Raw genomic sequence first — 56,555 nt, 5'->3', positions numbered from 1 at the left:
CCCGATCGGGCCCAGCGGTACACCGCGGCCACGAATCCGTCGTCGGGTTCCCGGCTGGTGGTGATGCCGTGACGGCGCTCGTCGGCCCGCAGCTGCGCGGACAGTTTGCCGGTCTGCTGCAGCGCGCGCCGGATCGCCTCGGTCGGCGCCTGCAGGGTCGGCTGCCCACCGCCCGAATCCTGGCCGCCGCGTGTTTCGAACAGCACCGCAGAGACCACGGCGGCCAACTCGGCGGGACCCAGGCTGTCCCAGGCGCCGGTGCGCAGGCATTCGGCGACCAACAGATCACTCTCGCTGTAGATCCGGGCGAGCATCCGACCGTCTTCGGTCACGGTCGGGTCGGCCTGCCCCTCGCCGGCGGTGCCCGCGGCGATGAAGCCGCGTTCGACGAGCAGCCCGACGATCCGGTCGAAGGTGCGTGCCAACGAGTTGGTGGCCGCCTGGACCTTCCTGCGCAGTTGAGCGTTGTCCGCCTCCACCCGCAGGTAACGCTCGGCGACTCGGACCTTGTCCTCGCGATCCGGCGTGGCGTGCACCGGGTGCTCCCGCATCCGCTGTCGCAGCGCCTCCAGCTCCGGATCCACCGGGGTGTCCCGGACGCCGCCGCGGCGGCCACGCCCGTCGGGCACCACGAGCTCGGCTGCGGCCGAGCGCAGCGCTGAGGCCAGGTCGCGGCGGACCCGCGGCTGGCGGTGTTCGACGCGTTTGGGCAGATTCATGGTGCCGATCGGCGCGGTGGCGCCGGCGTAGTCCGCCGTCGAGATCCGCCCCGCCCAACGATGCTCGGTCAGCACCAGCGGGCGTGGTTCATCGGAATCCCGATCCGCCTGCAGCACCACGGCCAGACCGCCGCGACGGCCGTGGGTGAGGTTGATGATGTCGCCGCGGCGCAGCGCGGCCAGGGCCGCACCGGCTGCTTGGCGCCGTTGCAGCCGCGACGCCCGTGCCTGGGCGCGTTCACGTTCGGAGATCTGGGCGCGCAGGCGGGCGTAGTCCAGCACGGCGGATTCGCGTCCCCCGACCCCGGCTGCGATCTCGTCGAGGGTCCGCTCGCCGCGTTCGGCGCTGCGCACCAGGCCGACGACGGATCGGTCGGCCTGAAACTGCGCGAAGGACTGCTCCAGCAGTCGGTGGGCCTGCTGCGGGCCCATCCGATGCACCAGGTTGATCGTCATGTTGTAGGACGGCGCGAATGAGCTTCGCAGCGGGAATGTTCGGGTGGAGGCAAGCCCGGCGACCTGGTCCGGGTCGGCGGTGCTCTCCCCCGGATGCCACAGCACCACCGCATGGCCCTCGACGTCGATACCGCGGCGGCCGGCCCGGCCGGTCAGCTGGGTGTACTCCCCCGGCGTCAGCGCGGCATGCTGCTCGCCGTTGAATTTGACCAGCCGCTCGAGCACCACTGTGCGGGCCGGCATGTTGATGCCCAAAGCCAGTGTCTCAGTGGCGAACACCGCTTTGACCAGGCCCGCGGTGAACAGCTCTTCAACGGTGTGGCGGAATACCGGTAGCAAACCCGCGTGGTGGCCGGCCAGGCCGCGCAGCAGGCCCTCGCGCCATTCGTAGTAGCCCAGCACGTCCAGATCGGCGTCGGCGAGGTCGCCGCAGCGGTGGTCGATCACCTCGGCGATCCGGGCCCGCTCGGATTCGGTGGTCAGCCGCAGCGGTGAGCGCAGGCACTGCTTGACGGCCGCATCGCAGCCGGCCCGCGAGAAGACGAAGGTGATCACCGGCAGCAGCCCGGCCGACTCCAGCGCCGCCACCACGTCAGGTCGCATCGGCGGCCGATAACTCGGCCCACCCGTCCGGCGGCCGCCAGTGCGCCCCGGCCCGCGGCGGGGATTGTGCCACTCGGTGAGCCGGTCGGCTTCGCGGCGATGGGCGATGTGGCGCAGCAGTTGCGGATCCACCCGGGCCCCGCCGCCGGTGTCCGGCCGCTCGGCGTCGGGCCGCACCTGGAACAGGTCGAACAACCGCTTGCCGACCATCATGTGCTGCCACAACGGCACCGGCCGATGCTCGTCGACCACCACGGCGGTGTCGCCGCGCACGGTCTGGATCCAGCCGCCGAACTCCTCGGCGTTGCTGACCGTCGCCGACAGGCTGACCAGCCGAACCTCTGCGGACAGGTGCAGGATGACCTCCTCCCAGACCGCGCCGCGCATCCGGTCGGCCAGGAAATGCACCTCGTCCATTACGACATGCGAAAGGCCCCGCAGTGCAGGCGAATCCGCGTACAGCATGTTGCGCAGCACCTCGGTGGTCATCACCACCACCGGCGCGTTCGAGTTGACCGACAGGTCACCGGTCAGCAACCCCACCTTGTCCTTGCCGTAGCGGGCCACCAGGTCGGTGTACTTCTGATTGCTCAGCGCCTTGATCGGGGTGGTGTAGAAGCACTTTGAGCCGGCCGCCAGGGCCAGGTGCACCGCGAACTCGCCAATGACCGTCTTGCCCGCGCCGGTCGGGGCGCATACCAGCACGCCCCGGCCCTCCTCGAGCGCTTCACAGGCCCGGCGCTGGAAGTCGTCGAGGCCGAACGCCAACTCCGCGGTGAACCGGCTCAGCTCGGTCACGTCGCGCCCGCCCCTGCCGCAACCGTGCAAAAATGTTCGCCCTCACCAGGGATTTGCCGGACGTTTGTGCACGCTCGCGGGGAGAAAGAGAAATCAGTCATGCGGCGCCGCGACGGGTGTGGGCGCGTCGATGGTGGAGGCCTCGTCATCACCGAGTCCCTCGGCCGCCTCCCGCTTGGCCTTGCGCTTGTCGTGCAGCCGGGCGACCTGGATCGCGAACTCCAGCAGCAGGGTCAGCGCCAGCCCCAGCGCGGTCATCGAGAACGGATCCGAGCCGGGCGTGGCGACGGCGGCGAACGCGAACACCGCGAAGATCAGCCCGCGCCGCCAGGCGGCCAGCCGGGCGTAGCTGAGCACGCCGACCTGGTTGAGCATCACGATCAGCAGCGGGAACTCGAAGCTGATCCCGAACACCAGCAGCAGGTTGATCAGGAAGCCGAAATAGCGGTCGCCGGACAGGGCGGTGACCTGCACATCGCTGCCGACGGTCAACAGGAATCCGAGCGCCTTGGACAGCACCACGTAGGCCAGCACCGCGCCGGTGATGAACAGCGCCGCCGCCGAGACGACGAACACCACCGCAAAGCGCCGCTCCTTGCGGTAGAGCCCCGGGGTGATGAAGGCCCACAGCTGGTAGAACCAGACCGGGCAGGCCAGCACCACCCCGGCCATCAGTCCCACCTTGAGGCGGAGCATGAACTGGTCGAACGGCCCGGTGGCCAGCAGCCGGCAATGGCCGTCCGCGGCGATCTGGGCCCGCGCGGAGTCGGGCAGCGCGCAGTAGGGGTGTCGCAGCCACTCACCGAGGCTTTCCATGCCCAAGAACCCGTGCGAATACCAACTGAAGCCGAACGCGGTGGTCAGCGCGATCGCTGCCAGCGAGATCAGCAGCCGGGTACGCAACTCCCTGATGTGGTCGACGAGCGACATCGTCCCGTCGGGATTGCTGCGGCTGCGCCGTTGGCGTGGGTCAAGCCGCTTGAAAATGCTGGTGGCACGCACCATCACAAGGCGCTCGGGCGCTGCGGGGACGACGGCCTAGGCCGACCGCGGGTCAGCCGGCGGCTCGACGCGTTCGGACTGCACTGAGGTGGCCGATGAATCCGGATTGATGTCGTTCTGCAGCTCGCGAACCTCGGATTTGAAGATCCGCAGCGACTTGCCGAGCGACCTCGCCGCGTCGGGCAGCCGCTTGGCGCCGAACAGCACAACCATCACGACCAACAGGATGAACCAGTGCCACGGACTGAGACTGCCCACTTCGGATACCTCCAGACGTCGGAGTCGATGCTACCGCAGCTCAGGACTGGTAGGCCGCCAGCGCAGCCACCGCGGCGTCGCGCACCCGGGTGGCCAGCGACGCGGGCGCCACGATCTGCACGTCGTCGCCCATTCCCAGCAGCAACCGGGTGAGCCACTCGTCGGAGGCGTAGGTCATGGCCGCCTCGGACCAGCCGTCGGGCAACTCGCGCAGCAGCCGCATCGGGTAGTACTCGAACATCCACGACGCCGACCGCGCCACCCGCACGGTGGCGATCGGCATCGACGGGTCGGCGTCGAACAGCGCGGTGTCGGTTTCGGTCTGCCGCGCCGGCCCCGGCGGCGCCGACGGCTCATCGAGCAGCTGCGCGCCGTCGATCCGGTCGAATCGGAACAGCCGAACGCCGGCGGACTCGCGGCACCACGCCTCCAGGTAGCTGTGGTTGGCGATCAGCACCACTCGGATCGGGTCGACGGTCCGGTGTGAGGACGTGTCGCGGGAGGCGGCGTAGTAATCGATGGCCAGTGCGCGGTGCTGCTGCACGGCATCGCGGACGGTGTCGGCCGTGGCGTTGTCTCCGGTCGTAGCCTCGGGCTCCGCCTGCGCAGCCCCGGCGGCATTCTCGATCTTGGCGATCGCGCTGCGGGCGGCCCGCCGATCGACGATGCCCGGCATGTCGACCAGTGCCCGCAAGGCCATCAGCACGGCGGTGGCCTCCGGTGAGGTCAGCCGCAGCGGCCGATCGACCCCCGCCGATTCATAGCAGTAGATCCGGTCGTCATAGAACGTCAGATCGATCAGGTCTCCAGGCCCGTAACCCGGCAACCCGGACACTGCCAGCAGTTCCAGGTCCGACTGCAGTTGCGCGATGCTCACGCCCAGTTCGGCGGCGGCCTTTTCTTTGCTGATCCCGGGGCGGGCCAGAAAGTACGGCACCATGTTCAGCAGCCGCGCCAGCCGCGTCGACAACTGGCTCACGCCGAAGCCTCCCGGACACGGGCGCTGAGCCTGGCCACCACGTCGTCACGCAGCGCCGACGGCCCAAGGACGACGGCGTCGGCGCCATAGCCGGCGATCTCCCGGGCGAGTCGGTCATGGGTGCCCAGATCGACCTCGATGACGTCGCCGTCGCGACCGGCACGGGCTTCGCGGTGCACCACCCTGCCCGCCCGGCGTAGCGCGACGGCACGGCCGTCGGCGACCCAGATCCGGGCCTGCACACCGCTGGGGGCCTCACCCACGGCGTCGGCGACGATCCGGCGCAGTTCCTCGACCGGTGGGCGGGTCGCGCTGTCGGCGGGCCCGATCTGGCGGACCTCGGGCGCGATCCGCGACATCCGGAACATCCGAACGCCGTTGCGGTCGCGGTCATGGCCCACCAGGTACCAACGGCCGCCTTGGGTGACCACACCCCACGGCTCGACAGTGCGGGTGATATAGGCGTCCACCGGCGACGGGCGGTGCTCGAACTGCACAGCCTGCCGCGCTTGGACCGCAGCCGTCAGGGCGTCCAGGGCCGGCTCGGCCTGGTGGATTCCGGGAAGCGCAGCCGGCGACGCGACGAGCACCTCGGCCCGGACCGGGTCAACCTCGACACCGGCGGCATGCAATTTGGCCACCGCGCCCTGAGCATTGGCCCGCAGCTCCGGGGACTGCCACAGCTGGACCGCAACCGCCACGGCAGCTGCCTCATCACCGTTGAGCTCGATTGCCGGCAGTGCATAGGCCTTGGGGTTGATGCGGTATCCGTCGATGGTCTCGAATCCGGAGGCCTTACCGGTCTCCAGCGGAATGCCCAGATCGCGCAGCTCGTTCTTGTCGCGCTCGAACATCCGGGAGAAGGCCTCGTCGCTGGGGCTGTCGCCGTAACCGACCACGGTGCTGCGGATCCTCTCCGCGCTCAGGTAGCTGCGGGTCGCCAGCAACGCGATGACGAGGTTCAGAAGTCGTTCGACCTTGGCGGTTGCCATGGGTGACAGCGTAGGTGCTACATGCTGGCGATGAGCCGTTTGACCCGCTCGTCGACCGAGCGGAACGGGTCTTTGCACAGCACGGTGCGCTGGGCCTGGTCGTTGAGCTTGAGGTGCACCCAATCGACGGTGAAGTCGCGGCCGGCTGCCTGTGCGGCACTGATGAATTCACCGCGCAGTTTGGCCCGGGTGGTCTGCGGCGGGGTGTCGACGGCGGCGTCCACCTCTTCGTCGGTGGTGATCCGGGCGGCCAGTCCCTTGCGCTGCAACAGATCGAACACTCCGCGGCCGCGCTTGATGTCGTGATAGGCCAGGTCGAGTTGGGCGATCTTCGGGTCCGACAGCTCCATGCTGTAGCGATCCTGGTAGCGCTGGAACAGCTTTCGCTTGATCACCCAGTCGATCTCGGTATCGACCTTCGCGAAGTCCTGGGATTCGACGGCGTCGAGTTGACGTCCCCACAAGTCGATCACCTGGTCCAGCTGCGAACTGCTGGCCGCGCGCGTACGCACGTAATCGACGGCCCGCCCGTAGTACTCCCGCTGGATGTCCAGGGCGCTGGCCTGGCGCCCGCCGGCCAGCCGAACGGGTCGCCGACCGGTGACGTCGTGGCTGACCTCGCGGATCGCCCGGATCGGGTTGTCCAGCGAGAAGTCGCGGAACGACACCCCCGCTTCGATCATCTCCAGCACCAGCGAGGCGCTGCCCACCTTGAGCAAGGTGGTGGTCTCGGACATGTTGGAGTCGCCGACGATGACGTGCAGTCGCCGGTACTTCTCGGCATCGGCGTGGGGTTCGTCGCGGGTGTTGATGATCGGACGCGAACGCGTGGTCGCGCTTGAGACGCCCTCCCAGATGTGCTCGGCGCGCTGCGACAGGCAGAACGTGGCGGCCTTGGGGGTCTGCAGCACCTTGCCGGCGCCGCAGATCAGCTGACGCGTCACCAGAAACGGCAGCAGCACATCGGAGATCCGGGAGAACTCGCCGGCTCGCACGATCAGGTAGTTCTCGTGACAGCCGTAGGAGTTTCCGGCGGAGTCGGTGTTGTTCTTGAACAGGTAGATGTCGCCGCCGATGCCCTCGTCGGCCAGGCGCTGTTCGGCGTCGATCAACAGGTCTTCGAGCACCCGCTCGCCGGCCCGATCATGGGTGACCAGCTGAATCAGGTTGTCGCACTCGGCGGTGGCGTACTCGGGATGGCTGCCTACATCGAGATAGAGCCGAGCCCCGTTGCGCAGGAACACATTCGAACTGCGGCCCCATGACACCACCCGGCGGAACAGGTAGCGCGCCACTTCGTCGGGGGAAAGCCGTCGATGCCCGTGAAAGGTGCAGGTGACACCGAACTCGGTCTCGATGCCCATGATTCTGCGCTGCACGCAACTGAGCCTACTGGGTCACCGGCGGCAACGGTGGGCAGACGCGCCTGGTGGTCAGGCCGACGGCTGCTCGGTGTCTGTCAGCGACTCCAGCACCACCTCGGCAACCCGTCGCATGGTGGTCCGCTGGTCCATCGCCGCGCGCTGGATCCATTTGAACGCCTCGGGCTCGGTAAGGCCCTGCTTGGCCTGCAGCAGGCCCTTGGCGCGTTCGACCAGCTTGCGGGTTTCGAGCTGTTCGGACAGGGTGCTGACTTCGTGTTCCAGCGCGGTGATCTCTTCCGAGCGGCTCAGCGCCAACTCGATGGCCGGTACCAGGTCCCCGGCCGAGAACGGTTTGACCAGATACGCCATCGCGCCGGCGTCGCGGGCCCGCTCGACCAGGTCGCGCTGACTGAAGGCGGTGAGCATGACCACCGGCGCGATGCGTTTGGCGGCGATCTCGGATGCCGCGTCGATGCCGTCGCGCCGCGGCATCTTCACGTCGATGATGACCAGGTCGGGGCGCAACTGTTCGGCGAGCTCGACCGCTTCCTGACCGTCGGCGGCCTCGCCCACCACGTCGTAGCCCTCATCCCGCAGCATCTCGGCGAGGTCCATCCGGATCAGGGACTCGTCCTCGGCGATGACGACCCGGCGCGCCGGACGTGGCACGGGGTCAGACTCGGGAGCGTTGTTCGACGCAGTCATCACCCCATTCTGTCCCGGCTGCCGGCGGCGGCAACACCCAAGGGCATCGTCTATGGTGGGAGACCGCGCGCCAGCGCCGGGCCCTCGTATCCCAACTGGCAGAGGAAACGGATTCAAAACCCGTACAGTGTGAGTTCGAATCTCACCGAGGGCACCACGCACACACCGCGGCTCAGCACGGCGAGTACATGATCACCCCCACCCCGACCAGGCAGATCAGCGCGCCCAGGGCGATCACCCCATCTCGGCGACGGCAGCCAGCACGAAGAGCGCAACAGAACGAATCACCATGGTGATCGACCGTAACCAGGATGCGAAAACGCCGTCTGCCCAGCTCACCGGGCTAAGCTGGGCAGGTGACGACCAAGCGGTTCCACCTGGTGCCTCTTGAGGGCCAGGCCCCCTATCTGAAGTCGCACTGCGTGCCCGCACGCACCCGGCATTACGCGACGCGCTTGCCGCGGCGGATGCGGATACTCAAGGTCTGCGCGGGGCTGGCCGCATTCATCAGCGCCTGCTTCGGCATCTTCGAGATCTGGGCCAACCCGATCTATTGGTGGATCGGCGTGCTGAACCTGGTGGCCGCCACCGCTCTGGCCCTGACGCCCAAGCTGTACCGCTACGGCGAACTGCTCGCGCCGCTGGCGTTCGTCGCCATCGCCTACCTGACCACGTTCACCATCTGCTGGGTGGTGGGAACCGATTCGGGCATCGAGTTCTACCTGCTGGCCTCGGCCGCGATCAGTGTGCTGATCCTGGGGGTGGACAGGATCGCGCTGGCCGGCGTCGTCGCCGCGGTGGGCGCCGTGCTGGCGATCATCCTGGAGTTCACCGTTCCCGGCGACAAGCTGCACCAACCGGCCTGGATGCACAACACGGCATTTGTTCTGGTGGTGGCCTCGACCTGCTTCATGCTGGTGGCCACGGTCTGGTACACGCTGCGCGAGACCTCCCATGCCGAGCGGGCGATGGAGGCCGAATACGAGCGCTCCGAGGCGTTGCTGGCCAACATCCTGCCCGCCACCGTCGCCGATCGGCTGAAGAATCCCTCCGTCGACGTGATCGCCGACAGCTATCCGGACGCCTCGGTGCTGTTCGCCGACATCGCCGACTTCACCCGACGCGCCAGCCAGAGCGACCCCGCCGAGCTGGTCGGGTTCCTCAACGAGCTCTATACCGGCCTGGACCGTCTCGTCGACAAGCACGGGCTGGAGAAGATCAAGACCAGCGGTGACTCCTACATGGTGGTCAGCGGAGTCCCCGACCCGAGTCCCGATCACCTGCAGGCGCTGGCCCGCCTGGCGCTGGAGATCGTCCACGTCGTCGCCGCGCTGCGCGATCCCCTGGGCCAGCCGGTGTCGCTGCGGATCGGCCTGGCGACCGGGCCGGTGGTGGCCGGGGTGGTCGGCAATCTGCGGTTCTTCTACGACGTCTGGGGTGACGCGGTGAACCTGGCGTCCCGGATGGAGTCCACCGGCGTGCAGAACCGGATTCAGGTGCCGCAGGAGGTCTACGAACGGCTGCGGGCGGACTTCGTCTTCGAGGAACGCGGCGACGTCGACGTCAAAGGCAAGGGAGTCATGCATACGTGGTTTCTCACCGGTGCACGGGCGCGGGCCTCGCGTGATCGGGGTCTGGTCGCACTGTCGGTGACCCAGTCACCCTGACCTACCTGCGCGGCGGTGCCGTATGGTCCCGAAACAGGTTGTCCCCCACGATGAGGATTTCAATGACGCGCCTTTTGGCAGTGCTCGGATCGCTGACCGGACTCGCCAACACGATCAACGGCTACCGTCCACTGAGCAAGCGCGGGTACCCGTCGCTGTACGCGTTCGCGTTCGGGGTGTTCGCCACCGAGCTCCCGTTGCACCTGATCGCCGCGCAGTCCGCGCTTCTGGCTGCGGTGTCACGTCGGCTGCCGCGACGGGCACGGGCAATCAGCTGGCTGGTGTCGGCAGTTTCCTGGATCGGGCTGCTCGGACTGGACCGCTTGGGACGCAATGCGAACCAGCCGCTGACCGCAGCACTGGACGCCGAACTGGGCCCGGATCGGCGGACCGGCAGCGAGGGGCTCTGGGCTCCCCCGAGCGGTGTCGCGGCGATCGCGCCGTCGGGCGCGGTGCGCATGATGCGGATCTACCGTGACTACGCGGCCGACGCCGACATCGCCTACGGCGAGTTCGGCGCCCGCAACACCCTCGACGTGTGGCGGCACCGCGACCTGCCGCGAAACGGGCGCGCCCCGGTCCTCGTACAGATCCCCGGCGGCGCCTGGATGGTGGGAAGCAAACGCGGACAAGCGCATCCGCTGATGACCCACCTGGTGGAACGCGGCTGGGTGTGCGTGTCCATCAACTACCGGCTCAGCCCTCGCTCGACCTGGCCGGATCACATCATCGACGTCAAGCGCGCCCTGGCCTGGACCAAAGCCCACATCGCCGACTACGGCGGCGACCCGGACTGGGTCGCCGTCACCGGCGGCTCGGCCGGCGGCCACCTGTGCGCACTGGCCGCGCTGACCGCAGGCGACCCCCGCTTTCAGCCAGGTTTCGTCGATGCCGACACCAGTGTGCGGGCCGCGGTCCCGTTTTACGGCATCTACGACTTCACCGGTGAGGTCGACCTGCATCCGTTGCTCACCCCGTCGTTGAGCACCTATGTTTTCAAGCAGAGCCGCCGGCAGTTCCCGGACACCTACCGCGCCGCATCACCGATGGCCTACGTGCGCCCGGACGCGCCACCGTTCTTCATCCTGCACGGCAGTAACGACTCGCTGGTGCCCGTCGAGCAGGCTCGCGCGTTCTCCGCCCGGCTTCGGGACACCAGTACCAGCCCCGTCGTGTACGCGGAGTTGCCGGAAGCGCAGCACGCCTTCGACATCTTCGGCTCCCCCCGGGCGGCACACACCGCCGTGGCCGTCGAGCAGTTCCTCGCCGAGGTCTACGCGCCGCACGCAGCCGGGCTGCGGGGGGCATAGCGGGGTCGCTGTTACCACCGCCGGCACACCCTATCTGTGCAAGACTGCCGCCATGGATACGACAGCTTCGCGGCTGCTGCCGCACTTGTGGAAGTCGACCCTGGTCTCCGGTGTCATGGCCCTTGTTCTGGGTGTGCTGATCCTGGTCTGGCCGGGCCGCACCATCCTTGCCGCCGCGGTCCTGTTCGGCGTGTACCTGCTGATCACCGGGGTCGCGCAGACCATCTTCGCGTTCAGCCTGCCGATCATGTCCGCCGGTGGACGGGTGTTGCTGTTCCTCAGTGGCACCGCGTCGGTGATTCTGGCCGTGCTGTGCTTCCGGCATTTCAACTCCGACGAGGAATCCATCGCGGTGCTGCTGCTGGCGATCTGGATCGCGGTCGGGTTCATCTTCCGGGGCGTGGCGACCACTGTGGCCGCCATCAGCGACCCCGAGTTGCCGGGACGCGGCTGGCAGATCTTCTCCGGGGTGATCAGCCTGCTGGCCGGGTTGGTGACGCTGGCCTCCCCGCTGGCCTCGCTGGTGGTGCTGGCGATTGTGGTCGCGAGCTGGCTGATTGTGATCGGGGTCGTCGAGATCGTCACCGCGTTCAGCATCCGCAGTGCCTCGCACAAGGCCTCCGGCGGATGATCGATTAGCCCACGGCGTCGCCAACGCGGGTACCCTGAATTTGACCCGAACGAAACCTCCTCTGATGCTCTGATGTGGAGTCCGCGTAATGCCCGAGTCTCAACCGTCCTGGCCTCCGGCCGGCGGCGGCTACCCCCCACCGACCTACCCGTACCCCTACCCCCCGGCACCCGGGCAATACCCCGGATACGGGCAGCCGCCCGGGCTGAGCAACGCGCCCAGGAACGGCATGGGTATGGCGGCGCTGATCGTTGCGATCGCCGGGATCGTCACCGCATTGTCGGTGGTCGGCGGTGTCGTGCTGGGTGCCGTGGCGGTGGTGCTCGGGATCATCGGCCACGGTCGGGCCAAACGTGGTGAGGCAGACAACGGTGGTGTCGCGATCGCAGGCGTGGTGTTGGGTCTGCTGGCGGTGATCGCCGGAATCGCTTGTATCTTCGTCTACGTAGGTATCTTCCGGACAGCGGGCGGTGGTGACTACATCGACTGCATGTCGAAGGCGGGCTCGGATCCCGCGGGGCAACAGCAGTGCACCGAACGGTTCCGCGAGCACTTCGAGAACAAGTTCGGCAGCGCCGAGGCTCCGCGGTTCCAGGAGTCGCACGGTCCGCTGATTCCGGCCTGACGCCCGGCGGTTCAGCGAGGCTCGACGAAGGAGAGCCGAAGCTGGGACCGCCGCATCAGCCCTACCGTTTGGAGCTGGGAAAGTACTTCAGCACGCCCTCCTGGGTGACCGTGGCGACCAGCTGCCCGGATCGGTCGAAGAAGTGACCGGTGCCCAGGCCGCGCGAGTCCGCGGCCACCGGTGATGACGTCGCGTAGAGCATCCAGTCGTCGAACCGCACCGGCTGGTGGAACCACACCGAATGGTTGGCGCTCGCCGCGAAGATCCGGTCGTGGCCCCAGGACAGCCCGTGGCGCGTGATGATCGAGTCGAGCACCGTGGTGTCCGACGAGTACACCATCAGCGCGGTGTGCAGGACCGGGTCGTCGGGAACCGCACCGTCGGCCTTGACCCAGACCCGGTTGTGGCCGAGCCGTTCGCCCTTGCCGCGCATCACCCAGGCCGGGTCGTTGGTGTAGCGCCATTCGATCGGGTGCGGTGCTTTCACGAAGCCCGGCACGACGTCCTCGTAGCCGCGCAACAGCTCCTGAAGCGTGGGCAACGTCTCGGGTTCGGCGACCTCCGGTGCCGCCGTACTGTGCTCGATCCCCGCTCCCCCGGACAGGTAGGCCACCAAGGCGGTTGAGATCAGCGTGTCGCCCTGCATCGCATCGACCCGCCGGTTGGCGAATCGGCGTTCATCGCGTAACCGGTGCACCCGGAACTCGATGTCGCGAGCCGGGTCACCGCCGTTGATGAACTGAACCGACAACGCGCTCGGCGGCAGGTCGTAGGTGAGGGTACGCGTCGCGGCGACAAAGGATTGCGCCATCAACTGGCCGCCGAAGGTGCGCAACGGGGTCTTGCTGGGATGCGCACCGATGAACACGTCATCGGCGGTGGGGGTCAGGTCCAGTACTGTCAGTAGCTCCTCGAGATCACTGTTCGATTCGGCCGGCACTAGACGTCGTCCTCCCCGATCCGGTGCACGTGGATCAGGTTGGTCGATCCCACGGTGCCCGGCGGGGCGCCGGCGACGATCACCACCAGATCACCGCGCTGATAGCGGCCCAACTCCAGCAGAGCCTGGTCGACCTGACGGATCATGCCGTCGGTCGACACCTCCTGCGGGACGATGAATGTCTCAGTGCCCCAAGTCATCGCAAGCTGGCTGCGTACCTCGGGCAACGCCGTGAACGCCAGCAACGGCAACGGGGTGTGCAGCCGGGCCAGCCGGCGCACGGTGTCGCCCGACTGGGTGAAGGCCACCAAGGCCTTGGCGTCGAGGCGTTCGCCGATCTCGCGTGCGGCGAATGAGATCACGCCGCGTTTGGTGCGCGGTGTGTGCGTCAACGGCGGTGCGGCGGTGGAGTTCTGCTCGACCGCGCAGATGATCCGGCTCATGGTCCGCACCGCCTCCAGGGCGTGCTTGCCCACCGCGGTCTCTCCGGAGAGCATGACCGCGTCCGCCCCGTCGAGCACCGCGTTGGCCACATCGGAGGCCTCCGCCCGGGTGGGCCGAAAGTTCTCGATCATCGACTCCAGCATCTGGGTCGCCACGATCACCGGCCGGGCGTTCTCCCGCGCCACCTGGATGGCGCGCTTCTGCACCAGCGGAACCTCTTCGAGTGCCAGCTCGACACCGAGGTCGCCACGGGCAACCATCACCGCGTCGAACGCCAGCACCACCGCCTCGAGGTTCTCGATCGCCTCGGGCTTCTCCAGCTTGGCGATCACCGGCACCCGCCGGCCGACCCGGTCCATCACCTCGTGGACCAGATCCACGTCCGAGGGCGAGCGCACGAACGACAACGCCACCATGTCGACACCGAGCTCCAGTGCGAACTCGAGGTCGTCGATGTCCTTGTCCGACAGGGCCGGTGCGGACACGTTCATGCCGGGCAGCGAGATGCCCTTGTTGTTGCTGACCGGGCCGCCTTCGGTGACGGTGCACACCACGTCGTCGCCGTCGATCCGCTCCACCACCAGGCCGACCTTGCCGTCGTCGACCAGAACCCGGTCACCGGGTTCTGCGTCGGCCGCCAGCTGTTTGTAGGTGGTGGACACCCGGTCGTGGGTGCCCACGCAGTCGGCGACGGTGATGCGGACCGTCTCGCCGTTGGCCCAATTCGCCGAACCGTCGGCGAAACGGCCGAGCCGGATCTTGGGGCCCTGCAGGTCGGCGAGTACGCCGACCGCCCGGCCGGTGACATCCGAGGCTGCACGAACCCACTGGTAGGAGGACTTGTGATCGTCATGGTCACCGTGGCTGAAGTTCAACCGGGCCACGTCCATACCCGCGTCGACCAATGCCCTGACCATCTCCGCGGAGTGGGTCGCCGGGCCAAGAGTACAGACGATCTTGCCGCGTCTAGTCACGTCGCAAGCATAGTCGGGCAGCCCGGGTGGGCTCGCCGAGGAATGGTTGACGGCAGCCGAAAACCCGGTTAAGCACGGACGCCGGAGTTCAACGCAGTACCCGGCCCTGGCGGTCGTGCACCCTGCCGGTGAGTATCAGGATCGCGTCGACGATGCCCCAGATGATCGGAACGCCGCCGCCGAACCCGAAGGTGATGGCGGTGAACACCAAACAACCCAGCAACTGCGCGATGCCCAGGACGGTCTGCCCCAGGTAGATCCGCCCGAAGCCGAGGAATCCGAACAGTCCGAGCAATTGAAGTAGTGCCGCAACGACTTTCGACCTGTCCGAGTAGGGCTGGCCGGTCACCGGATGACGACCGAAGGGGGCCCAGGGATCGGGTTGGCCCGAATAGCCGGGCGCGGACGGCCACGACGGATCGGTCATGTCTGCAGCATGCCAGAAAACACGCAACAGCGGCCGGCGACGCTAATGCCGCAGGTCACGAATCCTTCTCGGACCCGTCCTCGTCTTCTTCTTCGGGCTCGTCGTCGGCTTCGTCCTCGTCTTCGAGCTCCTCGTCGGACTGGTCCGCCGCCTCGGGTTCGTCGACCTCGTCCGGTTCATCCCCAGACTCGTCGTCGTCCTCGGGTTCGACCTCATCGGCGGATTCGTCGTCCTGGACTTCCGCAACCTCTTCAGCGGACTCTTCCTCGGCGACACCTTCTTCAGCGTCGGCATCTTCAGCGTTGGCATCTTCAGCGTCGGCTTCAGCGTCTGCGTCCTCGTCCGCAACTTCGTCTTCGACAACATCGCCTTCAGCGACGGCGTCCTCCTCGGCGACGGCGTCTTCGACCACTTCCTCGTCGGTGACGTCGTCGTCGGCGACTTCCTCTTCAGTTTCAGTGACTTCGTCGTCAACAACTTCGCCGACGACTTCATCGGCGTCCACGTCGTCTTCCACGTCGTCTTCCGCGTCGGCATCTTCGACGGCTTCTTCGACGGCTTCTTCCTCGTCTTCGGCCTCAACCGAAGACACGCTCGCACCCGAAAACCGGTCCGGCACCCGGACAACCGAACCGACGCCATTGGCGACGACCGCCACCGGCTCCGGCTCGTCCTGCTCGGCCGAATCGGCATCAACCGTGAGATCCTCCGGCTCGGCCGCATCCGCATCCGCATCAACCGCGTCCGGTTCGGCCTTCACCGCAGCGGGCTCGGAGTCGTCGGGCTGCCACGCCCGGCGCAACGCCTCAGGATCTTCGCGTCCCTTGGTGGCCAGCAGGATGTAGACCACCGCGCCGATGAACACGAATGTCGAGGTGAAGGAGTTGACCCGGATCCCGGCGATGTGGGTGGCGGCGTCGTCGCGCAGCAGCTCGATCCCGAAGCGTCCGATGCAGTAGCCGGCGACGTACAGCGCGAACAGCCGGCCGTGTCCCATCCGGAACCGCCGGTCGGCGTAGATCAACACAGCGAAAACCACAAGATTCCAGAGCAATTCGTACAAGAACGTCGGCTGGACGATCTTGTACAGCTCGCCCGTCGATACCCCGTCGAGCAGATGTGGATCGCGGATACCGGCCGCATCTTCGCGCCAGAAGATCTCCAGGCCCCAGGGCAGGGTGGTCTCGCGGCCGTAGAGTTCCTGGTTGAAGTAGTTGCCGATACGCCCGATCGCCTGGGCCAAGATGATTCCCGGCGCCACGGCGTCGCCGAAGGCGGGCAACGGAATCCCCCGCCGCCGGCAGGCGATCCACGCTCCGACGCCGCCGAGCGCCACCGCGCCCCAGATCCCCAGGCCGCCGTCCCAGATCCGCGGGGTGGCCTGCCAGCCGGCGCCGCCCTCCCCGAAGTAGGTCCGCCAGTCCGTCATCAGGTGGTAGAGCCGTCCGCCGATCAAGCCGAACGGCACCGCCCACAGCGCGATGTCGTAGATGACGCCCGGTTCACCGCCACGGGCTCGCCAACGACGGTCACCGATCAGCAGGGCGACGACGATGCCGACGATGATGCACAGCGCGTAGGCCCGGATGGGGATCGGGCCGAGATGCCAGACGCCGCGCGCCGGACTGGGAAAATAGGTGAGCCAGTTCAACGTCATTTCTGTGAATCCCCCCGGCGCACACCGGAAGCCAGTTCCTCCGCCAAGGATCGCAGTGCGGGAAGCCCGTCAGTAAGGGCGCTCACCAGCGCCGAGCCGACGATGACCCCGTCGGCGTAGGCGGCGATCTCGGCCGCCTGCGCACCGGATCGCACACCGAGCCCCACCCCGATGGGGATGTCGGATATCTCGCGGACCCGGCCGACCAGTTCCGGTGCGGCACTCGAGACCGTATCGCGGGCACCGGTGACACCCATGGTCGAGGCGGCGTAGACGAATCCACTTGAGGCATGCGCGGTCTCGGCCAGACGTTGCGGAGTCGACGACGGTGCCACCAGGAAGGTCCGGTCCAGCCCGTGCTCCTTGGACGCCACCAGCCAGTCATCGGCCTCGTCGACGATCAGGTCGGGCGTGATCAGCCCGAGGCCGCCGGCCGACGCCAGATCACGCGCGAAAGCATCGACCCCGTAGCGCAGCACCGGATTCCAATAGGTCATCACCACCGCGCGGCCGCCGGCCCTGCTGATCGCCTCGACCACGGTCAAGGTGTCGCGCACCCGGACCCCGCCCTGCAGGGCGGCCTCGGCGGCCCTCGCGACCGTCGGGCCGTCCATTCCGGGATCGGAGTATGGGACACCGACTTCGATGAGGTCGCAACCGGATTCGACCAACGCTGTCATGGCCGCGATAGAGCCCGGCACGTCGGGGTATCCGGTCGGCAGGTAGCCGATCAATGCGGCGCGGCCCTGCGCCCGGCAGGCGGCGAACATCGGGGCCAACCGGTCGGCGTCGTGTCCGCTCATGCCTGCTTGCCCTCGCTGTCGAACAGGCCGAACCAGGTGGCCGCCGTCTCCACGTCCTTGTCCCCACGGCCGGAGACGTTGACCACGATCACCTTGCCCGGCCCCAACTCGGCGGCCAGTTTCAGCGCACCGGCCACCGCATGCGCCGATTCGATTGCCGGGATGATTCCCTCTGTGCGGCAGAGGATTCGGAACGCGTCCATCGCCTCGGCGTCGGTGATCGGCCGGTAGTCAGCCCGGCCGGTCTCGCGCAGCCAGGCGTGCTCCGGGCCCACCCCCGGGTAGTCCAACCCGGCCGAGATCGAATGCGATTCGATGGTCTGGCCGTCCTCGTCCTGCAGCAGGTAGGAGTAGGACCCCTGGAACGCTCCGGGTGTGCCCCCGGCGAAGGTCGCGGCATGCCGTCCGGTCTCCACGCCGTCACCGGCGGCCTCGAAGCCGACCAGCGCGACCGAGGGATCGTCGATGAACGCGTGGAAGATCCCGATGGCGTTGGATCCCCCGCCCACGCAGGCCACCACGGCGTCGGGCAGCCGGCCCGCCATCTGCTGGATCTGCACGCGCGTCTCCAGGCCGACGACGCGCTGGAAGTCGCGCACCATCGCCGGGAACGGGTGCGGCCCGGCCGCGGTGCCGAAGCAGTAGTACGTGCGGTCGGCATTGGTGACCCAGTCCCGGAACGCCTCGTTGATGGCGTCCTTGAGGGTCTGCGAGCCCGATTCGACGGAGACCACTTCCGCACCCAGCAGGCGCATCCGGGCCACGTTGAGTGCCTGGCGGCGGGTGTCGACGGCACCCATGTAGATCACGCATTCCAAGCCGAGCAGGGCGCAGGCGGTGGCGGTGGCGACCCCGTGCTGGCCGGCGCCGGTCTCGGCGATCACCCGGGTCTTGCCCATGTGCCGGGCCAGCAGCGCCTGACCCAGCACGTTGTTGATCTTGTGCGAGCCGGTGTGGTTGAGGTCCTCGCGTTTGAGGAAGATCCGTGCCCCGCCGGCGTGCGCGGACAGTCGCTGCGCCTCATACAGCGGTGACGGCCGGCCGGTGTAGTGCGTCTGCAGGTCATCGAGGGTGTCGAGGAATTCAGGATCGTTGCGGACCTTGTCGTAGGCCGCGGTGACCTCCTCGATCACGGCCATCAGTGCCTCGGGGACATAGCGGCCGCCGAAGACACCGAAGTGCCCACGGGCGTCCGGTTCGTGTCGGCTCGGTTCTGCCACTCCGGCGCTGGCGCGCGGAAGTTTTGCGGTGTCCGACATCTAGCGGGCCGGCTTCGGGCAGGACGGATGCTTACCCGCACTGACCAAATCAGCAACGGCCGCCCGCGGGTCGCCACTGGTGACAAGTCCCTCACCGACCAGGACGGCGTCGGCACCGGCACCGGCGTAGGCCAGCAGGTCCGCGGTGCCGCGCACGCCGGACTCGGCGATCTTGACCACTTCGGTCGGCAGCCCGGGGGCGATCCGCGCGAAGCAGTCCCGGTCGACGTCGAGGGTGGTCAGGTCCCTGGCGTTGACGCCGATGACCTTCGCGCCGGCGGTCAGCGCCCGGTCGGCCTCGTCCTCGGTGTGCACCTCGACCAGGGCGGTCATCCCGAGCGACTCGGTGCGATCGAGCATCGACACCAGGGCTTCCTGCTCCAGGGCCGCCACGATCAGCAACAGCATGTCCGCGCCGTGCGCGCGAGCCTCGTGAATCTGATAGGGCCGCACGATGAAGTCCTTGCGCAGCACCGGAATCGACACCGCGGCTCGCACCGCGTCCAGGTCGGCGAGCGAGCCGTTGAACCGGCGCTCCTCGGTCAGCACGCTGATCGCGCGGGCCCCGCCGTCGGCGTAGGAGCGGGCAAGCTCGGCGGGGTCTGCGATGGCGGCAAGCTCGCCTTTGGACGGGCTGGCACGTTTCACCTCGGCGATCACCGCGATGCCGGGCTCCCGCAACGCCGCCAGCACATCGAGCGGCGCGGGCATGGCCTTGGCCGCGGCCTTGACCTCTGCCAGCGGGACGACGGCCTCGCGGGCGGCGACGTCGGCGCAGACTCCCTCGATGATGGAGTCGAGCACGGATGCCGAACTCATGTCTCCGGTTCCTCTCGCGCGTTGCGTCGAAGTAGGTCTAAAACCTTCATCGAAGGGTAACCACTGTCACCGCCAGTGATGTCACCGGCCCTCGGGGTCCGAGCCGGTCCCAGAGTCGGGCGCAGAGTCGGGCGCATCGCCGGTGGGGTCATGGCCGTCGTCAAGGGCGTCCCACATCAATCGTTCCGACATCTGCGGGCCGTTCGGGCTGTCACCGAGCTCGCGTGCCGCCGCTCGCCGAGCCGCCGGCCCGGCGTATTTGGCATCCGAGGCGCCAGACCCGGTGTCCCGGGCCGCCGCCCGCATCAGCAGACCCGCAGCAGCCATGACACACAGCGCGGCGACCAGGGTCAGGCCCGCGCCGGTGAGCCGCCGCTCGGTGCCCAACAGCGCCGTGAGGGGAATCTCGGCGATGTCGAGCGCCCGCAGCGCGATATCGCGGACCACCCACATGCTGATCGCCAGATACCCGCTCGCCAGGCTCACCGCGGCCAGCAGCACCGCCAGCACCCGCAGCTTCCAACCGCGCACCGCCACCGTGGCCACGGCAGCGGCCAGGCACAGCACCCCCAGCGGCACCAGCGCCGTCGACCACGACGCACCGGAGACCGTCACCAGCCTGGGCTGGCCCAGCCCGTCGGCAGATCGGATGAGCACCCACGGCAGCCGCGACGCGCCCCAGAGTCCACCGGCGGCCACCACCAGCAGCAACAGCGCACCCCGCAGGGCTACAGCCCCCTGGGCGTCCCGGCGCTCCGGCGGGTCAGCCATCGACACCGGGGGTGCTCAGTGTTTCGGCCGCCGCGATCGCCGCCAGCACCGCGCGGGCCTTGTTGGAGGCCTCGGTGTACTCGTACGGGCCGTTGGAGTCGGCGACCACGCCGCCGCCGGCCTGGACGTAGGCGGTGCCGTTGCGCAGCAGCGCGGTGCGGATCGCGATCGCGAAATCGGCGTTGCCGGCAAAGTCCAGGTAGCCGACCACGCCACCGTAGAGGCCGCGACGGGTCTTCTCGACTTCCTCGATCAACTCCATCGCACGTACCTTGGGCGCCCCGGACAGGGTGCCGGCCGGAAAACACGCCGTGACGGCGTCCAGCGCGGTCCGGTCCTCGGCGAGCAGACCGCTGACCGTGGACACCAGATGCATGACGTGGCTGTAGCGCTCGATGTGGCTGTAGTCGGCGACTCGCACGGTGCCCGGAACGCACACCCGGCCCAGGTCATTGCGCCCCAGATCGACCAGCATCAGATGCTCGGCGCGCTCCTTGTCGTCGGCCAGCAACTCCTTGGCCAGCAACTGGTCTTCTTCCTCGGTGGCACCACGCCACCGCGTCCCGGCGATCGGATGGGTGGTCGCTCGGCCGTCCTGCACGGTCACCAGCGCTTCGGGGCTGGAGCCGACGATCGAAAACGCAAGTCCCCCAACCTCATCAGGCACCTGAAGCAGATACATGTAGGGGCTCGGGTTGGAGACCCGCAGCATCCGGTAGACATCCAGCGGGTCGGCCGGAGTGTCCATCTCGAACCGCTGCGACGGAACCACCTGGAACGCCTCGCCCGCCTCGATCTCACCCACCAGGCGCTCGACGATCACCCCGTACTCCTCGGGTGTGCGCTGGCCCCGATAGACCGGCTCGGGACGTTCGAAGGTGGCGACGCTGGAGCCCAGCGGCTGGCTCAGTGCAGCGGTCATCACATCCAGGCGGGCGATCGCGTCGTCGTAGGCCTCGTCGACGCGCTCGTCGGTGCCGTTCCAGTTGACCGCGTTCGCGATCAGCGTGATAGTGCCCTCGTGGTGGTCGACCGCGGCCATGTCGGTGGCCAGCAGCAGCAGCATGTCGGGCAGCCCCAAGTCGTCGAGGGCCAGCTCCGGCAGTCGCTCCAGCCGCCGCACCATGTCGTAGGCGAAGAAGCCCACCAGACCGCTCGACAACGGCGGCAACCCGGAGATGCCCGACGTCTCCAGCAGCGCCAGCGTCTCGCGCAGGGCCGCCAGCGGGTCGCCGCCGGTCGGCGCGCCCTGCGGGGCCGCGCCCAGCCACACCGCTTGGCCGTCGCGCACGGTCAGTGCCGACGACGTTCCCGCGCCGATGAACGACCAGCGGGACCACGACCGGCCGTTCTCGGCGGACTCCAGTAAGAAGGTGCCGGGCCGGTTGTCGGCCAGCTTGCGGTAGGCCGACAGCGGTGTCTCGGCGTCGGCCAGCACTTTGCGGGTCACCGGAACCACCCGGTGCTCGGCGGCCAGCACCCGGAAGTCGGCCCTGGAGACGGTTCCGGCGGGGATGGTTTGCACGGGCTCATCCTCCCAGATCCCGTTGTGACCCCAGGAGTAGCCTGGCGGCCATGAAAACTGGCGACACCGTGGCCGATTTCGCACTGCCCGACCAGACCGGAACACCGCGCAGGCTCACCGAACTGCTCGCCGACGGGCCGGTGGTGCTGTTCTTCTATCCGGCCGCGATGACGCCGGGCTGCACCAAGGAGGCCTGCCACTTCCGGGACCTGGCCGGTGAGTTCGCCGCCGTGGGGGCGCAGCGGGTCGGAATCAGCACCGACGCGGTGGCCAAGCAGGCCAAGTTCGCCGACCAGCAGAGCTTCGACTACCCGCTGCTGAGTGACACCGACGGCACGGTGGCCACCCAGTTCGGCGTCAAACGCGGACTGCTCGGCAAGTTGATGCCGGTCAAGCGGACGACGTTCGTCATCGACACCGACCGCACCGTGCTCGAGGTGATCGCCAGCGAGTTCTCCATGGACACCCATGCCGACAAGGCCCTGGAGCTGTTGCGCGCCCGCTAGAGGATCAGGCCCCGGCTGTGTCTTCTGCGGCCGGCTCCGGCTCGTCGGCGACCTCGATCAGCTGGCGGCTGTCTCCGACGGCGCTGTCGATCCAGTTCCGGATCTCGTTGAGGTGAGTAACAATCCCGGAGCGCTCCCGCACCAGCATGTCCACTTCGTTCTGGGTGCGCTCGGTGAGGGTCTTCGCCTCGCGCTGGGTGGTCGCGATCAGCGCGGACGCCTCCAGGCGAGCTTCCTTGTCGAGCTTGGCGATGGTCTCCTCGGCCTGTTCCCAAGCCGACTTCATCTGCTGGTCCAACCGGCGCTGCGCCTCGCGGCGATTGCGCTCGTCCTCCTCCCAGGCAAGCTTGATCTGCTCGTCGAGGGCTTCCTGGGCGGCGCGACGGTTGCGCTCGTCTTCCTCGGCGAGCTTCTGGTAGACCTCGCGCCGGTTGCGTTCGGCGTCCTCGATCTCCTGGGCGATCCGGCCGCGCTCCTCATGGGCGATCCGCAGGATCTCCTCGGCTTCGACCGTGGCGGCTTCCAGGATCTTCGCGCGACGGGTGTTGGTCGAGGCCTGGAACTCGGCCAGGGCGTCGCTGGCGGCCGCCCGGTCATGGCGGGCCGCCTCCAACTGCTCGCGCAGCTCGCCGGTCAGCGATTCAGCGTCCTGGCGGGCCAACTCCTTGGTGCGGCGGGCCTCTTCCGAGGCGATCCGCATCATCCGGGCGATGCGATCCGACATCCCCTCGACGGAATCCACCGGACCGGTGACCTGCTCGAACTGCTTCCGCAACTGGTCCAGTTCGGCGGTGAGCCGCTGGCGCTCCGCGTCGGCGTCAGCGGTCATGCGCACGATGTCGTTCTGCAACCGGCCGACTTCGGCGGTCAGCTGCTCGCGATCGAAACGGGTCTGGGCCTTCGCCGCGTCGAGGGATTTCGCCTGATCCTGCAGGATCTCGATTTCGTGATGCAGACGAGAAATGTAGTCCGAAACCTCATTACGGTCGAAACCGCGCATCTGCGTTTCGAATTCCGGAATTTCCAGCGCCATTGGCCTACTCCTCGCAGCTGACTTGTTCGGTCTCGCCCGACAACCAGCGTTCGACCGAGTTGGCTTGTGCGCGAGACCAAATGGGCCGACTCGGCTCAGGTCGCCGTGCGACGCAGCGTATCAAACCTACGCCCAGGGCGGCCAAATTCGCGGCAAAGTACCTCAGTGCGGCCGATTTTCGCGGAACCAGGACTCTTTTGCCGGAGGGAGCGTTTCGCGATTAACTTGCACGGTCGAACGCTGGATCTGGTCCACGATCTTTGCCCGGGCGTCCATCAGTTCGGTGAGCCGCTGATGCGCGTCGGTCACGTGTGTGTTGATGGCCTCGTTCATTTCGGTCAGGATCTCCGAAGCGTGGTTCTCGGCTTCCTTCATGATCTCGGCGGCACTCATCACCGCCTGCCGGCGAAGTTGTGCGGCATGAACCCGCAACTGCTTGTGCTGGGTCTCCAGTTCGGCCCGCAGCTCGGCGGCCTCGCGGCGTTGCGCCTCGGCGTCCTTGAGAATCAGCGCGGCCTCGTTCTCGGCGGCGGTGCGCAACTGGTCGGCGAATCGCTGGGCTTCACCCCTGATGTCGTCGGCTTCTGCCATGGCACCCTTGAGGATTCCGGACAGTCGGTCGCTGAGGTCCACGATGTCTCCGGGGATGGCCGACGCCAGTTCGTTGAAACGTGCCGACGTCGATTCCAGGTTCGCCTGTGACTTGCTCAACTGGTTGGTCAGCGCCACGATCCGCGAGCCGGAGCGCGGTAGGTGCGCTTCGATGTCACTGACCGTACCGGTCGCGTAGTGCTCGTCGATATGCTGCGAAACCCGCTCCAGCTCGAAACTCGCAGGCGTGTGATCCAGCGGGTAGTCGTCCTGTTCGTCGGGGTTCACAGTCGGCCAGCATACCGCCCGACCGTGCGGCGACAGTTCAATCCGCGCGAGGCAACAACACGTCGGCGTCGAAACAGCTGTGGTCGCCGGTATGACAGGCGCCGCCGGCCTGATCCACTTCGAGCAGCACCGTATCGCCGTCACAGTCCAGCCGCACCGAATGCACATACTGGGTGTGTCCCGACGTCGCACCCTTGACCCACTGCTCGCCTCGGGAGCGTGAATAGTACGTCGCCTCACGGGTCGCCAGGGTGCGCGCCAGTGCGTCGTCGTCCATCCAGGCGACCATCAGTACATCTCCGGTGCCCCGCTCCTGGGCCACCGCGGCGATCAGTCCGTCGGCATTTCGCTTGAGCCGCGTGGCAATCGCCGAATCCAGCTGGTAGCTCATCGAACTGTGATCCCTTCGGCCGCCATCGCCGCCTTGACCTGCCCGATCGTCAACTCCCGGAAGTGAAACACGCTGGCCGCCAGCACCGCATCGGCGCCGGCCGCAACTGCGGGTGCGAAATGTTCGGCCGCGCCGGCTCCCCCACTGGCGATCACCGGGACACTCACCGCCGCGCGCACCGCCCGCAACATCGGCAGGTCGAAACCCGCCTTGGTTCCGTCGGCGTCCATCGAGTTCAGCAGGATCTCCCCGACGCCCAGCTCGACGCCGCGCACCGCCCACTCGACCGCGTCGATCCCGGTGCCCTTCCGGCCGCCGTGGGTGGTGACCTCCCAGCCCGACGGTGTGGGAGCAAGCCCGTTCGGCCCAACGGGCGCAGTGCGGGCGTCGACCGACAGCACGATGCACTGCGAACCGAAGTGGCGGGACAGCTCGCCCAGCAGTTCCGGCCGGGCGATCGCCGCGGTGTTCACCGACACCTTGTCGGCGCCGGCCCGCAGCAGTACGTCGACGTCGGAGACGGTGCGCACCCCACCGCCGACGGTCAGCGGGATGAACACCTGATCGGCGGTGCGCGCGACCACCTCGAGCATGGTGGCCCGGCCCGACGACGACGCCGTGACGTCGAGGAACGTCAGTTCGTCGGCGCCCTCGGCGTCGTAGGCCGCCGCCAGTTCCACCGGATCACCGGCATCGCGCAGGTTCGCGAAGTTCACGCCCTTGACGACGCGCCCGCCGTCGACGTCCAGGCACGGGATGACCCGCACCGCCACATCGGTGCCGTGCGCCATCTCAGTAGTCCTCCGGTGCGCCGACGGCGGCCAGGATCTCGAGGATCTCGGCGTGCACACCCGGCGCGGCGGCCAGCGCAGCATGCGACTGTGCGGTCCACGGTTGGCCCGCCAGGTCGGTGACGATCCCGCCGGCCGCCCGGACCAGCGCGACACCGGCGGCGTGGTCCCAGATGTGGTCGCCGAAGCTGACCGCCCCGCCCAGGACACCGTCGGACACGTGAGCCAGATCGATTCCGGTGGCGCCGTACATCCGGGTCCGCGACGTCACCCGGCTCAGTCCTTCCAGCACCGCCAACCGGTAGCGGCCAGGCAGACGTCCGCGCCACTCCACGTTGAAGGTGCCCAGGCCCACCAGGGAGTCGGCCAGCGCGGAGTTCTCCAGCACCGGCATGGCCACCCCGTTGCGCGTCAACGGCCCGTCGACCACGGCGCTGTAACGCTGGCCGAGGAACGGCAACCAGGTCAGGCCGGCGACCGGTTCGCCGTCGCGCAGCAGGCCCAGCAGGATCGCCGCCAACGGCGAACCGGCGGCGTAGTTGAATGTCCCGTCGATCGGATCGAGCACCCACACCAGGTCGGAATCGATCGGCGGTCCGCCGAACTCCTCACCGTGCACGCCGATTCCGGTTGCCGACTGCAAGGCTTCGGTGATCTGACGTTCCAGCGCCAGGTCCACTTCGGTGGCGAAGTCGTTGCCGGCCTTGCGAACTGCCGATGCGGCGCGGTGTCCGGCGACGAAAGGCTTTGCCGCGACATCGAGGATCGTGGTCGCCTCGGCGACCAGGGCTGACAGATCCGCGGTGTCCAGCGCCACGCCGGGCCTTACCCCTGCACCGCGGTCAGTGCCTGCGGCAGCGTGAACCGGCCCGCGTAGAGGGCCTTTCCGACGATGGCTCCTTCAACGCCGCGGCCGGTCAGGGTGGCGATCGCACGCAGGTCGTCGATGCTGGACACCCCGCCGGAGGCGATCACCGGGATGGCGGTGCGGTCGGCGACCTCGCCGAGCAGCTCCAGATTGGGCCCGCCGAGGGTGCCGTCCTTGGTCACGTCGGTGACCACGAAGCGTGAACACCCTTCGCGGTCAAGGCGTTCCAGCACCGGCCACAGCTCACCGCCGTCGGTCTCCCAGCCGCGTCCGCGCAGCCGGTAGGCACCGTCAACGATCTGCACGTCCAGGCCGACCGCCACCTGCTCCCCGTGCTCGGCGATGGCCCGGGCGCACCACTGCGGATTCTCCAGCGCGGCGGTCCCCAGGTTGACCCGGGCACAGCCGGTAGCCAGAGCCGCCGCCAACGACTCGTCGTCGCGGATGCCGCCGGACAGTTCGACTTTCACGTCCAGTTGACCGACGACCTCGGCCAGCAGTTCGCGGTTCGAGCCGCGGCCGAACGCGGCATCGAGGTCCACCAGGTGAATCCACTCGGCGCCATCGTTCTGCCAACCCAGCGCGGCATCCAGCGCGGAGCCGTATTCGGTCTCGCTGCCGGCCTTGCCCTGCACCAGACGCACCGCACGTCCCTCGACCACGTCGACGGCCGGCAACAGGATCAGAGCGTTGTTCGCCGATGTACTCACAGTGCCTCCACCCAGTTCCTCAACAGCGTCGCCCCGGCATCCCCGCTCTTCTCCGGGTGAAACTGGGTGGCGGCCAACGGTCCGTCCTCGACAGCCGCCAGGAACGGTACCTGATGGGTTGCCCGGGTCAGCAAAGCCTCGGGGCGTCCTTCCCAGCGTTGCGCGGCGTAGGAGTGCACGAAGTAGAACCTGGTGTCCGCGTCGAAACCGCGGAACAGCGTGCTGCCCGGTGCCGCGTCGACGACGTTCCAGCCCATGTGCGGGATCACCGGTGCGTCCAGTCGGGTGACCGCACCCGGCCACTGGCCGCAGCCTGCGGTGTCCACCCCGAACTCGACGCCGTGGGCGAACAGGATCTGCATCCCGACACACACTCCCAGCACCGGCCGCCCGGCCTGCACCCGTTCGTCGATGATCTTGTCGCCGTGCACCTTACGAAGCCCGGCCATGCAGGCGGCGAAGGCCCCGACGCCCGGCACCACCAGGCCGTCGGCGGCCGCGGCGGCGTCGGCGTCGGCGGTCACCTCGACGGCCGCGCCGACCCGCGCCAGGGCGCGTTGCGCCGAGCGCAGATTCCCGGACCCGTAGTCCAGGATCACCACCGACTTCACAGAGTGCCTTTGGTGGACGGCACCCCGGTCACCCGGGGGTCGGGCTCCACCGCTTGGCGCAGTGCGCGGGCAACCGCCTTGTACTGCGCCTCGGTGATGTGATGCGGGTCGCGCCCGTAGAGCACCCGCACGTGCAGCGCGATACGCGCATTGAAGGCCAGCGTCTCGAACACGTGCTTGTTGATCACGGTGTGGTAGGGCACCTTTGATCCGGCAATGGTGGTGTGCGCCAAGTGATCCGGCTCCCCGGTGTGCACACAGTAGGGCCGCCCCGACACGTCGACAACGGCGTGCGCCAGCGTCTCGTCCATCGGGATGAAAGCATCGCCGAACCGGCGGATGCCCTTTTTGTCGCCCAGCGCCTCGCCCAGAGCCTGCCCCAGCACGATCGCGGTGTCCTCCACGGTGTGGTGCGCCTCGATCTCGACGTCCCCGCGGGCCCGCACAGTCAGGTCGAAGCTGGCGTGGCTGCCCAGCGCGGTGAGCATGTGGTCGAAGAACGGCACCCCGGTGTCGATGTCGACGACGCCGGTGCCGTCCAGGTCGAGTTCGACCGTGATCTCGGATTCACGGGTGGTGCGTGCCACCCGAGCGCGGCGAGTCATGAGGCTCCTAACGATTGGGCGAGTTCGGTGGTCACAAGTCGTTCACTGGCGGCAAGTAGTGCGTCGTTCTCCGCCGGCAGCCCGATGGTGGTGCGCAGGTATCCGGGTATGCCGACATCGCGGATGAGGACCCCGGTGTCGAGGTAGCGCTGCCACGCCGCGGGCGCCTCGGTGAACCGCCCGAACAACACGAAGTTGGCGTCACTGGGGATGACCCGAAATCCCATGCCCGCCAGCGCGGCACAGACTCGTTCCCGTTCGGCGATGAGCTTCGCGACGCTGCCCAGGGTGTCGTCGGCGTGCCGTAACGCGGCGCGGGCGGCCTCCTGGGTGAGCACCGACAGGTGATAGGGCAACCGCACCAGCAGCATCGCGTCGATCACCGCCGGCGCGGCGACCAGATAGCCGAGCCGGCCACCGGCAAACGCGAACGCCTTGCTCATGGTGCGGCTGACGATCAGCTTCGCCGGGTAGTCGGCGATCAGCCCGATCGCGGTGGGCTGCGAGGAGAACTCCCCGTAGGCCTCGTCCACGATCACGATGCCGGGTGCGGCGTCGAGCACCGCGCGCAGGTCATCGAGCGGAATGCTCTGCCCGGATGGGTTGTTCGGGCTTGTCACGAACACCACGTCGGGCTTGTGCTCGATGATCGCGGCGACGGCCACAGCCACGTCCAGGCCGAAATCCCCGGCCCGGTGGGCGGCCAGCCACCGGGTCTGGGTGCCATCGGAGATGATCGGGTGCATCGAGTACGACGGCACGAATCCGATCGCGCTGCGCCCCGGCCCGCCGAACGCCTGCAACAACTGCTGCAGGATCTCGTTGGAGCCGTTGGCCGCCCACACGTTCTGCGGCCCGACCTCGACACCGGCCACCCCGGACAGATACCCCGCCAGGTCGGCGCGCAGCGCCACGGCGTCCCGGTCCGGATAGCGGTGCAACTCGGCGGCGGCGGCACGCACCGAGCGGGCGACGTCGTCGATCAGGGCCTGGCTCGGCGGGTATGGGTTCTCATTCGTGTTCAGCCGAACGGGAACCTCCAATTGCGGTGCACCGTAGGGAGATTTGCCGCGAAGGTCGTCGCGCAGCGGCAGATCGTCCAGGCTGACACCGTCGCCGGGCCCGGTCATGACTCGAACCTGCGCCGGACGGCCTCGCCGTGCGAGGGCAGATCCTCGGCCTGAGCCAGCGCTATCACGTGACCGCTCACATCCTTCAGCGCTGCCTCGGTGTAGTCGATCACGTGGACGCCGCGCAGGAAGGTCTGCACCGACAGGCCACTGGAGTGGCGCGCGCTACCCGCTGTGGGCAGTACGTGATTGGAGCCCGCGCAGTAGTCACCGAGGCTGACCGGCGCATACGGACCTACGAAAATCGCTCCGGCCGAACGGATCCGGGCTGCCACGGCGGGAGCGTCGGCGGTCTGGATCTCCAGGTGTTCGGCGGCGTAGGCGTTGACCACCCGGATGCCTGCAGCCAGGTCGTCGACCAGGACGATCGCCGACTGCGGCCCGGAAAGCGCGGTGGTCACCCGCTCGCGGTGCACGGTGGTCGCCAGCTGCGCGGCCAGCTCGCGGTCGGTGGCATCGGCCAGTTCGGCACTGGTGGTGACCAGCACGCTGGCGGCCATCTCGTCGTGTTCGGCCTGGCTGATCAGGTCGGCGGCCAGGTGTGCCGGAGAAGCGGTGTGGTCGGCGAGGATCGCGATCTCGGTGGGGCCGGCCTCGGCGTCGATGCCGACCTGCGACCGGCACAGCCGTTTGGCGGCGGTGACGTAGATGTTGCCGGGGCCGGTGATCATGTCGACCGGTGCGAGTTCGGCGCCATCGGTATCGGTGCCGCCGTAGGCCAGCAGTGCCACCGCCTGCGCACCGCCGACCGCCCACACCTCGTCGACACCGAGCAGCGCGGCCGCAGCCAGGATCGTCGGGTGCGGCAGGCCCCCGAACCGGGCCTGCGGCGGGCTGGCCACCACCAGGGAGTCCACCCCGGCGATCTGAGCCGGGACGACGTTCATCACCACGCTCGACGGATACACCGCGTTGCCACCCGGCACGTAGAGGCCGACCCGCTCGACCGGCAGCCAGCGTTCGGTGACGGTGGCTCCCGGCGCCAGCGTGGTGGTGGTGTCGCTGCGACGCTGGTCGGCGTGCACCGCGCGAGCCCGGCTGATCGCCACCTCCAGGGCGGCCCGCACAGCCCGGTCGAGCTCGGCCAACGCGGTGTCCAGCGCCGCGGCCGGCACCCGGACGGCGTCCGGGCGCACCTGGTCGAAGGATTCGCCGAATTCCAGCGCCGCCGGGACGCCACGCTCGGCGACCGCCTCGACGATCGGACGCACCCGCGGCAGCACCGCCTCGACGTCGACACCGCCGCGCGGCAGGGCAGCACGAAGTGCGGCGGCGGACAAGTTCGCCCCACGCAGGTCGATGCGGGCCATCGCTTTCACGTGGACCATTGTCCCAGAACCGTTCAAGTCAATATCGCGGCGCATGGCCGTCGGAATCGCGCCCGATCGCGCCGGGGCTAGGCTGGTTTGTGTCGGCGATTGTGAGAGACGGAGTCGGATGGCCACCAGCGACCACCCCAAGAGCGTTCCCGGAGTGCCCTACATCTTCCCCGACTGGCTGGATTACCTGCAGCACAAGGTGGAGTCACCGCTGATCAAGCGGTTCCACCTGCCCGGATTCGCGGTGATCGAGCATCGGGGCCGCAAGTCCGGCAACCCGTACCGGACCGTGGTACGCGCGTTCTGCAAGGGCCCGAGGCTGGCGGTGATGCTCGGCCACGGCAAGGCCGACTGGGTCAGGAACGTGCTGGCCGCCGGCGAGGCCGACGTACAGCTGTTCCGGCGCAACGTACACGTCACCAACGTGCGGATCGTGCCGATCGGCGGGGACACCAGCGGCCTGCCGTGGATCACCCGTTTGGGGTCCCGATGGGTCGGGATACTGGTCGCAGACATCACCTGAACACTCACGAGGAACGGAGTACCTATGGCTGTCGACAAGAGTGCCGGCGGGGAGCCCAAGCTGCCGGTGGTGTTCCCGCCGTGGCTGGACCGGCTCCAGACGAAATACATGAACCCGGTGGTCAAGCCGTTGTCCCGGTTCCTTCCCGGCACGTCGGTGATCAAGCATCGCGGGCGCAAGTCCGGCAAGCCCTACGAGACGGTGGTGACGACCTACCGCAAGGGCGACGTGCTTTCGGTGGCGCTGGGCCACGGCATGGCCGACTGGGTCAAGAACGTGGTGGCCGCCGGGGAGGCCGACGTGCGGCTGTTCCGCAGTGAACTTCACCTGACCAATCCGCGGATCGTGCCGCCCGGCGCCGCCGACGCGTCACTGCCGTGGGCGGTGCGGCTGCAGAACCGCAAGGTGGCGGTGCTGGTCACCGATATCGTCTGAGAGGCGTCCTACATGTCCAGGCCGATGTCGAGTACCCGCACCGAGTGGGTGAGCGCACCCACCGCCAGGTAGTCGACACCGGTCGCGGCGTAGGCCGCGGCACTGTCGAGGCTGAGCCCGCCGGAGGACTCCAACAGCACCCCCGGTGCGCGCGCGTCGCGGCGCTGCACCGCCATCTGGGTCTGCCAGACCGGGAAGTTGTCCAGCAGCACCAGCTCGGGGTTCTCGGCGAGTACCTCGTCGAACTGTTCGAGGGAATCCACCTCGACCTCGCAGGGCACGTCGGGGGCGGCGGCGCGCACGGCCCGCAGCGCGGCGGCCACCGAGCCGGCCGCTGCGACGTGGTTGTCCTTGATCAGCGCCGCGTCGCCCAGGCCCATGCGATGGTTGGTTCCGCCGCCGACCCGCACCGCGTACTTCTGCAGGACACGCAGGCCCGGCAGGGTCTTGCGGGTGTCGCGGATCTGCGCGGGCGTACCGGCCACGGCGTCGACCCAGGCCGCGGTCGCGGTCGCGATGCCGGACAGGTGGCAGACCAGGTTGAGCATGGTGCGTTCGGCGGTCAGCAGGCCCTGGGTGTCGGCCTTCAGGCGCAGCACGACCGCGCCCGGCTCCAGGCGCTGCCCGTCGGCCACCCGGTCCAGCACGGTGTAGGCCTGCGGCCCGAGAACTTCGTCGAGCACCGCCACGGCGACGTCCACCCCGGCGACCACCCCGGTTTCCCGGGTGACCATCGCCGCTTCGGCGGTCACGCCCGTCGGCACGGTCGCCGTGGTGGTGACGTCGGGGCCGTAGCGCAGGTCCTCGTCGAGGGCGCGCGCGATGATCTGCCGGACCTCGGTGAGCTCGGCCGGCGACAGTGCGGTCATGACGCCACCGCGGCGGGTGCCTCGACCACGACGGCGTCGCCGAGCAGCCGGACGCTGGTGCTGCGGGCCTGATCGGGGTCGGCCGCCGAATACTCGCCGCGGTGGTGACAGCCGCGGCTTTCGGTGCGCGCCAGTGCCGTTCCGGCGACCACCCGAGCCACCAGTGTCAGCGCGGAGTCCTCGGCGCCCCGGCGGTCTGCGGCGAGCGGCTCATCGGAGGTGGACAGCAGCGCGATCAGCTCCCGCAGGCCCGCTGCGTCGCGCACCACCGAGGCGTCGCGGGACATCGCCTGCTGCAGGGTGTCCCGGTCCACGCCGACGTGCTCGGCGGGTCCGGGAACCGCGGCGCGCACCCGGCCGGACGTCACGGCGTGCCTCGCGGCGGCCGCACCTGCCCGGGCACCCACCACCAAGCCTTCCAGCAGGCTGTTGGAGGCCAGTCGGTTGGCGCCGTGCATGCCGGTGCGGGCCACCTCGCCGGCGGCGTACAGGCCCGGCAGTTCGGTGCGCCCGGTGACGTCGGTGACCACCCCGCCGCAGCTGTAGTGCGCGCCGGGGACCACCGGGATGGGTTGGGTGACCGGGTCGATGCCGGCGGCCCGGCAGGACGCGGTGACGGTCGGGAAGCGGCTCTCGAAGCCGTCGATGCCGCGGGCGTCGAGAAACACGCACGGGTCGCCGCTCTCGCGCAGCCGGGTGTCGATGGCCCCGGCCACCACGTCGCGTGGTGCCAGGTCCCCCATCGGGTGCACGCCATCGGTGACTCGGGCGCCGCGGGAGTCGATCAGGGTGGCGCCCTCACCGCGCACCGCTTCGGTGATCAGCGGCCGGCGGCCACCGGAGCCGGTGCCGGAGAACAGCATCGTCGGGTGGAATTGGATGAACTCCAGGTCGCTGACCGCCACTCCGGCCTGCAACGCCAGCGCCACCCCATCGCCGGTGGCACCGCCGGGATTGGTGGTGGCCCGGTACAGCTGGCCCAGGCCGCCGGTGGCCAACACCACCGACGGCGTGTGGATGACCCCGATGCCATCGGCGTTGGCCACCTGCACCCCGGTGACCACGTCGCCGTCGTGCAGGATCTGTAGAACGATCTGGCCCCAGCGGATGTCCAGTTCGGCAGCGGCCGCGTCGAGTGCGCGTTGCACTTCGGCTCCGGTCGCGTCTCCCCCGGCGTGAATGATGCGCCGCCGGTTGTGCCCGCCTTCGCGGGTCAGCGCCCAGTTCCCCTCGACATCGAGGTCGAATTGCGCTCCGGCGCCGGCTAATTCGGAGACAGCCCGGTAGCCGTCGGCCACGATCGAGGTGACTGCGTCGCGGTCGCAAAGCCCGCCGCCGGCCGCCAGGGTGTCGGCGACGTGGGCTGCCACGGTGTCGTCGTTGCCGGGCAGCACCACCGCGATCCCGCCCTGGGCGTAATGGGTCGCGGTCACCGCGTGGCCGGTGTCGGCCTTGCTGAGCACCACCACGTCCCGTCCGGCGCGGTGCGCGGCCCGGGCTGCCGACAGCCCACCGACCCCGGTGCCGATGACGACCACATCGGCCCGCTGTTGCCAGACGGGATCGGCGTTCACTTGCTGACCGGTACCGAATTGCCGATCGAGACCATGCGCTGCACGCTGCGCGCGGCCAGCCGGGCTGTCTCGGGGTCGACGTGGATCTCGTCGGCACCCTCGGTCAGGCTGCGCAGCAGGGCCGCCGGGGTGATCATCTTCATGTACTTGCAGGCCGCCTTGGAGTTGACCGCCTCGAAGTCGACCTCTGGCGCGGCTTTCTGCAGCTGGTAGATCATGCCGACCTCGGTGGCCACCAGGACTTTGCGTGCCTGGGTCCGCCGGGCCTCTTCGAGCATGCCGCCGGTCGACAGGATCTTCACCCGCTCCTCTGGGAAGTGCCCCTCACCGACCAGGTACAGCGCCGAGGTGGCGCACCCGCACTCCGGGTGCACGAACAGCTCCGCGTCGGGGTTCGCGCGCGCCTTCTCCTCCAACTCATCGCCGTTGATGGCGGCGTGCACGTGGCATTCGCCCGCCCAGATGTGCATGTTCTTGCGCCCGGTGACCCGCTGGACGTGCTGGCCCAGGAACTGATCGGGCAGAAACAGCACGTCGCGATCCGGTTCGATGGAGTTGACCACGTCAACGGCGTTCGACGACGTGCAGCAGTAGTCGGTGAGCGCCTTGACTGCCGCGGTGGTGTTGACGTAAGACACCACCACCGCGCCCGGGTGGTCGTCACGCCAGGCCTGCAGGTCCTCGGCGGTGATGGAGTCGGCCAGCGAGCAGCCCGCGCGGGCATCGGGGATCAGCACCGTCTTGTCCGGGGACAGGATCTTGGCCGTCTCGGCCATGAAGTGCACGCCGCAGAACACGATGGTGTCCGCGTCGGTGTCGGCGGCGATGCGGGCCAGGCCCAGTGAGTCGCCGACGTGGTCAGCGATGTCCTGGATGGGCGGCAACTGGTAGTTGTGCGCCAGGATCGTGGCGTTGCGCTCCTTTTTGAGCCGGAGGATCTCGGCCACCCACTCGTCGTCGGGCTCGATTCCGCTGTAGCCGGCCGGCGAATTGACGATGCGGTCTGCCAGCCTGCCGGCCTTCGCACCGGTGTCGGTGAGGGTGGTCATGCGCGACTCCTCTCGCGAATCAGGTTTTCGACTTATAATCGAAAACGTGGTCCATACTAGCACCGCCCACGAAGTCCTCACCGCCGTCTTCCAGGTTGGCGACCTCGAGACGCGCCGCCCCCGACTGAAGGTCCTGCTGTGGCAACGGGCCAGAGAACCCCAGTCCGGACGATGGTCCCTGCCCGGTGGACTCCTGCGTCACGACGAGGACGTCACCGCCTCGGCGCGCCGCCAACTCGCCGAGAAGGTCGACCTGCGTGAGATCGCCCACCTGGAGCAACTGGCTGTGTTCTCCGACCCAGCCCGCGTTCCCGGCGTGCGCACCATAGCTTCGACCTTTCTGGGCCTGGTGCCCTCGCCGGCCGACCCGGAACTGCCCGGTGACACCCATTGGCACCCCGTCGACGAACTTCCCCCGATGGCGTTCGACCACGCGCCGATGGTGGCCCACGCACATAGCCGCCTGGTCGCCAAGATGTCCTACACGAACATCGGATTCGCTTTGGCCCCAACAGAATTCATTCTGTCCACCCTGCGCGACATCTACAGCGTGGTACTCGGGCACCAAGTGGACGCCACCAACCTGCAGCGGGTGCTGGTTCGCCGCGGGGTGATCATTCCCACCGGCACCACGGCACGCTCCGGACGCAGTGGCGGCCGGCCCGCGGCCCGTTACCGGTTCACCGAGTCCCAACTCCGAGTGACCGACGAATTCGCGGCTCTGCGGCCCCCAGGGTGGGTCGGAGTGGAATCTTAGTGGGTTCTTAAGTCACAATGCCCCGATGGACTTCGACAGCTTGGCCCGCACATCCTCTGTCGACTGGATCGGGCAGGCCGCCCACCAGCCGCTGCAGCCCGGCGCCCGCGCCGAGCTGCCGGACCAGGATCCGTTCTACGAGCCCCCGGCCGGCTTCGAGCACGCCCAGCCCGGCACAGTGCTGCGCTCCCGCGACGTGGAGCTGGCATTTCTGGGCCTGATCCCGCAGCGGCTGCACGCCACCCAGCTGTTGTACCGCACCACCGACCGCAACGGCCTCCCGCAGGCGACGGTCACCACGGTGCTGGTGCCGGGTGACCGTGACCTGACTCGACCGTGCCCGATCGTGTCGTACCAGTGTGCGATCGACGCGGTGGACGGCCGCTGCTTCCCGTCCTACGCCCTGCGCCGACGGGCCAAGGCCTACGGCTCGTTCACCCAACTCGAGTTCGTCTTGATCGCCGCGATGCTGGCACAGGGCTGGGCGGTGTCGGTTCCCGACCACGAGGGCCGCGACGGCCACTGGGGCGCGCCCTATGAGCCGGGCTACTGCGTGCTCGACGGCCTGCGTGCCGCACTGGGCTCCGAACAGCTGGAGCTGGCCGCCGACTCCCCGATCGGGTTGTGGGGCTACTCCGGTGGCGGCCTGGCGACCGGCTGGGCGGCCGAGGTCTGCGGTTCCTACGCGCCTGAGCTGAACGTGGCGGGGGCCGCCATGGGTTCGCCGGTCGGCGACCTGGGTAACACGCTGATGCGGCTGAACGGCTCGTTCTGGTCGGGTCTGCCGGCCACCATGATCGCGGCGCTGGCGCGCACCTATCCCGATCTGGCCGCGGTCATCGACGAGCACGCCACCGTCGACGGGCGGGCCCTGCTGCACTCGCTGGAGTCGACGACAACCGCCGCCGCGGTGCTGCGCTTCCAGCACCGCAGTCTGAACTCCTACATCGACCAGCCGCTCGAACAGCTGATCGAGATGCCGGCTGTCCAGCACGTTTTCGACGACACCCGGCTGGGCAGCTCCGTGCCCGCTCCCCCGATGCTGATGGTGCAGGCGATCTACGACGAAGTGATCTCGGTCCACGACATCGACGCGCTCGCCGCGACGTACGCCGCCGGTGGTGCGCGGTTGACCTACCACCGCGATCTGTTCAGCGAGCACATCCTGCTGCACCCGTTGTCGACTCCGATGGTGCTGTCCTGGCTGGCCGACCGGTTCGCCGGCCGGCCGGTGCCCGAGACCGTGGTGCAGAAGGAATGGCCGACGCTGCTGAACCCCAAGACCTACCTGGGCCTGGCCCGGTTGGGTCTGGTGGCAGTCCGGGTCATCACCGCCCGCGCGCTGCGCTGACGCCGAGTCCCGTCGGAGGCAAAGACTCGGGCGGGTAGCCGCCGAGGTCGTCGCGGGTGCACCAGGTGGCACACAGCCCGTACACCAGGGCCCCGGCCGCGGCCGGCAGCAACAACATGGCAGCGATCTGCAACACGGTGTGCCCCAAGAACACCGGGGGCCCTTCGGCGGTGTAGTGGACGCGATGCTCGGGTGTCACCGGGGCGGTGTCCACGTCGATGACGCCGTAGCGCTGCAGCACCAGCCGGTGGCCGACCAGCACCGCAAAGCCGGCCGCCGCGATCAGGCCCGCCGACAGGCCCGTGATCATTCCCGGGCCGCGGTGGGCCCGCCACTGCCAGGCGAGCGTCGCGGCCACCACCGCCACCACTCCCAGCAGGGCCAGCAGCAGAACCGGTGCGACGAAAAGGTTTTCGGCTTCGCTGCCCAGATACGCCTGCACGCGCTCGCCACTGCGGGTCAGTGCCACCACCCCGTGCGCCGAAGGGGCGATCCATGCCCACAACGCGCCCAGGGGCGGCCCGGTGAGTCCAAGCCCGGCGGCCATGACGCCGGCGGCACGCAAACGCGTGATGCGCGGCGCCGGGCGTTCCGGTGTGTGCGCCACTACCGGGCTGCCAGCTCCGCCGAATCCACCTGGCCGTGCCGGGAGCACTTCGCCCACCAACCGTTGGGCCGGATCTGGACCGCCATCTTGCGGCCGCAGGCGGCGCAGAACCGGGGCGGGCGCAATGCGAGTTGTGCGGCTGTCTGCGGCACCGGGCGGTCGTCGTCACCGATCAATGCACCGTTGTGCACGTTGTAGACGCCGGCCCCAACCAGCTCCGGCAGTTGGGTGGCCATGCTCACAGGCTGGCGCTGAGCGCCTTGATCGGCATCTTCAGCTCCTCGAGCATCTCCAGGTCGTCGTCGATGGAGCGCCCCAGGGTGGTCAGGTAGTTGCCGACGATCATCGCGTTCGCACCGCCCAGCAGGCTGCGCTTGGCACCCAGGTCACCCAGGGTGATCTCGCGGCCACCGGCGAACCGCAGCGTGGTGCGCGGCAGCGCCAGCCGGAAGGCGGCGACGACGGACAGTGCCTCGAACGCCGACACCGGCTCCATGTTCTCGAACGGCGTGCCCGGCTGCGGGTTGAGGAAGTTGATCGGCACGTCGTCGGGGTTCAGCGCGGCGATCTGGCTGGCGAATTCGGCGCGCTGCTCAAGGCTCTCGCCCATCCCGATGATGCCGCCGCTGCACAGCTCCATGTCGTTGTCGCGCACCAGCTCCAGGGTCGCCAGCCGCTCGTCCCACTCGTGGGTGGTCACCACGCTCGGGAAGTACGAGCGCGCGGTCTCCAGGTTGTGGTTGTACTTATGGACGCCGATCTCCTTGAGCTTCTTGGCAGTACGCGCCGTCAGCAGCCCGAGCGACGCGGCGATCGGAATGTCGATGCCCTCGGCGCGGATCGCCTGGATACCCTCGTCGACCTGCTTGAGCAACTTGTCGTCGGCGCCGCGCACGGCCGCCACGATGCAGAACTCGGTGGCGCCGGTGGCCGCGGTGGCCTTGGCGGCCTCCACCAGCTCGGCCTTGTCGAGCCAGACCCCGCGCACCGGCGAGTCGTCGAACACCGCGGACTGCGAGCAGAAGTTGCAGTCCTCGGTGCAGCCACCGGTCTTGAGGCTGATGATGCCCTCGACCTCCACCTCGGGGCCGCACCAGCGCATCCGGACCTCGTGCGCCAGCTCGAGCAGCTCGTCGAGACGGTCCTCGCCCAGCTGCAGCACGGCGAGCACCTGCTCGGAGTCCAGTCCCTCGCCGCGCCCCAGCACCTGCTCGCGGGCCACCGCCAAGATGTCGGCGTTATCGGTGGCGATGCTGGATACGGCGGCCTGAGTCACCTGATGCTCCTTGTTGCTCGAGTCCGGCGGACGAGCCGCCTTGAACGCTGTTCAGGTTATGGTAGCGGCGTGCAGCTGCACAAACCTGACGTGGTCGCCGCGGCGGCCGCCATCCTCGACGACTACGGCATCGCCGACCTGACGATGCGGCGGTTGGCGCGCGAGCTCAAGGTCAGCCCCGGCGCCCTGTACTGGCATTTCGCCAACAAGCAGCAGTTGCTGGGCGCGGTCGCCGACCGGGTGCTGGCCGCGGCCTGCGCCGACCCGGGGCCCGGCGACTGGCGGTGGCGGATCCAGGCGGTGTGCGAGCGGCTGCGCGACGCGCTGCTGTCACACACCGACGGCGCCGAGCTGGTGTCGGCGAGCCTGGCCGCCGGTCAGTCGCGCGCCGCCGCCGAGATCGTGGGGCTGCTGGCCGACTCGGCCGCCGCAGCGGGTGTGCACCCGGATCACGCCGTGCTGGCCGCACGCACCGTCGTCTACTACGTGCTGGGGTTCACCGCCGAAGAGCAGTCCCGGCTGCAGTGGGACGCCGCGGGGGCGGCCGGGATCACCCCCGACGCCGACCCGGGCAGCGCCTTCGGGTTCGGGCTGCGGCTGCTGATCGACGGGCTGGCCGTGCAGGCCGGGATCGCCGTCAGCTGATCAGCGAGCGCACCCAGGCAGGTGCGAACGCCGCGCCGCTGCGGGCGCCGAACTCCGCGGCCCCCAGCGAACCCGAGCCCGCCGGCAGCACCGCCCGTAGCGGCGCCAGCCGGGCCAACGCCTCACGATTGCTCACCGCGGCGTCATCGGGTTGCGTCGGCCAGCTGCCGATCACCAGTCCGGCGCACGACAGGCATTGTCCGGCAAGGGATTCCAACGTCAGCGCGGTGTGGTTGAGGGTGCCCAGTTCGGTTCCGACCACCACCAGCACGGCCGCACCGAGGTCCACCGCCAGATCGCGCAGGGTGACGCCGTCGGCCGCCAGCTCCACCAGCAGTCCCCCGGCGCCCTCCACCAGGGTCAACCGCCCGGGGCCGTCGGCGTCGCGGATCAGCGCCAGCAGTTCGGCGCGGGTCGGCAGCGCCATGCCGGCGCGGTGCGCGGCGGCCACCGGGGCCAGCGGCTCGGGATAGCGGCCCGCCCCGAACAGCGCGCTCACCTGCGAGAGCCGGCCGATTTCGGCCAGGTCGTCGTCGCCGTCGGCGGTGCCGGTCTGCACCGGCTTGCACACCGCCACGTCCAGGCCGAGCGTGCGGGCGCAGGCGGCCAGTGCCGCGGTGGCGATCGTCTTGCCGACGCCGGTACCGGTGCCGGTGATCACCAGCACGCTCACCTGCGCCGCACCGCCAGGACGTCGGTCAGTACCCGCCGGGCCAGCTCCAGATCGGCTTCGGTCAGCGAGGCACGCGCAGTCAGCCGCAGCCGCGAGGTGCCCGCCGGCACCGTGGGCGGCCGGAAACAGCCCACCCGAACCCCGGCATCCAGGCAGGCGGCCGCGGCGGCCACCGCGACCTGCGGGTCGCCGAGAATCACCGAGACGACGGCGGATTCCGGCCGTTCGGGCACGTCGCAGATCTGCGCCAGCGTGCCGGAATGCCGCAGCACGTCGGCAGCGCGGGAGGGCTCGGCGGCCAGCACCCCCAGGGCCGCCGAGGCGGCTCCCAGCGCGGCCGGTGCCAGGCCGGTGTCGAAAATGAAGGTCCGGGCGGTGTCGATGAGGTGGTCACGCACCGCAGCCGGACCCAGCACCGCGCCGCCCTGGCTGCCCAGCGCCTTGGACAGCGTCGTCGTCATCACCACATCCGGTGCCCCGGCCAGGCCGACTTCATGCAGCAGCCCTCGGCCGCCGTCCCCGCGCACCCCGAGCCCGTGTGCCTCGTCGACGATCAGCAGCGCCCGATGGCGCCGGCACACCTCGTGCAGTTCGCGCAGCGGGGCCAGCGCACCGTCGGCGCTGAACACCGATTCGGTGAGAACGACGGCACGTTCTTCGCTGCGGTTGCTCAGGGCCGCAGCGACGGCCCCGACGTCGCGGTGCGCGGTGATCGCGACCCGCGCCCTGGACAGCCGGCAGGCGTCCACCAACGAGGCGTGGCAGTAGGCGTCGGAGACCACCAGCGACTCCGGCCCCGACAGGCTGACCACGGCGCCGATGTTGGCGGTGTATCCCGAAGAGAATACCAATCCTGAAGCGGCACCGACGAATTCGGCCAGCTGCTGTTCGAACCGGTGGTGCAGCTCGGTGTTGCCGGTGACCAGCCGGGACCCTCCGGCGCCACCGCCCCAGGTGCGCAGCGCATCCACTGCGCCGGCGATGACGTCCGGGTGCGTCGACAGGCCGAGGTAGTCGTTGGAGGCCAGGTCCAGCTCGGTGGTCGCCGCGGGGCGCTCCCGCAGCGAACGGCGCAGGCCGGCCTGTCGGCGCTGCCGCTCCACCTCTGCCAGCCAGGCCAGTGGAGACGCATCCGTGCGGGTCACGCGAGCTCCTTACAACGACTCTTGAACACCGTTCAGGTTAAGGCACGCACGGCAGCGACCATCGCGGCACCGATCTGGGCGACCTGCTCGTCGGTGCAGATGTAGGGCGGCATCGCGTACACGAGGTTGCGGAAGGGTCGCAGCCACACCCCGTGTGCCAGTGCCGCGGCAGTGGCCACCGGCAGATCTACCGGCTGTTCGCATTCGATGACGCCGATCGCGCCGCAGACCCGGACATCGGCGATGCCGGGCAGCCCGCGAGCGTCCGCCAGGGCGGCGCGCAGCCCTGCGCTGATCCCCGCGACCCGACCGCGCCAGTCCCCACTGAGCAGCAGTTCGGTGCTGGCCACCGAGACCGCGCAGGCCAGCGGATTGGCCATGAAGGTGGGGCCGTGCATCAGGGCTCCTGCCTCGCCGGCACTGATCGCGTGGGCGATCTCGGTGCCGCACAACGTCGCTGCCATCGACAGGTAGCCGCCGGTGAGCGCCTTGCCGATGCACATGATGTCGGGGCACACGCCCGCGTGGTCGGCGGCGAACAGCTCTCCGGTGCGCCCGAATCCGGTGGCAATCTCATCGAAGATCAGCAGTACGCCGTGGCGGCGGGTGATCTCCCGCAGGTCGTTGAGATACCGGGGGTCGTGGAAGCGCATGCCGCCGGCGCCCTGGACCACGGGTTCGACGATGACGGCGGCCAGTTCGTCGGCATGGGCGGCCAGTTGGGTCTCGAACCGAGCGCTGTAGGCCGGGTCGTGGTCGCGGGGCACCTGCGGGGCGAAGATCTGCTGCGACAGGACGTCACGCCACAGCGTGTGCATGCCGCCGTCAGGGTCGCAGACGCTCATCGGGGTGAAGGTGTCCCCGTGGTAGCCGCCCCGCCAGGTCATCAACCGGTGCTTGCCCGGGAGTCCGCGGGCACGCCAGTACTGCAGCGCCATCTTGACCGCGACCTCGACCGCCACCGACCCGGAGTCGCTGAAGAAGACGGTGTCCAGTCCGGCCGGGGTGATCTCCACCAGCAGTTGCGCCAGTCGGGCCGCGGGTTCGTGGGTGATGCCGCCGAACATCACGTGGTTCATGGTGGCCAACTGCGCGCTGATCGCGGCGTCCAGGACCGGGTGGCCGTGGCCGTGGATGGCGGTCCACCAGGAACTCATGCCGTCGAGCACCTCGGTCGGTTCGCCGTCGAGCACCAGCGTCAGATGGGGGCCGCGCGCGGCCAGCGCCACGATCGGAGCAGGTGCCCCGGCGCCGATGGTGCTGTAGGGGTGCCATAGGTGGGCGGCGTCCAGAGCGCTGATCTGCTCGGGAGGCATCGCGGACATGACTGACGACAGTAGTGGCCGGTGGCGTAACCGTTCGGTCACAGGTTGCTCAATATCGCTTCCGCCCGGGCAAATGGAGTCTAAGCGCCGGTAGGCTCTGTTACAGAAGTGACGAATGAGGCTGTCGTGATAACGGGGCCGCGAGAGGAGAATCTGATGAAGCGCATCTACGCCACCACGATCGCCCTGGCAGCGGCCCTGGCCCCGGCACTGAGTGCCGCGCCCGCCCACGCCGACCCGCTGTCGCAGACCGGCCAGAACCAGCTCGTCGACCGGGTCATCCAGCGCGCGCTGTCACAGCGCGGGGTGCCCTTCGTCTACGGCGGCGGTGACGTCAACGGACCCACCAACAACGCGCGGGCCAGGGCTGCCACCACCCGCAGCGCGTTGACCGACATCACCGGCCGCGCCATCCTGCCGAGCACCCAAGGCAACCCGCCGGTGCCGGGTAGCGTCACCCCGGTCCTACCGGGCACGTCGCTGGTGCCCAGCGAGGACATGCCGGACACCACCACGGTCGGCTTCGACGCATCCGGGCTGATCCAGTACGCGTTCGCCGGTGCCGGGATCAAGATGCCGCGCACCTCCGGCGAGCAGTGCAGCGTCGGCCAGAAGGTGCCGCCGGCACAGGCCCGTCCCGGCGATCTGCTGTGCTACGGCCCCGGTGGGACCCAGAGCGTCGCGCTGTACCTGGGCAACAACCAGATGATCGAGGGCACCAGCCCCGCGGTCTCGGTCTCGCCGGCGCGCACCTCCAACATGGTCCCCTACCTGACCCGGGTCCTCAGCTCCTGACCGTTTGGGCGACGTCACAGCGCGCGGAATGCGGTTTCTCCAGGCAAGTTAGGTAGATTGTCGGGCGATCATGATTGCCCTGGCCCCGCCTCGACCGGCGGTAACACCTGTTGCGGGACCCGCATCCGGGTCGGTTCCGACGTCCGCGTCGGCGGCCGCGATGGGTACCCGCAAGGAGGGTTTCTACCGACACGACCTCGACGGGCTGCGCGGGATCGCGATCGCGTTGGTGGCGATGTTCCACGTCTGGTTCGGACGGGTGTCCGGCGGTGTCGACGTCTTCCTGGCGCTGTCGGGGTTCTTCTTCGGCGGCAAGCTGCTGCGGGTTGCGCTGAACCCGGCGTCGTCGCTGTCACCGATACCGGACCTGATCCGGCTGGTGCGCCGGCTGCTGCCCGCGCTGGTGGTGGTGCTGGCGGCGTGCGCGGGACTCACGATCTGGATCCAGCCGCAGACCCGCTGGGAGACCTTCGCCGACCAGAGCCTGGCCAGCCTGGGCTACTACCAGAACTGGGAGTTGGCCAGCACCGCTTCGGATTACCTGCGCGCCGGTGAAGCGGTCAGCCCGCTGCAGCACATCTGGTCGATGTCGGTGCAGGGCCAGTTCTACCTGAGCTTCCTGCTGCTGATCTTCGGTTTCGCGTTCCTGTTGCGACGCCCGCTGCGCACCCACCTGCGGTCCGCCTTCGTGGTGCTCATCACGGCACTGACGGTGGCGTCGTTCTGGTACGCGATCGTCGCGCACCAGGCCAACCAGCCTCTGGCCTACTACAACAGTTTCGCCCGCGCCTGGGAGCTGCTGCTCGGTGCGCTGGCCGGAGCCCTGGTCCCCTACATCCGGTGGCCGATGTGGCTGCGGAGCGTCGTCGGCACCGTGGCACTGGCAGCGATCCTGAGCTGCGGCGCGCTGATCGAAGGCGTCAAGGAGTTCCCGGGGCCCTGGGCGCTTGTTCCGGTCGGTGCCACCGTGGCCTTCATCCTGGCCGGGGCCAACCGGCACGCGCACCCGAGCACCAACGGCAAACTGCCATGGCCGAACCGCTGGCTGGCCGCCGGACCGCTGGTCACGCTCGGCGCGATGGCCTATTCGCTGTACCTGTGGCACTGGCCGCTGCTGATCTTCTGGCTGTCCTACACCGGTCACAAACACGCCTCGGTGGCCGAGGGCGCAGCCATCCTGGCGGTCTCGGGTGTACTGGCCTACCTGACCACTCGGCTGGTCGAGGACCCGCTGCGCTACCGCGCCCCAGCCGGGCCGGGCCCGACGCCGGTGCTGAGCATTCCATGGCGCAAGCCGTCGCCCGGCTGGTGGCGACGCCCGACGATGGCGTTGGGCTCGACGGTGGTGCTGCTGGGCGTGGCGCTGACCGCGACGTCGTTCACCTGGCGTGAGCACGTGACCGTCCAGCGCGCCAGCGGCAAGGAACTGGTCAAGCTCAGCAAGGACGACTACCCGGGTGCCCGCGCCCTGATCAAGCATCAGCGGGTTCCCAAGCTTCGGATGCGGCCCACCATCCTGGAGGCCAAGAAGGACCTGCCGCGCTCGACCCGGGACGGCTGCATCAGCACCTTCACCGACCCGGAGCTGATCAACTGCACCTATGGCGACCCCGAAGCCACCCGTACCGTCGCGCTGGCCGGCGGTTCGCACGCCGAACACTGGCTGCCCGCACTGGACATCCTCGGTCAGCGGCACCACTTCAAGGTGGTCACCTACCTCAAGATGGGCTGCCCGCTGTCCACCGAGAAGGTCCCGCTGATCATGGGCAACAACGCCCCCTACCCGCAGTGCTACCAGTGGGTGGGCAAGACGATGGACAAGCTGGTCGCCGACCACCCGGACTTCGTGTTCACCACCGCCACCCGGCCGTGGAACATCAAACCCGGCGATGTGATGCCCGGAACCTACATCGGGATCTGGAAGAAGCTGTCGGACCACCACATTCCGATCCTCGGCGTGCGCGACACCCCGTGGTTGGTGCGTGACGGCGACCCGTTCCAGCCGGCCGACTGCCTGGCCTCCGGCGGTGACGCGGAGTCCTGCGGCATCAAACGCTCCGAAGTGCTCGTCGACCGCAACCCGACCCTGGACTTCGTCGCCCGGTTCCCGTTGCTCAAGCCGCTGGACCTCTCGGATGCGGTCTGCGACAAGGAGATCTGCCGAGCCATCGAGGGCAACGTGCTGGTCTATCACGATTCTCATCACCTGTCGGCGACCTACATGCGCACCATGACCGGCGAACTGGGCCGACAGATGGGTACCGCCACCGGATGGTGGTGAGCGCGGCCGAGCCCACCGTCTGGCCCGGGCAGAGCTATCCGCTCGGTGCCGTATACGACGGCGCCGGAACCAACTTCGCGGTGTTCTCCGAAGTCGCCGAGCAGGTCGAGCTGTGCCTGATCGACAACACCGAGACCCGGATACGCCTCGACGAAGTCGACGGCTACGTATGGCATGCCTACCTGCCCGGAATCGGACCCGGCCAGCACTACGGATTCCGGGTGCACGGGCCGTTCGAACCCACCGCCGGACACCGCTGCGATCCGAGCAAGCTGCTGCTGGACCCGTACGGCAAGGCGTTCAACGGTGAGTTCGACTTCGGGCCCGCGCTGTTCTCCTACGATCTGGCCGACCCGGACGGCCCGGGCAGCGGCAGGCCTCCCCCGGCGCTGGACTCGTTGGGCCACACCATGACCAGCGTGGTGATCAACCCGTTCTTCGACTGGGCCAGCGACCGTTCACCGCGTACCCCGTATCACGAGACGATCATCTACGAGGCCCACGTCAAGGGCATGACGCAGACGCATCCGGCCATCCCCGACGAGTCGCGCGGCACCTACGCCGGGCTGGCGCACCCGGTGATCATCGATCACCTCAAGTCGCTGAACGTGACCGCGATCGAGCTGATGCCCGTCCACCAGTTCCTACACGACCACCGGCTGCTGCAGTTGGGCCTGCGTAACTACTGGGGGTACAACACATTCGGCTTCTTCGCCCCGCACAATCAGTACGCCGCCAGTCGCGCGCCCGGCGGCGCGGTGCCGGAGTTCAAGGCGATGGTGCGGGCCTTCCACCAGGCCGGCATCGAGGTGATCCTCGACGTGGTCTACAACCACACCGCCGAAGGGCATCACCTGGGCCCGACACTGAACTTCCGGGGTATCGACAACGCCGCCTACTACCGGCTGACCGAAGGCGACAAGCGGTTCTACACCGACTACACCGGAACCGGAAACAGTCTCAACGCGCGGCATCCGCACACCCTGCAGCTGATCATGGACTCACTGCGCTATTGGGTGACCGAGATGCACGTCGATGGCTTCCGTTTCGATCTGGCGTCCACCCTGGCCCGGGAGCTGCACGACGTCGATCGACTCTCGGCGTTCTTCGATCTGGTGCAACAGGATCCGGTGGTCAGCCAGGTCAAGCTGATCGCCGAGCCGTGGGACGTCGGCGAGGGCGGCTACCAGGTGGGCAACTTCCCCGGGCTGTGGACAGAGTGGAACGGCAAGTACCGCGACACCGTGCGCGACTACTGGCGCGGTGAACGAGAAACCCTTGGCGAGTTCGGTTCCCGGCTGACCGGCTCGTCAGACCTGTATGAGGCCACCGGCCGGCGCCCCAGTGCCAGCATCAATTTCGTCACCTGCCATGACGGCTTCACCCTGACCGATCTGGTGTCCTACAACCAGAAACACAACGAGGCCAACGGTGAGGACAACCGCGACGGCGAGAGTTACAACCGGTCGTGGAACTGCGGGGTCGAGGGCCCGACCAACGACCCCACCGTAATCGCGTTGCGGGCCCGCCAGATCCGAAACATCATGGCCACCCTGCTGGTCAGCCAGGGCACTCCGATGATCATGCACGGCGACGAGGTGGGCCGCACCCAGCACGGCAACAACAACGTCTACTGCCAGGACTCCGAACTGTCCTGGATGGACTGGTCACTGGCCGAGACCAACGCCGATCTGCTGAGATTCACCCGGACGTTGACCGCGCTACGCACCGCACACCCGGTGTTCCGCCGACGCCGGTTCCTGCAGGGCAAGCCGATCCGCGGCGGTGACGAGGTGCGCGACATCGCTTGGCTGACGCCGACCGGGCACGAGATGACCCGACAGGACTGGGACAGCGAGTTCGGCCGCTGCGTGATGGTCTTCCTCAACGGCGAGGCACTGCCCGAACCGGACGCCCGCGGCAGACGCATCGTCGACGACTCATTCCTGTTGTGCTTCAACGCCGGTGAGACAACCGTGCAGTTCGTCACCCCCAACACCGAGTACGCCCGGGACTGGGCCGCGGTGATCGACACCGCCGACGCCGCCGGCAGGTCCGCACTGACGGTGCAGGCGGGCCAGGCGATACCGGTAGGGCCACGCTCGCTGATGATCCTGCAGAAGAGCCGGTGAGCCCATGGCTCTGTCGGGCAAGCCGGTGTCGACCTATCGGCTGCAACTGCGCGGGCCGGACAGTGGCTTCGGGTTCACCTTCGCAGACGCCGAAGAACTCCTGGACTACCTTGACGCACTCGGGGTTTCGCATCTGTACCTGTCGCCGATCCTGACCCCGGTACGCGGGTCCGCGCATGGCTACGACGTCACCGACCCCACCACGGTGTCCGCCGAACTCGGCGGAATCGACGGTCTGCGCCGACTGTCCAGGGCTACCCGCGCCCGGGGCATGGGCCTGATCGTCGACATCGTGCCCAACCATGCCGGAATCGAGGTTGCCGAGCAGAACCCGTGGTGGTGGGATGTGCTGCGACACGGGCGGGACTCAGGGTTCGCCGACTTCTTCGACATCGACTGGGATCTGGGCGCCGGCAAGATCGTGCTGCCGGTGCTGGAATCCGAGGATGACCTGGCCGGGTTGAGCGTCGACGGCGACGTGCTGCGCCTGGGCGGCCTCGCTCTGCCGATCAGCCCCGACACCGGGGCGGGAACCGCACCGCAGGTCTATGCGCGCCAGCATTATCGGCTGACGTGCTGGCGCGACGGCCGGTGCGGCTACCGCCGGTTCCTGGCGATCAACTCGCTGGCCGCACTTGCGCAGGAAGACGAACGTGTCTTCGCCGCGACGCACCGGGAGGTGGCGCGCTGGTTCGATGAAGGTCTGGTGGACGGGGTACGCGTCGATCACCTCGACGGTTTGTCCGATCCGGTCGGCTACCTGCACCGATTGCGGGCTCTGATCGGGCCGCAGGCATGGATCGTCGTCGAGAAGATCCTGGCGGTCGATGAGCCGCTCGAGCCCTCCCTGCCGGTGGCCGGAAGCACCGGCTACGACATCCTGCGCCTCATCGGTGGGGTCTTCGTCGACCCCAGGGGTGCACCGGCGCTGACCGCGCTGGCCGGCCCCGCACCGGTCGCTATCGCGCTGCGAACCGCGGCCGCCGCCGCCCTCGACAACGACCTGCAGCGGCTGCGGCGCGCTGTCACCGCCGCCACCGGGCAAGACTCGCCCCGACTGGCTGCCGCGCTGGCGGCCCTGATCGGCCGGGTCGGGGTGTATCGCAGCGACTACCCGGTGACCGAATCGGTGCTGCGTACCGTCCTGGCCGAAACAATCTCGGCGGCACCGGAATTGGCCTCGGAACTGGCGATCATCCGTACCGCGGTGGCAGCACGGGGCCCGGCTGCGGTCAGGCTTGCGCAGCTGTGTGTCGCCGCGACGGCGACCGGAATCGAGGGGTGGGCGTTTCACCGTGATGCTCGGCTGGTGTCGCTGAACGAGTTCGGCGGCGACCCGCACCGGTTCGGCTGCAGCGCAACCGAGTTCCATACCGCCCTGGCCGAACGTGCGCAAGCCTGGCCGCTGGCGATGAGCACGATCTCGACCCACGACACCCAGCGCGGCGAGGACGTCCGGGCCCGGATCGGAGTGCTCTCGCAGGTGCCTGGCCGGTGGACCGAATCCGTAGCAGGCTGGCAGTCCGCGATCCCATGCCCCGATACCGCGACGGGACTGTTCCTGTGGCAGAACATCTTCGGGGTGTGGCCGACGGACGGGATCGTCACCGAAGCCCTGCGCGCCCGGCTGCACACCTATGCGCGTAAGGCGGTGCGCGAAGCCGCGCGATGCAGCTCCTGGCAGCGGCCAGACACCGCGTTCGAGAAGGCGCTCGCCGACTGGCTCGACGTGGTGCTCGACGGCCCGGTCGCCGACGAGATCACCGCGATGATCGGCAGACTCCGGCGGCACGCGGAAAGCGATGCGCTGGCCCAGAAAATCCTGGCGCTCACCGTGCCCGGAGTGCCCGACGTCTATCAGGGCACCGAGTTGTTCGACGACAGCCTGACCGATCCGGACAACCGGCGCCCGGTCGACTTCGCGGCCCGCCGTGCCGAACTGACCGTCCTGCAGCATCCGAAGATGCGGATCGTGCACGCTGCCCTGCGGTTGCGCCGCGACAAACCGGAGACGTTTCTGCGCGGCGGTTACCGACCGGTGATCGCCGACGGCCCGGCCGCCGAGCACGTCGTGGCATTCCGGCGCGGTGACGACGTACTGGTGGCGGTCACTCGTTGGACGGTCCGCCTGGGCGAAATCGGTTGGGGCGAAACCGTAATCACGCTGCCACTCGGGAACTGGATCGACCGACTCACCGGCCGGCGGTGGTCTGGGACGGCTCCGGCGGCGGAGTTGTTCGCCGAGTTGCCCGGTGTCCTGCTCGAACGCACTGATGCCTGAGTGCGCGGTTCCCCGTTCTGCCGGCTGTCGACAGCTGACGGGCGTTATAGCCCGGCCCGGTCTCGTGTTGCTCCGGGTAACCTGGCTGATCAGGCGGTAGTTTGCGTTCACAGTATTCAACATCTGATACGGCAGGGCCGGTGAGCGGTGAATGGCTTAGGCAAGGGATTGGCGGTGATGGCGAGCATCACCGTGGCAATGGTGTTGCATCCCGCTCCGGCCCGCGGGGCCGGCATTACCTACACAGTCGAATCGTTCGACTTCGACGGCGTCATGGGCGTTTCGATGTCGGTGACCCAGAAGCAGTTGGGCGGTAGGTTATGTCCCTGTGTCAAGGTGCCCTACCCCGCTGATGGACTCCACAATGACGAAGGAGCAGCGGCGATAGCCAATGCGCCGTTGCGCGCCGGTGACACCGTGCTCGGGTTCAGTCTCGGTTCGCAGGTGATCTCGCTCTACCTGGCTCGGCATACTCCCCCGCCCGGGGTGCGGTTCGTGTTGCTGGGTGACACGTTTGCGCGCAATGACGAGCTCGTCGCCGCCGGGCAGGGCGTTCCCGCCGACATCGCGAACCCGGTCACGCTGGTGGCCCGGGAATACGACGGGTGGAGTGACGCTCCTACCAACAAGGCCTCCCCCCACTACCGGCTGGCCCTGCAGAACGCCCAGGCGGGCGCGGGCACCATTCACGACTATGTGAACGCCCGCCTCGACGATCCGGCCAACGTGGTACGAACTCGAGGCAACATCACCACGGTCTTGATCCCGACCCAGCAACTGCCTTTGAACATCGGGTTGCGAAAGTCGGGGCGCAGCGCGGAGGCCGACCGGCTCGACGCCGAACAGCGCCCGCTCATCGACAGTGCCTACGACCGGCCCGGACCGACGCCCGACCAGCTGGCGGCGTCGACTGGCCAGCAGGTCGGAAGCCATTGAGATGAGAATTCATCCGCCGGGATTGCGCTGGCTTCAGAGCAGATAGCGGTACGCCGGCGACCCCGGCGCCAGGGTTTCGACGTGGATGTGCGAGGAGCGCATCCGGGCCAGCAGACCGTCCAGATCGGCCGCCGACCCCAGTTGCACGCCGACCAGCGCCTCGCCGGTCTCCCGGTTGTTGCGCTTGACGTACTCGAACAAGGTGATGTCGTCGTTGGGACCGAGCACCTCGTCGAGGAATCGCCGCAGAGCGCCCGGCTCCTGGGGGAAGTCGACCAGGAAGTAGTGCTTGAGGCCCAGGTGCACCAGCGAACGTTCCAGCACCTCGCCGTAGCGTGACACGTCGTTGTTGCCGCCGGAGATCAGACAGACCACCGTCGAGCCCGGCGTGATGTCGGCCTCCATCAGACCGGCCACTGACAACGCGCCCGCCGGCTCGGCGATGATGCCCTCGTTCTGGTAGAGGTCGAGCATCGCGGTGCACACCGCACCCTCGTCGACGGTGGCCACCGACACCATGTCGCCGGCTGCTGAGAGCACCTCGAACGGCAGCGCCCCGGCCCGCTTGACGGCCGCACCGTCGACGAATTGGTCGACGTGATCCAGGGTCACCAGCTCACCGGTGCTCAATGCGGCCATCATCGCCGCGGCCCCGGCCGGCTCGATCCCCAGCACGGCGGTGTTGGCGGTGCGCTCGGCCAGATACGAGGTGATCCCGGAGATGCAGCCCCCGCCGCCGACCGGAACGATCACCAGATCCGGCTCGCCGCCGAGTTGGTCGAGCAGCTCGACGGCGATGGTGCCCTGACCGGCCATGGTGCGCAGGTCGTCATAGGGCGGCACCAGAGTGGCGCCGGTGCGGGCGACGTCGTCCAGCGCGGCCTCGGCCGCCATGTCGTAGGTGGCCCCGCAGACGATCAGCTCGATGAAGTCACCGCCGTGGAAGCGGATCCGGTCGCGCTTCTGCTTGGGCGTCTTGGCGGGTACGTAAACCCTGCCGTGGACACCCAATGACCGGCAGGCATAGGCGAAGCCCTGCGCGTGATTGCCGGCCGACGAGCACACCACACCGGCGGCCAACTCCGCCTCGGTCAGCTGGACCAGCAGGTTGTAGGCGCCGCGCAGCTTGTAGGACCGCACCGACATCAGGTCCTCGCGCTTGAGGTAGACGTTGGCACCGGTGATCTGCGACAACCGGTCGCTGTGCTGCAGTGGGGTGGGTGCCACCACGCCGGCGATCCGCGTGGCCGCCGCGTCGATGTCGGCCGCTGTCAACGGGCCGTTCGCGGGGCGACTTCGGTTCGAGCGCAATTCGGCGGACACCGCAATATGGTGCCACCCAGCTGCGGGTTCAGCCCACCGGGGTCAGCACGAACACCGGGATCTGCCGGTCGGTCTTCGTCTGGTAGTCGGCGTAGTCGGGGTAGGCCGCCACCGCGCGCTCCCACCACTGCGCCTTCTCATCGCCGAATACCTCGCGTGCCTCGTAGTCGCCGGTGACGGTGCCGTCCTGCAGCTCGACCCGCGGGTTCTTGACGACGTTGTAGTACCAGACCGGGTTCTTCGGGGCCCCGCCGAGCGAGGCGACGATGGCGTACTGGCCGTCGTGCTCCACCCGCATCAGCGGCGTCTTGCGCAGCTTCCCGGTCTTGGCACCGACGCTGGTCAGCAGGATCACCCGCATACCACGCATCTCGGTGCCCTCGGTGCCGCCGGACGCCATGATCTGCTCGGCGTTCTTGCGGGCCCAATCCAATGTTCCGGGTGCGTATTCTCCGCTCAGTGGCATTCCGCCAGCCTAGCTCGCCCGCCCGATTCGGCGGCGTGTCCAGTGGGTTTCGGGTGGCCAAACAATTCGTTATCGACTACCGTCAACGTCATGACCACCGTCCATCGCCCCCGGCAGCAGGTGCCGATCGCGGGTGTGCCGTGGCCGCTGTACAAGCTGGTCGCGCTGGTCGTCGGGCTGATCACGCTGCTGGGGGTCGGGCTCCTCACCGCCAGCGCTTCGGCCGCGGTGTTGTCCGCGGCCGCGGCCTGCACCGCGGTGTGGCTCGGGCTGGGGGCCGTGCAGCCGCCGCGGCGGTAGGCCAGGCAACTCTCAACCGTCGTACACCAACACGTCGCCGTCGACGCGGGCCTCGTCCGTGGGCCGGTGCTCCCGCAGTTTTCCGTCGTGCATCAGGTGGCGTACTTCGATCCCGCGGACCAGGGTCAGATAGTCGGCGATCAACCTGCGGTGGCAGCGCCACCACACCGTCTCGGCGCACATCACCGACGTCTGTTCGGTGGCCGCGCCCGCCAGCAGTTCGTCCACCGCGGCCCGGAACTCGGGCGAGCGCATATAACCGGCATACCCGCGAAACGAATCATTGCGCAGCCCCACATCCGGACTGTCCTTCGTGGCCCGCCGCCACCCACCCAGCCGCGGCTCCCACCGGTAGCCGATTCCGGCCTGCGGCAACCAGTTCGCCATGGCCTCGCGGGTGCTCTCGGGATTGTGTCGGCTTCCCGGTGCGGTGCGGACGTCGACCAGGTTCCGAACACCGGCACCGGTCAGCAGTGTGGTGATCTCGGCCGCATCGGCGGTGCCGTGACCGAAGGTGAAAATGGTTGGTGCCGTGGCAGTCCCCTATCCCACGGCCACCGTCGACGGCGCGGCGCCGGTGGTACTCGGTTCGTGGACGCGCGGACTCGGCTCGGCGGCGTAGAGTTCCTCGATCTCCTCGGCGTACTTCGCGGCGATGGGCCGGCGCTTGAGCTTCATGGTCAACGTCACCTCGTCACCGCCGGGCTCCCACAGCGTGGGCAGGACCTGGAAGCGCTTGATCTGTTCGACCCGGGAGAGTTTGGTGTTTCCCTCGGCCACCCCGGCGGCTATCCGTGCGATCACCGTCGGGTCGGCCGCCAGCGCAGCCGGCGTCGCCTCTTGCAACCCGAGCGCAGCGGCATGCGGCGCCACCGACTCGGCGTCGAACACCATCAGCGCGGTGTTGTACGGCCGGCCGTCGCCGATGGTGACCATCGCCCCGATCAACGGGCACGCGCCGAGGATGGCGTTCTCAATGTTGGCCGGCGACATGTTCTTTCCGCCGGCGTTGATGATCAGTTCCTTCTTGCGGTCCACCACCCGCAGATAGCCCTCGGCATCTTGTTTCAGGATGTCGCCGGTGTGCAGCCAACCGTCGGCATCGATCGCCTCGGCGGTCTTGGCCGGCTCCTTGCGATAGCCCCGCATCACCAACGGACCACGCACCAGGAACTCGCCGTCATCGGCGATCCGGGACTCCAGGCCCGGCAACAGCTTTCCGACCGTTCCCAGACGTCCCTCCCTCGGATGCATCGACGAAGCGGCACAACTGAGCTCGGACATGCCCCACACCTCGGCGATCGGAATCCCGATCCCGGCGAAGAAGCTCAGGGTTTCGCCCGGTATGGGTGCGGCACCCGAGACCGCCCAGCGCAGTTCGTCCAGCCCGATCTTCGCCCGCAGCGCGGACAGCACCCGTTCGTCGGCGGTCGCCCATTCCGCCGCGAGTTCCGCGGACGGCTCCTGGTGGGCGAGCATCGCCGCGCCCCGCTGGGCCGCGACCCCCAACGCCCATTGCAGGGCGGCGCGGCGCAACTCGTCCGGCTCGCCTGTGACCGCGAGTTCGATTGCGGCCTTGAGCTTCTCCCAGACCCGGGGCACGGCAGCCCAGATGGTCGGCCGCACATCGGCCAGTGCCGCACCGATGGCGGGCGCCTCGGGAACGGTGGTGACCTGGACGCCGAACACCTCCTGGTTGTAGAGCGCCATGGTCCGGTCGGCGATGTGCGCCGAGGGCAGATAGGAGGTGATGCGGTCCCCGAATTGCACCCCGAGTACGCCGTCGAGAGCCGCGGCCTCGAACAGCAGATTGGTGTGGGTCATCTCCACCCCCTTGGGGGTGCCGGTGGTCCCGGAGGTGTAGATCAGCGTAACGATGTCGTCGGGCCGCACCGCGCGCCAGCTGGCGTCGAAGTCGAAGTCCGGATCAGCGGCTGCCAGCAGTTCTTCGACGGACAGGGTGCCCTCGGGGTGCCCGTCGATGCAGACGATGTGTTCGATGGCAGCTCCGCTGGCCCGGATGCGTTCGACGTATTGCTCTTCGCAGATCACCAGTTTGGTGCCGGCATTGCCGAACAGGTAGGTCAGTTGCTCGGCTGGCAGGGTGTTGTACACCGAGAACGAGGTGGCACCGACGTGCTGGGCGCCGACTTCGAGTGGATAGAACTCGACCCGGTTGCCCATCATCAACGAGACGGTGTCGCCGCGACGCACCCCCAGCCCCGCCAGGCCCGCCGCCACCTGACGGACCTGGGCGGCGTACTCCCGCCAGGTCAACGTCTGAGTGCCACCGACCGTGCGCAGCGCGACCGCGTCCGGATCGACGGCCGCCATGCGCTGGAACGCCTGGCACAGTGTGTCCGGGCCGCTTAAGCCCCGCGGCGCCTGATCGGTCATTGCGACTCTCCTCTACGTGCGCTGTGGCGGGTCAGATACGCCGTTGCGGCGTCACGGGATTCGGGGTCGAGCAAAGCCGTGACCAGACTGTCGGCGTCGCTCCAACAGCGGGCTGTGGCCACCATGCCCTCGGTGACCGCGTTGGTGTGACGCTTGGTGGCGGTCAGGGTGAGCGCCGACTTGGTGAGCAGTTGGCGCACCAGGTCTTCGACCTCGGCATCGAGATCCGGCTCGGGCACCACCCGGTTGAGAAAACCGGCCGCCTTGGCCTCGGCCGGTCCGAACGGCCGGCAGGTCATCACCAATTCCTTGGTCAGCGCCGGGCCGATCTCTCGCACCAGCCGTGGGATGCCGCCCCAGGCCAGTGGAATGCCGAGATCGACTTCGGGAATGGAGAATCGCGTCGTGTCGGCGGCCACTCGCAGATCGCAGGCGGCGGCCAGCACCACTCCACCGCCGACACAGTGCCCGTGCAGGCGGGCCACCGTCACCGCGGTCATGGCCTCGACCGCATCGGCCATCCGTCTCCCCGCGTCGGCGGCATCTCGCGGGGTCACCGATCCGGGCCCGGCTCCGGTGAACGCGGCCAGGTCAGCGCCGGCGCTGAACGCTCGACCGTTGCCGGCGACGACCACCACCTTGACCTGCGGACGGGCGTCGAACCAGCGTGCGGCATCGGCGAGTTCGGTCAGGGTCACCACGCCCAGCGGATTGAGCTTGTCCGCCCGGTTCAACGTGATCGAACCCCGAGGGCCGTCGGCCACCACCGCCAGGGTGCTCGCCTGCTGAGAGCAATGATCAGAACCTGTGGATGACCCTCGGTGGGGCGGCATGAAAGTGGGCG

General features: G+C 68.6%; 56 protein-coding genes and 1 tRNA gene (1 of these 57 running past the window's edge). 17 read left to right on the top strand and 40 right to left on the bottom strand.

Translation table 11 applies throughout. From position 1 onward, the window contains the following. From K6T84_RS19615 to K6T84_RS19585, 7 genes are all read right to left on the bottom strand, one after another. On the bottom strand, nt 1-2,606 hold the 5' portion of the coding sequence (locus K6T84_RS19615) for a DEAD/DEAH box helicase (RefSeq protein WP_225401924.1). 205 nt of this gene lie to the left of the window's left edge; only the first 2,606 of its 2,811 coding nucleotides appear in the window; its start codon is at nt 2,604-2,606; its stop codon lies beyond the left edge, outside the window. Nucleotides 2,607-2,669: 63 nt separating this feature from the next. Continuing rightward, a complete protein-coding gene (gene tatC / locus K6T84_RS19610; protein WP_408066145.1) occupies nt 2,670-3,581 on the bottom strand; it encodes a twin-arginine translocase subunit TatC in 912 nt (303 codons plus the stop codon). A gap of 33 nt (nt 3,582-3,614) precedes the next feature. Beyond that, nucleotides 3,615-3,836: a Sec-independent protein translocase subunit TatA gene (gene tatA / locus K6T84_RS19605; protein WP_224860338.1), complete on the bottom strand. Its 222-nt coding sequence runs from the start codon at nt 3,834-3,836 to the stop codon at nt 3,615-3,617. Nucleotides 3,837-3,876: 40 nt separating this feature from the next. Further along, a complete protein-coding gene (locus tag K6T84_RS19600) occupies nt 3,877-4,815 on the bottom strand; it encodes a helix-turn-helix transcriptional regulator (protein WP_225401926.1) in 939 nt (312 codons plus the stop codon). Further along, nucleotides 4,812-5,807 (bottom strand): helix-turn-helix transcriptional regulator, encoded by a 996-nt coding sequence (locus K6T84_RS19595; protein WP_225401927.1) that lies wholly within the window; start codon nt 5,805-5,807, stop codon nt 4,812-4,814. Before K6T84_RS19595 ends, K6T84_RS19600 begins: the two co-directional genes overlap by 4 nt. A gap of 17 nt (nt 5,808-5,824) precedes the next feature. Then, on the bottom strand, nt 5,825-7,186 hold the full coding sequence (gene pafA / locus K6T84_RS19590) for a Pup--protein ligase (protein WP_224860343.1): 1,362 nt from the start codon (nt 7,184-7,186) through the stop codon (nt 5,825-5,827). Between the two features lie 54 nt (nt 7,187-7,240). Continuing rightward, a complete protein-coding gene (locus K6T84_RS19585; RefSeq protein ID WP_224860344.1) occupies nt 7,241-7,876 on the bottom strand; it encodes a two-component system response regulator PdtaR in 636 nt (211 codons plus the stop codon). Nucleotides 7,877-7,956: 80 nt separating this feature from the next. Here K6T84_RS19585 and K6T84_RS19580 point away from each other — a divergent pair. From K6T84_RS19580 to K6T84_RS19560, 5 genes are all read left to right on the top strand, one after another. Then, nucleotides 7,957-8,033: transfer RNA gene (locus K6T84_RS19580), tRNA-Leu, on the top strand. Between the two features lie 199 nt (nt 8,034-8,232). Further along, nucleotides 8,233-9,543, top strand: coding sequence for an adenylate/guanylate cyclase domain-containing protein (locus tag K6T84_RS19575; RefSeq protein WP_225401928.1), 1,311 nt, complete (start codon nt 8,233-8,235; stop codon nt 9,541-9,543). Nucleotides 9,544-9,605: 62 nt separating this feature from the next. Continuing rightward, nucleotides 9,606-10,853: an alpha/beta hydrolase gene (locus K6T84_RS19570; protein ID WP_225401929.1), complete on the top strand. Its 1,248-nt coding sequence runs from the start codon at nt 9,606-9,608 to the stop codon at nt 10,851-10,853. 73 nt (nt 10,854-10,926) lie between these two features. Continuing rightward, a complete protein-coding gene (locus K6T84_RS19565) occupies nt 10,927-11,484 on the top strand; it encodes an HdeD family acid-resistance protein (protein ID WP_408066148.1) in 558 nt (185 codons plus the stop codon). A gap of 88 nt (nt 11,485-11,572) precedes the next feature. After that, on the top strand, nt 11,573-12,109 hold the full coding sequence (locus tag K6T84_RS19560; RefSeq protein ID WP_225401931.1) for a DUF4190 domain-containing protein: 537 nt from the start codon (nt 11,573-11,575) through the stop codon (nt 12,107-12,109). 61 nt (nt 12,110-12,170) lie between these two features. Here K6T84_RS19560 and K6T84_RS19555 read toward each other — a convergent pair whose 3' ends face one another. From K6T84_RS19555 to K6T84_RS19515, 9 genes are all read right to left on the bottom strand, one after another. Beyond that, nucleotides 12,171-13,049, bottom strand: coding sequence for an acyl-CoA thioesterase II (locus tag K6T84_RS19555; protein WP_224860354.1), 879 nt, complete (start codon nt 13,047-13,049; stop codon nt 12,171-12,173). Then, nucleotides 13,049-14,467 carry a pyruvate kinase gene (gene pyk, locus K6T84_RS19550; protein WP_224860356.1) on the bottom strand — a complete coding sequence of 473 codons (1,419 nt, stop codon included), beginning with the start codon at nt 14,465-14,467 and terminating at the stop codon, nt 13,049-13,051. Before pyk ends, K6T84_RS19555 begins: the two co-directional genes overlap by 1 nt. Nucleotides 14,468-14,555: 88 nt before the next feature. Next, entirely contained in the window at nt 14,556-14,894 is a 339-nt protein-coding gene (locus K6T84_RS19545) for an NINE protein (protein WP_225400109.1), read from the bottom strand. Between the two features lie 55 nt (nt 14,895-14,949). Next, complete coding sequence (lgt, locus tag K6T84_RS19540; RefSeq protein ID WP_225400110.1) at nt 14,950-16,551, bottom strand: prolipoprotein diacylglyceryl transferase; 1,602 nt, start codon at nt 16,549-16,551, stop codon at nt 14,950-14,952. Next, entirely contained in the window at nt 16,548-17,354 is an 807-nt protein-coding gene (gene trpA, locus K6T84_RS19535) for a tryptophan synthase subunit alpha (RefSeq protein WP_225400111.1), read from the bottom strand. Before trpA ends, lgt begins: the two co-directional genes overlap by 4 nt. Continuing rightward, nucleotides 17,351-18,613 carry a tryptophan synthase subunit beta gene (gene trpB, locus K6T84_RS19530; protein ID WP_225400112.1) on the bottom strand — a complete coding sequence of 421 codons (1,263 nt, stop codon included), beginning with the start codon at nt 18,611-18,613 and terminating at the stop codon, nt 17,351-17,353. Before trpB ends, trpA begins: the two co-directional genes overlap by 4 nt. Next, entirely contained in the window at nt 18,614-19,432 is an 819-nt protein-coding gene (gene trpC, locus K6T84_RS19525) for an indole-3-glycerol phosphate synthase TrpC (protein ID WP_224860365.1), read from the bottom strand. 81 nt (nt 19,433-19,513) lie between these two features. Beyond that, nucleotides 19,514-20,203: a TIGR02234 family membrane protein gene (locus tag K6T84_RS19520; protein ID WP_225400113.1), complete on the bottom strand. Its 690-nt coding sequence runs from the start codon at nt 20,201-20,203 to the stop codon at nt 19,514-19,516. Further along, nucleotides 20,196-21,746 carry an anthranilate synthase component I gene (locus K6T84_RS19515; protein ID WP_408066147.1) on the bottom strand — a complete coding sequence of 517 codons (1,551 nt, stop codon included), beginning with the start codon at nt 21,744-21,746 and terminating at the stop codon, nt 20,196-20,198. Before K6T84_RS19515 ends, K6T84_RS19520 begins: the two co-directional genes overlap by 8 nt. Nucleotides 21,747-21,778: 32 nt before the next feature. Between K6T84_RS19515 and K6T84_RS19510 the strand changes: the two genes are divergently transcribed. Further along, nucleotides 21,779-22,234, top strand: a complete 456-nt coding sequence (locus K6T84_RS19510; protein ID WP_224860371.1) for a peroxiredoxin — start codon at nt 21,779-21,781, stop codon at nt 22,232-22,234. A gap of 4 nt (nt 22,235-22,238) precedes the next feature. Here K6T84_RS19510 and K6T84_RS19505 read toward each other — a convergent pair whose 3' ends face one another. The 10 genes from K6T84_RS19505 to hisD form a co-directional block, all read right to left on the bottom strand. Further along, nucleotides 22,239-23,267, bottom strand: coding sequence for a coiled-coil domain-containing protein (locus K6T84_RS19505; protein ID WP_224860373.1), 1,029 nt, complete (start codon nt 23,265-23,267; stop codon nt 22,239-22,241). Nucleotides 23,268-23,429: 162 nt separating this feature from the next. After that, on the bottom strand, nt 23,430-24,146 hold the full coding sequence (locus K6T84_RS19500; protein ID WP_224860375.1) for a M protein: 717 nt from the start codon (nt 24,144-24,146) through the stop codon (nt 23,430-23,432). Between the two features lie 37 nt (nt 24,147-24,183). Then, complete coding sequence (gene hisI / locus K6T84_RS19495; RefSeq protein WP_224860377.1) at nt 24,184-24,537, bottom strand: phosphoribosyl-AMP cyclohydrolase; 354 nt, start codon at nt 24,535-24,537, stop codon at nt 24,184-24,186. Next, nucleotides 24,534-25,328, bottom strand: a complete 795-nt coding sequence (gene hisF / locus K6T84_RS19490; RefSeq protein WP_224860379.1) for an imidazole glycerol phosphate synthase subunit HisF — start codon at nt 25,326-25,328, stop codon at nt 24,534-24,536. Before hisF ends, hisI begins: the two co-directional genes overlap by 4 nt. Nucleotide 25,329: 1 nt before the next feature. Next, nucleotides 25,330-26,145, bottom strand: coding sequence for an inositol monophosphatase family protein (locus K6T84_RS19485; protein WP_224860381.1), 816 nt, complete (start codon nt 26,143-26,145; stop codon nt 25,330-25,332). A gap of 8 nt (nt 26,146-26,153) precedes the next feature. Then, a complete protein-coding gene (gene priA, locus K6T84_RS19480) occupies nt 26,154-26,882 on the bottom strand; it encodes a bifunctional 1-(5-phosphoribosyl)-5-((5-phosphoribosylamino)methylideneamino)imidazole-4-carboxamide isomerase/phosphoribosylanthranilate isomerase PriA (RefSeq protein ID WP_225402009.1) in 729 nt (242 codons plus the stop codon). A gap of 20 nt (nt 26,883-26,902) precedes the next feature. Beyond that, nucleotides 26,903-27,517 (bottom strand): imidazole glycerol phosphate synthase subunit HisH, encoded by a 615-nt coding sequence (hisH, locus tag K6T84_RS19475; RefSeq protein WP_225400114.1) that lies wholly within the window; start codon nt 27,515-27,517, stop codon nt 26,903-26,905. Beyond that, nucleotides 27,514-28,122: an imidazoleglycerol-phosphate dehydratase HisB gene (hisB, locus tag K6T84_RS19470; RefSeq protein WP_225400115.1), complete on the bottom strand. Its 609-nt coding sequence runs from the start codon at nt 28,120-28,122 to the stop codon at nt 27,514-27,516. Before hisB ends, hisH begins: the two co-directional genes overlap by 4 nt. Continuing rightward, nucleotides 28,119-29,252, bottom strand: coding sequence for a histidinol-phosphate transaminase (locus K6T84_RS19465; protein WP_224860387.1), 1,134 nt, complete (start codon nt 29,250-29,252; stop codon nt 28,119-28,121). Before K6T84_RS19465 ends, hisB begins: the two co-directional genes overlap by 4 nt. Continuing rightward, the gene (gene hisD / locus K6T84_RS19460) at nt 29,249-30,580 is read right to left on the bottom strand and encodes a histidinol dehydrogenase (protein WP_224860389.1); all 1,332 of its coding nucleotides are present in this window, start codon (nt 30,578-30,580) and stop codon (nt 29,249-29,251) included. Before hisD ends, K6T84_RS19465 begins: the two co-directional genes overlap by 4 nt. Before the next feature lie 109 nt (nt 30,581-30,689). On the opposite strand from hisD, the gene K6T84_RS19455 reads away from it, so the two are divergent. Together K6T84_RS19455 and K6T84_RS19450 are read left to right on the top strand one after the other, a co-directional pair. After that, on the top strand, nt 30,690-31,094 hold the full coding sequence (locus tag K6T84_RS19455) for a nitroreductase family deazaflavin-dependent oxidoreductase (protein ID WP_224860391.1): 405 nt from the start codon (nt 30,690-30,692) through the stop codon (nt 31,092-31,094). Between the two features lie 24 nt (nt 31,095-31,118). Then, on the top strand, nt 31,119-31,529 hold the full coding sequence (locus K6T84_RS19450) for a nitroreductase family deazaflavin-dependent oxidoreductase (protein ID WP_225400116.1): 411 nt from the start codon (nt 31,119-31,121) through the stop codon (nt 31,527-31,529). A gap of 8 nt (nt 31,530-31,537) precedes the next feature. Here the strand turns inward: K6T84_RS19450 and nadC are convergent, their stop codons facing one another. The 3 genes from nadC to nadA are packed head-to-tail and all read right to left on the bottom strand — an operon-like array spanning nt 31,538 to nt 35,021. Further along, nucleotides 31,538-32,398 (bottom strand): carboxylating nicotinate-nucleotide diphosphorylase, encoded by an 861-nt coding sequence (gene nadC / locus K6T84_RS19445; RefSeq protein WP_224860395.1) that lies wholly within the window; start codon nt 32,396-32,398, stop codon nt 31,538-31,540. Beyond that, nucleotides 32,395-33,972 (bottom strand): L-aspartate oxidase, encoded by a 1,578-nt coding sequence (locus K6T84_RS19440; RefSeq protein ID WP_224860397.1) that lies wholly within the window; start codon nt 33,970-33,972, stop codon nt 32,395-32,397. Before K6T84_RS19440 ends, nadC begins: the two co-directional genes overlap by 4 nt. Beyond that, nucleotides 33,969-35,021, bottom strand: coding sequence for a quinolinate synthase NadA (gene nadA, locus K6T84_RS19435; protein ID WP_224860399.1), 1,053 nt, complete (start codon nt 35,019-35,021; stop codon nt 33,969-33,971). The genes K6T84_RS19440 and nadA overlap by 4 nt, the downstream gene beginning before the upstream one ends. A 46-nt stretch (nt 35,022-35,067) precedes the next feature. Here nadA and K6T84_RS19430 point away from each other — a divergent pair, with 46 nt between their 5' ends. Beyond that, nucleotides 35,068-35,778, top strand: coding sequence for an NUDIX hydrolase (locus K6T84_RS19430; protein ID WP_224860401.1), 711 nt, complete (start codon nt 35,068-35,070; stop codon nt 35,776-35,778). A gap of 25 nt (nt 35,779-35,803) precedes the next feature. Further along, a complete protein-coding gene (locus K6T84_RS19425; protein ID WP_224860403.1) occupies nt 35,804-37,129 on the top strand; it encodes a lipase family protein in 1,326 nt (441 codons plus the stop codon). Here K6T84_RS19425 and K6T84_RS19420 read toward each other — a convergent pair. The 3 genes from K6T84_RS19420 to bioB are packed head-to-tail and all read right to left on the bottom strand — an operon-like array spanning nt 37,107 to nt 39,012. After that, a complete protein-coding gene (locus K6T84_RS19420) occupies nt 37,107-37,736 on the bottom strand; it encodes a DUF2567 domain-containing protein (RefSeq protein ID WP_329786716.1) in 630 nt (209 codons plus the stop codon). The two genes, K6T84_RS19425 and K6T84_RS19420, sit on opposite strands and share 23 nt — an antisense overlap. After that, on the bottom strand, nt 37,736-37,972 hold the full coding sequence (gene bsaP, locus K6T84_RS19415; RefSeq protein ID WP_224860405.1) for a biotin synthase auxiliary protein BsaP: 237 nt from the start codon (nt 37,970-37,972) through the stop codon (nt 37,736-37,738). The genes K6T84_RS19420 and bsaP overlap by 1 nt, the downstream gene beginning before the upstream one ends. A gap of 2 nt (nt 37,973-37,974) precedes the next feature. Then, entirely contained in the window at nt 37,975-39,012 is a 1,038-nt protein-coding gene (gene bioB, locus K6T84_RS19410) for a biotin synthase BioB (protein WP_224860407.1), read from the bottom strand. A 69-nt stretch (nt 39,013-39,081) separates the two neighbouring features. On the opposite strand from bioB, the gene K6T84_RS19405 reads away from it, so the two are divergent. Then, entirely contained in the window at nt 39,082-39,657 is a 576-nt protein-coding gene (locus K6T84_RS19405; RefSeq protein WP_224860409.1) for a TetR family transcriptional regulator, read from the top strand. On the opposite strand, the gene bioD is transcribed toward K6T84_RS19405, so the two are convergent. From bioD to bioA, 3 genes are read right to left on the bottom strand one after another with little or no spacing between them, the layout of a single operon-like run. Further along, nucleotides 39,650-40,330 carry a dethiobiotin synthase gene (gene bioD, locus K6T84_RS19400; RefSeq protein ID WP_225400117.1) on the bottom strand — a complete coding sequence of 227 codons (681 nt, stop codon included), beginning with the start codon at nt 40,328-40,330 and terminating at the stop codon, nt 39,650-39,652. The genes K6T84_RS19405 and bioD overlap by 8 nt on opposite strands. Beyond that, on the bottom strand, nt 40,327-41,475 hold the full coding sequence (gene bioF, locus K6T84_RS19395) for an 8-amino-7-oxononanoate synthase (RefSeq protein ID WP_224860413.1): 1,149 nt from the start codon (nt 41,473-41,475) through the stop codon (nt 40,327-40,329). The genes bioD and bioF overlap by 4 nt, the downstream gene beginning before the upstream one ends. A gap of 32 nt (nt 41,476-41,507) precedes the next feature. Next, complete coding sequence (bioA, locus tag K6T84_RS19390) at nt 41,508-42,800, bottom strand: adenosylmethionine--8-amino-7-oxononanoate transaminase (RefSeq protein ID WP_225400118.1); 1,293 nt, start codon at nt 42,798-42,800, stop codon at nt 41,508-41,510. Nucleotides 42,801-42,956: 156 nt separating this feature from the next. Between bioA and ripD the strand changes: the two genes are divergently transcribed. The 5 genes from ripD (at nt 42,957) to K6T84_RS19365 (ending at nt 51,225) form a co-directional block, all read left to right on the top strand. Continuing rightward, the gene (gene ripD / locus K6T84_RS19385; protein WP_225400119.1) at nt 42,957-43,595 is read left to right on the top strand and encodes an NlpC/P60 family peptidoglycan-binding protein RipD; all 639 of its coding nucleotides are present in this window, start codon (nt 42,957-42,959) and stop codon (nt 43,593-43,595) included. Nucleotides 43,596-43,665: 70 nt separating this feature from the next. Beyond that, nucleotides 43,666-45,876 carry an acetyltransferase SucT gene (gene sucT / locus K6T84_RS19380; protein ID WP_224860419.1) on the top strand — a complete coding sequence of 737 codons (2,211 nt, stop codon included), beginning with the start codon at nt 43,666-43,668 and terminating at the stop codon, nt 45,874-45,876. Continuing rightward, nucleotides 45,867-48,008, top strand: coding sequence for a glycogen debranching protein GlgX (gene glgX / locus K6T84_RS19375; RefSeq protein ID WP_224860421.1), 2,142 nt, complete (start codon nt 45,867-45,869; stop codon nt 48,006-48,008). Before sucT ends, glgX begins: the two co-directional genes overlap by 10 nt. A gap of 4 nt (nt 48,009-48,012) precedes the next feature. Beyond that, nucleotides 48,013-50,289 carry a malto-oligosyltrehalose synthase gene (gene treY / locus K6T84_RS19370; protein WP_224860423.1) on the top strand — a complete coding sequence of 759 codons (2,277 nt, stop codon included), beginning with the start codon at nt 48,013-48,015 and terminating at the stop codon, nt 50,287-50,289. Nucleotides 50,290-50,466: 177 nt separating this feature from the next. Beyond that, entirely contained in the window at nt 50,467-51,225 is a 759-nt protein-coding gene (locus K6T84_RS19365; protein ID WP_225400120.1) for a PE-PPE domain-containing protein, read from the top strand. 33 nt (nt 51,226-51,258) lie between these two features. On the opposite strand, the gene ilvA is transcribed toward K6T84_RS19365, so the two are convergent. Together ilvA and K6T84_RS19355 are read right to left on the bottom strand one after the other, a co-directional pair. Beyond that, nucleotides 51,259-52,548 carry a threonine ammonia-lyase IlvA gene (gene ilvA, locus K6T84_RS19360; protein WP_224860427.1) on the bottom strand — a complete coding sequence of 430 codons (1,290 nt, stop codon included), beginning with the start codon at nt 52,546-52,548 and terminating at the stop codon, nt 51,259-51,261. Nucleotides 52,549-52,576: 28 nt separating this feature from the next. Beyond that, on the bottom strand, nt 52,577-53,014 hold the full coding sequence (locus K6T84_RS19355) for a nitroreductase family deazaflavin-dependent oxidoreductase (protein ID WP_224860429.1): 438 nt from the start codon (nt 53,012-53,014) through the stop codon (nt 52,577-52,579). 90 nt (nt 53,015-53,104) lie between these two features. Here K6T84_RS19355 and K6T84_RS19350 point away from each other — a divergent pair, with 90 nt between their 5' ends. Beyond that, entirely contained in the window at nt 53,105-53,314 is a 210-nt protein-coding gene (locus K6T84_RS19350) for a hypothetical protein (protein ID WP_224860431.1), read from the top strand. Between the two features lie 12 nt (nt 53,315-53,326). Here K6T84_RS19350 and K6T84_RS19345 read toward each other — a convergent pair whose 3' ends face one another. The 3 genes from K6T84_RS19345 to K6T84_RS19335 form a co-directional block, all read right to left on the bottom strand. Beyond that, the gene (locus tag K6T84_RS19345) at nt 53,327-53,761 is read right to left on the bottom strand and encodes a DUF488 domain-containing protein (protein ID WP_408066146.1); all 435 of its coding nucleotides are present in this window, start codon (nt 53,759-53,761) and stop codon (nt 53,327-53,329) included. A gap of 96 nt (nt 53,762-53,857) precedes the next feature. Continuing rightward, nucleotides 53,858-55,711: a fatty acid--CoA ligase FadD11 gene (fadD11, locus tag K6T84_RS19340; protein WP_225400121.1), complete on the bottom strand. Its 1,854-nt coding sequence runs from the start codon at nt 55,709-55,711 to the stop codon at nt 53,858-53,860. Continuing rightward, on the bottom strand, nt 55,708-56,475 hold the full coding sequence (locus tag K6T84_RS19335) for an enoyl-CoA hydratase/isomerase family protein (protein WP_225400122.1): 768 nt from the start codon (nt 56,473-56,475) through the stop codon (nt 55,708-55,710). Before K6T84_RS19335 ends, fadD11 begins: the two co-directional genes overlap by 4 nt. Nucleotides 56,476-56,555 lie beyond the last annotated feature (80 nt).

The sequence above is a fragment of the Mycobacterium zoologicum genome (genome assembly GCF_020181635.2).
Lineage (GTDB): Bacteria > Actinomycetota > Actinomycetes > Mycobacteriales > Mycobacteriaceae > Mycobacterium > Mycobacterium zoologicum.
Note: the sequence above shows the minus strand (reverse complement) of the source record. Positions and strands in the feature narration are given on the sequence as shown.

Excerpts from the sequence above, each read along its gene's own strand:
- tatC (WP_408066145.1), bottom strand. The coding sequence starts at position 3,581 with ATGGTGCGTGCCACCAGCATTTTCAAGCGGCTTGACCCACGCCAACGG.
- K6T84_RS19595 (WP_225401927.1), bottom strand. The coding sequence starts at position 5,807 with ATGGCAACCGCCAAGGTCGAACGACTTCTGAACCTCGTCATCGCGTTG.
- K6T84_RS19585 (WP_224860344.1), bottom strand. The coding sequence starts at position 7,876 with ATGACTGCGTCGAACAACGCTCCCGAGTCTGACCCCGTGCCACGTCCG.
- K6T84_RS19570 (WP_225401929.1), top strand. The coding sequence starts at position 9,606 with ATGACGCGCCTTTTGGCAGTGCTCGGATCGCTGACCGGACTCGCCAAC.
- K6T84_RS19560 (WP_225401931.1), top strand. The coding sequence starts at position 11,573 with ATGCCCGAGTCTCAACCGTCCTGGCCTCCGGCCGGCGGCGGCTACCCC.
- K6T84_RS19545 (WP_225400109.1), bottom strand. The coding sequence starts at position 14,894 with ATGACCGATCCGTCGTGGCCGTCCGCGCCCGGCTATTCGGGCCAACCC.
- lgt (WP_225400110.1), bottom strand. The coding sequence starts at position 16,551 with ATGACGTTGAACTGGCTCACCTATTTTCCCAGTCCGGCGCGCGGCGTC.
- trpA (WP_225400111.1), bottom strand. The coding sequence starts at position 17,354 with ATGAGCGGACACGACGCCGACCGGTTGGCCCCGATGTTCGCCGCCTGC.
- trpB (WP_225400112.1), bottom strand. The coding sequence starts at position 18,613 with ATGTCGGACACCGCAAAACTTCCGCGCGCCAGCGCCGGAGTGGCAGAA.
- trpC (WP_224860365.1), bottom strand. The coding sequence starts at position 19,432 with ATGAGTTCGGCATCCGTGCTCGACTCCATCATCGAGGGAGTCTGCGCC.
- K6T84_RS19520 (WP_225400113.1), bottom strand. The coding sequence starts at position 20,203 with ATGGCTGACCCGCCGGAGCGCCGGGACGCCCAGGGGGCTGTAGCCCTG.
- K6T84_RS19510 (WP_224860371.1), top strand. The coding sequence starts at position 21,779 with ATGAAAACTGGCGACACCGTGGCCGATTTCGCACTGCCCGACCAGACC.
- K6T84_RS19505 (WP_224860373.1), bottom strand. The coding sequence starts at position 23,267 with ATGGCGCTGGAAATTCCGGAATTCGAAACGCAGATGCGCGGTTTCGAC.
- hisI (WP_224860377.1), bottom strand. The coding sequence starts at position 24,537 with ATGAGCTACCAGCTGGATTCGGCGATTGCCACGCGGCTCAAGCGAAAT.
- hisF (WP_224860379.1), bottom strand. The coding sequence starts at position 25,328 with ATGGCGCACGGCACCGATGTGGCGGTGCGGGTCATCCCGTGCCTGGAC.
- hisB (WP_225400115.1), bottom strand. The coding sequence starts at position 28,122 with ATGACTCGCCGCGCTCGGGTGGCACGCACCACCCGTGAATCCGAGATC.
- K6T84_RS19465 (WP_224860387.1), bottom strand. The coding sequence starts at position 29,252 with ATGACCGGGCCCGGCGACGGTGTCAGCCTGGACGATCTGCCGCTGCGC.
- hisD (WP_224860389.1), bottom strand. The coding sequence starts at position 30,580 with ATGGTCCACGTGAAAGCGATGGCCCGCATCGACCTGCGTGGGGCGAAC.
- K6T84_RS19455 (WP_224860391.1), top strand. The coding sequence starts at position 30,690 with ATGGCCACCAGCGACCACCCCAAGAGCGTTCCCGGAGTGCCCTACATC.
- K6T84_RS19450 (WP_225400116.1), top strand. The coding sequence starts at position 31,119 with ATGGCTGTCGACAAGAGTGCCGGCGGGGAGCCCAAGCTGCCGGTGGTG.
- nadC (WP_224860395.1), bottom strand. The coding sequence starts at position 32,398 with ATGACCGCACTGTCGCCGGCCGAGCTCACCGAGGTCCGGCAGATCATC.
- nadA (WP_224860399.1), bottom strand. The coding sequence starts at position 35,021 with ATGACCACCCTCACCGACACCGGTGCGAAGGCCGGCAGGCTGGCAGAC.
- K6T84_RS19425 (WP_224860403.1), top strand. The coding sequence starts at position 35,804 with ATGGACTTCGACAGCTTGGCCCGCACATCCTCTGTCGACTGGATCGGG.
- bsaP (WP_224860405.1), bottom strand. The coding sequence starts at position 37,972 with ATGGCCACCCAACTGCCGGAGCTGGTTGGGGCCGGCGTCTACAACGTG.
- bioA (WP_225400118.1), bottom strand. The coding sequence starts at position 42,800 with ATGTCCGCGATGCCTCCCGAGCAGATCAGCGCTCTGGACGCCGCCCAC.
- ripD (WP_225400119.1), top strand. The coding sequence starts at position 42,957 with ATGAAGCGCATCTACGCCACCACGATCGCCCTGGCAGCGGCCCTGGCC.
- sucT (WP_224860419.1), top strand. The coding sequence starts at position 43,666 with ATGATTGCCCTGGCCCCGCCTCGACCGGCGGTAACACCTGTTGCGGGA.
- glgX (WP_224860421.1), top strand. The coding sequence starts at position 45,867 with ATGGTGGTGAGCGCGGCCGAGCCCACCGTCTGGCCCGGGCAGAGCTAT.
- treY (WP_224860423.1), top strand. The coding sequence starts at position 48,013 with ATGGCTCTGTCGGGCAAGCCGGTGTCGACCTATCGGCTGCAACTGCGC.
- K6T84_RS19365 (WP_225400120.1), top strand. The coding sequence starts at position 50,467 with ATGGCGAGCATCACCGTGGCAATGGTGTTGCATCCCGCTCCGGCCCGC.
- K6T84_RS19355 (WP_224860429.1), bottom strand. The coding sequence starts at position 53,014 with ATGCCACTGAGCGGAGAATACGCACCCGGAACATTGGATTGGGCCCGC.
- K6T84_RS19350 (WP_224860431.1), top strand. The coding sequence starts at position 53,105 with ATGACCACCGTCCATCGCCCCCGGCAGCAGGTGCCGATCGCGGGTGTG.
- fadD11 (WP_225400121.1), bottom strand. The coding sequence starts at position 55,711 with ATGACCGATCAGGCGCCGCGGGGCTTAAGCGGCCCGGACACACTGTGC.